51 protein-coding genes and 3 pseudogenes (2 of these 54 running past the window's edge) are annotated in these 57671 nt (G+C 67.1%); 27 read left to right on the top strand and 27 right to left on the bottom strand.

What is annotated here, in order from left to right:
* The 9 genes from gyrB to dnaA form a co-directional block, all read right to left on the bottom strand.
* Positions 1 to 230 carry the 5' end (the start) of a DNA topoisomerase (ATP-hydrolyzing) subunit B gene (gene gyrB, locus DTA22_RS17935; protein ID WP_037234957.1) on the bottom strand. Its footprint begins 1813 nt before the window's first position, so the window shows 230 of its 2043 coding nt (coding positions 1–230); the start codon lies at positions 228 to 230; its stop codon lies off the left edge, out of view.
* Between the two features lie 197 nt (positions 231 to 427).
* Positions 428 to 1366 (bottom strand): alpha/beta fold hydrolase, encoded by a 939-nt coding sequence (locus tag DTA22_RS17930; protein WP_112300303.1) that lies wholly within the window; start codon positions 1364 to 1366, stop codon positions 428 to 430.
* A 49-nt stretch (positions 1367 to 1415) separates the two neighbouring features.
* The gene (locus tag DTA22_RS17925) at positions 1416 to 2534 is read right to left on the bottom strand and encodes a PDR/VanB family oxidoreductase (protein WP_112300302.1); all 1119 of its coding nucleotides are present in this window, start codon (positions 2532 to 2534) and stop codon (positions 1416 to 1418) included.
* Entirely contained in the window at positions 2531 to 3439 is a 909-nt protein-coding gene (locus DTA22_RS17920) for a metal-dependent hydrolase (RefSeq protein WP_112300301.1), read from the bottom strand. Before DTA22_RS17920 ends, DTA22_RS17925 begins: the two co-directional genes overlap by 4 nt.
* A gap of 125 nt (positions 3440 to 3564) precedes the next feature.
* Positions 3565 to 4128: a DUF721 family protein gene (locus DTA22_RS17915; RefSeq protein WP_037234944.1), complete on the bottom strand. Its 564-nt coding sequence runs from the start codon at positions 4126 to 4128 to the stop codon at positions 3565 to 3567.
* Positions 4118 to 5350 (bottom strand): DNA replication/repair protein RecF, encoded by a 1233-nt coding sequence (gene recF / locus DTA22_RS17910; RefSeq protein ID WP_112300300.1) that lies wholly within the window; start codon positions 5348 to 5350, stop codon positions 4118 to 4120. Before recF ends, DTA22_RS17915 begins: the two co-directional genes overlap by 11 nt.
* Positions 5351 to 6262: a phosphogluconate dehydrogenase (NAD(+)-dependent, decarboxylating) gene (gnd, locus tag DTA22_RS17905; protein ID WP_037234936.1), complete on the bottom strand. Its 912-nt coding sequence runs from the start codon at positions 6260 to 6262 to the stop codon at positions 5351 to 5353. It abuts the gene before it with no gap.
* Between the two features lie 62 nt (positions 6263 to 6324).
* Positions 6325 to 7509, bottom strand: coding sequence for a DNA polymerase III subunit beta (gene dnaN, locus DTA22_RS17900; protein WP_005249107.1), 1185 nt, complete (start codon positions 7507 to 7509; stop codon positions 6325 to 6327).
* A gap of 649 nt (positions 7510 to 8158) precedes the next feature.
* On the bottom strand, positions 8159 to 9745 hold the full coding sequence (gene dnaA, locus DTA22_RS17895; RefSeq protein WP_037234935.1) for a chromosomal replication initiator protein DnaA: 1587 nt from the start codon (positions 9743 to 9745) through the stop codon (positions 8159 to 8161).
* A gap of 739 nt (positions 9746 to 10484) precedes the next feature.
* On the opposite strand from dnaA, the gene rpmH reads away from it, so the two are divergent.
* From rpmH to DTA22_RS17845, 10 genes are all read left to right on the top strand, one after another.
* Entirely contained in the window at positions 10485 to 10628 is a 144-nt protein-coding gene (gene rpmH, locus DTA22_RS17890; protein ID WP_005263481.1) for a 50S ribosomal protein L34, read from the top strand.
* A gap of 27 nt (positions 10629 to 10655) precedes the next feature.
* Positions 10656 to 11033, top strand: a complete 378-nt coding sequence (rnpA, locus tag DTA22_RS17885; protein ID WP_005249110.1) for a ribonuclease P protein component — start codon at positions 10656 to 10658, stop codon at positions 11031 to 11033.
* Complete coding sequence (yidD, locus tag DTA22_RS17880) at positions 11030 to 11395, top strand: membrane protein insertion efficiency factor YidD (RefSeq protein ID WP_037234928.1); 366 nt, start codon at positions 11030 to 11032, stop codon at positions 11393 to 11395. Before rnpA ends, yidD begins: the two co-directional genes overlap by 4 nt.
* Before the next feature lie 4 nt (positions 11396 to 11399).
* Positions 11400 to 12512 carry a membrane protein insertase YidC gene (gene yidC, locus DTA22_RS17875; protein WP_112300299.1) on the top strand — a complete coding sequence of 371 codons (1113 nt, stop codon included), beginning with the start codon at positions 11400 to 11402 and terminating at the stop codon, positions 12510 to 12512.
* Positions 12513 to 12531: 19 nt separating this feature from the next.
* Complete coding sequence (locus tag DTA22_RS17870; RefSeq protein WP_037234922.1) at positions 12532 to 13086, top strand: Jag family protein; 555 nt, start codon at positions 12532 to 12534, stop codon at positions 13084 to 13086.
* Positions 13087 to 13823: 737 nt separating this feature from the next.
* The gene (locus DTA22_RS17865; RefSeq protein ID WP_112300298.1) at positions 13824 to 14225 is read left to right on the top strand and encodes a YybH family protein; all 402 of its coding nucleotides are present in this window, start codon (positions 13824 to 13826) and stop codon (positions 14223 to 14225) included.
* A gap of 697 nt (positions 14226 to 14922) precedes the next feature.
* Positions 14923 to 15606 (top strand): 16S rRNA (guanine(527)-N(7))-methyltransferase RsmG, encoded by a 684-nt coding sequence (rsmG, locus tag DTA22_RS17860; RefSeq protein WP_005249117.1) that lies wholly within the window; start codon positions 14923 to 14925, stop codon positions 15604 to 15606.
* A 68-nt stretch (positions 15607 to 15674) separates the two neighbouring features.
* Entirely contained in the window at positions 15675 to 16688 is a 1014-nt protein-coding gene (locus DTA22_RS17855) for a ParA family protein (protein ID WP_112300297.1), read from the top strand.
* Complete coding sequence (locus DTA22_RS17850; RefSeq protein WP_037234914.1) at positions 16685 to 17767, top strand: ParB/RepB/Spo0J family partition protein; 1083 nt, start codon at positions 16685 to 16687, stop codon at positions 17765 to 17767. The genes DTA22_RS17855 and DTA22_RS17850 overlap by 4 nt, the downstream gene beginning before the upstream one ends.
* A 157-nt stretch (positions 17768 to 17924) precedes the next feature.
* Positions 17925 to 18623 (top strand): GNAT family N-acetyltransferase, encoded by a 699-nt coding sequence (locus DTA22_RS17845; RefSeq protein WP_005560833.1) that lies wholly within the window; start codon positions 17925 to 17927, stop codon positions 18621 to 18623.
* Between the two features lie 18 nt (positions 18624 to 18641).
* Here DTA22_RS17845 and DTA22_RS17840 read toward each other — a convergent pair whose 3' ends face one another.
* From DTA22_RS17840 to DTA22_RS17820, 5 genes are all read right to left on the bottom strand, one after another.
* Positions 18642 to 19841, bottom strand: a complete 1200-nt coding sequence (locus tag DTA22_RS17840; RefSeq protein ID WP_009476734.1) for an N-acetylmuramoyl-L-alanine amidase — start codon at positions 19839 to 19841, stop codon at positions 18642 to 18644.
* 165 nt (positions 19842 to 20006) lie between these two features.
* Positions 20007 to 20330 carry a thioredoxin gene (trxA, locus tag DTA22_RS17835; protein ID WP_005249122.1) on the bottom strand — a complete coding sequence of 108 codons (324 nt, stop codon included), beginning with the start codon at positions 20328 to 20330 and terminating at the stop codon, positions 20007 to 20009.
* A 45-nt stretch (positions 20331 to 20375) separates the two neighbouring features.
* Entirely contained in the window at positions 20376 to 21359 is a 984-nt protein-coding gene (trxB, locus tag DTA22_RS17830) for a thioredoxin-disulfide reductase (protein WP_007301433.1), read from the bottom strand.
* Positions 21360 to 21470: 111 nt separating this feature from the next.
* Complete coding sequence (nox, locus tag DTA22_RS17825) at positions 21471 to 22655, bottom strand: 4,4'-dithiodibutanoate disulfide reductase (RefSeq protein WP_112300296.1); 1185 nt, start codon at positions 22653 to 22655, stop codon at positions 21471 to 21473.
* Between the two features lie 36 nt (positions 22656 to 22691).
* The gene (locus tag DTA22_RS17820) at positions 22692 to 23663 is read right to left on the bottom strand and encodes an NAD-dependent epimerase/dehydratase family protein (RefSeq protein ID WP_112300295.1); all 972 of its coding nucleotides are present in this window, start codon (positions 23661 to 23663) and stop codon (positions 22692 to 22694) included.
* A gap of 89 nt (positions 23664 to 23752) precedes the next feature.
* On the opposite strand from DTA22_RS17820, the gene DTA22_RS17815 reads away from it, so the two are divergent.
* Complete coding sequence (locus DTA22_RS17815; RefSeq protein ID WP_037234900.1) at positions 23753 to 24331, top strand: TetR/AcrR family transcriptional regulator; 579 nt, start codon at positions 23753 to 23755, stop codon at positions 24329 to 24331.
* A gap of 3 nt (positions 24332 to 24334) precedes the next feature.
* Here DTA22_RS17815 and DTA22_RS17810 read toward each other — a convergent pair whose 3' ends face one another.
* The 5 genes from DTA22_RS17810 to DTA22_RS17790 all read right to left on the bottom strand — a co-directional run bounded on the left by DTA22_RS17810 (position 24335) and on the right by DTA22_RS17790 (position 32749).
* The gene (locus tag DTA22_RS17810; protein WP_112300294.1) at positions 24335 to 25084 is read right to left on the bottom strand and encodes a hypothetical protein; all 750 of its coding nucleotides are present in this window, start codon (positions 25082 to 25084) and stop codon (positions 24335 to 24337) included.
* 78 nt (positions 25085 to 25162) lie between these two features.
* Positions 25163 to 25744 carry an RNA polymerase sigma factor SigM gene (sigM, locus tag DTA22_RS17805; protein ID WP_112300293.1) on the bottom strand — a complete coding sequence of 194 codons (582 nt, stop codon included), beginning with the start codon at positions 25742 to 25744 and terminating at the stop codon, positions 25163 to 25165.
* Between the two features lie 47 nt (positions 25745 to 25791).
* A complete protein-coding gene (gene murJ, locus DTA22_RS17800) occupies positions 25792 to 29667 on the bottom strand; it encodes a murein biosynthesis integral membrane protein MurJ (protein ID WP_112300292.1) in 3876 nt (1291 codons plus the stop codon).
* A 113-nt stretch (positions 29668 to 29780) separates the two neighbouring features.
* Positions 29781 to 32171, bottom strand: a complete 2391-nt coding sequence (locus tag DTA22_RS17795; protein ID WP_037234881.1) for a DUF6049 family protein — start codon at positions 32169 to 32171, stop codon at positions 29781 to 29783.
* A gap of 2 nt (positions 32172 to 32173) precedes the next feature.
* A complete protein-coding gene (locus tag DTA22_RS17790; RefSeq protein WP_037206815.1) occupies positions 32174 to 32749 on the bottom strand; it encodes an NUDIX hydrolase in 576 nt (191 codons plus the stop codon).
* A gap of 149 nt (positions 32750 to 32898) precedes the next feature.
* On the opposite strand from DTA22_RS17790, the gene DTA22_RS17785 reads away from it, so the two are divergent.
* From DTA22_RS17785 to DTA22_RS17760, 6 genes are all read left to right on the top strand, one after another.
* Positions 32899 to 34350 carry a CCA tRNA nucleotidyltransferase gene (locus DTA22_RS17785; protein ID WP_112300291.1) on the top strand — a complete coding sequence of 484 codons (1452 nt, stop codon included), beginning with the start codon at positions 32899 to 32901 and terminating at the stop codon, positions 34348 to 34350.
* A 257-nt stretch (positions 34351 to 34607) separates the two neighbouring features.
* A complete protein-coding gene (locus DTA22_RS17780; protein WP_112300290.1) occupies positions 34608 to 38753 on the top strand; it encodes a bifunctional nitrate reductase/sulfite reductase flavoprotein subunit alpha in 4146 nt (1381 codons plus the stop codon).
* An 86-nt stretch (positions 38754 to 38839) separates the two neighbouring features.
* Positions 38840 to 39244, top strand: a complete 405-nt coding sequence (locus tag DTA22_RS17775; protein WP_037234851.1) for a TOBE domain-containing protein — start codon at positions 38840 to 38842, stop codon at positions 39242 to 39244.
* Entirely contained in the window at positions 39241 to 40050 is an 810-nt protein-coding gene (modA, locus tag DTA22_RS17770; protein ID WP_112300289.1) for a molybdate ABC transporter substrate-binding protein, read from the top strand. Before DTA22_RS17775 ends, modA begins: the two co-directional genes overlap by 4 nt.
* Positions 40047 to 40853 (top strand): ABC transporter permease, encoded by an 807-nt coding sequence (locus DTA22_RS17765; RefSeq protein ID WP_016884725.1) that lies wholly within the window; start codon positions 40047 to 40049, stop codon positions 40851 to 40853. Before modA ends, DTA22_RS17765 begins: the two co-directional genes overlap by 4 nt.
* On the top strand, positions 40850 to 41929 hold the full coding sequence (locus tag DTA22_RS17760; RefSeq protein ID WP_037234845.1) for a sulfate/molybdate ABC transporter ATP-binding protein: 1080 nt from the start codon (positions 40850 to 40852) through the stop codon (positions 41927 to 41929). Before DTA22_RS17765 ends, DTA22_RS17760 begins: the two co-directional genes overlap by 4 nt.
* Positions 41930 to 41950: 21 nt before the next feature.
* Here the strand turns inward: DTA22_RS17760 and DTA22_RS17755 are convergent, their stop codons facing one another.
* Positions 41951 to 43486 carry a DUF4185 domain-containing protein gene (locus DTA22_RS17755; protein ID WP_112300401.1) on the bottom strand — a complete coding sequence of 512 codons (1536 nt, stop codon included), beginning with the start codon at positions 43484 to 43486 and terminating at the stop codon, positions 41951 to 41953.
* Between the two features lie 216 nt (positions 43487 to 43702).
* Between DTA22_RS17755 and DTA22_RS36800 the strand changes: the two are divergent.
* Together DTA22_RS36800 and DTA22_RS17745 are read left to right on the top strand one after the other, a co-directional pair.
* Positions 43703 to 43951, top strand: a pseudogene (locus DTA22_RS36800) (hypothetical protein); the annotation flags it as partial.
* 161 nt (positions 43952 to 44112) lie between these two features.
* Entirely contained in the window at positions 44113 to 44523 is a 411-nt protein-coding gene (locus DTA22_RS17745; RefSeq protein WP_009476716.1) for a PaaI family thioesterase, read from the top strand.
* 24 nt (positions 44524 to 44547) lie between these two features.
* Here the strand turns inward: DTA22_RS17745 and DTA22_RS17740 are convergent, their stop codons facing one another.
* A complete protein-coding gene (locus tag DTA22_RS17740) occupies positions 44548 to 45846 on the bottom strand; it encodes an MFS transporter (RefSeq protein WP_037234836.1) in 1299 nt (432 codons plus the stop codon).
* Between the two features lie 10 nt (positions 45847 to 45856).
* Positions 45857 to 46796: pseudogene (locus DTA22_RS17735) on the bottom strand (NAD-dependent epimerase/dehydratase family protein).
* 145 nt (positions 46797 to 46941) lie between these two features.
* Between DTA22_RS17735 and DTA22_RS17730 the strand changes: the two are divergent.
* The 3 genes from DTA22_RS17730 to DTA22_RS17720 all read left to right on the top strand — a co-directional run bounded on the left by DTA22_RS17730 (position 46942) and on the right by DTA22_RS17720 (position 48571).
* Entirely contained in the window at positions 46942 to 47637 is a 696-nt protein-coding gene (locus tag DTA22_RS17730) for a TetR/AcrR family transcriptional regulator (protein ID WP_112300287.1), read from the top strand.
* A 67-nt stretch (positions 47638 to 47704) separates the two neighbouring features.
* Positions 47705 to 48310, top strand: a complete 606-nt coding sequence (locus DTA22_RS17725; RefSeq protein WP_037234829.1) for a YqgE/AlgH family protein — start codon at positions 47705 to 47707, stop codon at positions 48308 to 48310.
* 84 nt (positions 48311 to 48394) lie between these two features.
* Positions 48395 to 48571: a hypothetical protein gene (locus tag DTA22_RS17720; RefSeq protein ID WP_174233816.1), complete on the top strand. Its 177-nt coding sequence runs from the start codon at positions 48395 to 48397 to the stop codon at positions 48569 to 48571.
* Here the strand turns inward: DTA22_RS17720 and DTA22_RS17715 are convergent.
* The 3 genes and pseudogenes from DTA22_RS17715 to DTA22_RS17705 all read right to left on the bottom strand — a co-directional run bounded on the left by DTA22_RS17715 (position 48559) and on the right by DTA22_RS17705 (position 50958).
* Positions 48559 to 49341, bottom strand: coding sequence for a Mut7-C RNAse domain-containing protein (locus DTA22_RS17715; protein ID WP_112300285.1), 783 nt, complete (start codon positions 49339 to 49341; stop codon positions 48559 to 48561). The genes DTA22_RS17720 and DTA22_RS17715 overlap by 13 nt on opposite strands.
* Before the next feature lie 83 nt (positions 49342 to 49424).
* Positions 49425 to 49678 (bottom strand): annotated as a pseudogene (locus DTA22_RS17710) (bile acid:sodium symporter); the annotation flags it as partial.
* A complete protein-coding gene (locus DTA22_RS17705) occupies positions 49675 to 50958 on the bottom strand; it encodes an MFS transporter (protein WP_037234823.1) in 1284 nt (427 codons plus the stop codon). The gene DTA22_RS17705 and the pseudogene DTA22_RS17710, both read right to left, overlap by 4 nt.
* Before the next feature lie 68 nt (positions 50959 to 51026).
* On the opposite strand from DTA22_RS17705, the gene DTA22_RS17700 reads away from it, so the two are divergent.
* Positions 51027 to 51704, top strand: coding sequence for a FadR/GntR family transcriptional regulator (locus DTA22_RS17700; RefSeq protein ID WP_112300284.1), 678 nt, complete (start codon positions 51027 to 51029; stop codon positions 51702 to 51704).
* Positions 51705 to 51736: 32 nt separating this feature from the next.
* Here the strand turns inward: DTA22_RS17700 and DTA22_RS17695 are convergent, their stop codons facing one another.
* Positions 51737 to 52708 carry a DUF1648 domain-containing protein gene (locus DTA22_RS17695; RefSeq protein ID WP_112300283.1) on the bottom strand — a complete coding sequence of 324 codons (972 nt, stop codon included), beginning with the start codon at positions 52706 to 52708 and terminating at the stop codon, positions 51737 to 51739.
* Positions 52709 to 52730: 22 nt separating this feature from the next.
* Positions 52731 to 53132, bottom strand: a complete 402-nt coding sequence (locus DTA22_RS17690) for an SdpI family protein (RefSeq protein ID WP_005249154.1) — start codon at positions 53130 to 53132, stop codon at positions 52731 to 52733.
* A 115-nt stretch (positions 53133 to 53247) separates the two neighbouring features.
* On the opposite strand from DTA22_RS17690, the gene leuS reads away from it, so the two are divergent.
* The 4 genes from leuS to DTA22_RS17670 form a co-directional block, all read left to right on the top strand.
* Positions 53248 to 56085: a leucine--tRNA ligase gene (gene leuS, locus DTA22_RS17685; RefSeq protein WP_112300282.1), complete on the top strand. Its 2838-nt coding sequence runs from the start codon at positions 53248 to 53250 to the stop codon at positions 56083 to 56085.
* 65 nt (positions 56086 to 56150) lie between these two features.
* Positions 56151 to 56600: a DUF5990 family protein gene (locus tag DTA22_RS17680; protein ID WP_174233815.1), complete on the top strand. Its 450-nt coding sequence runs from the start codon at positions 56151 to 56153 to the stop codon at positions 56598 to 56600.
* Between the two features lie 124 nt (positions 56601 to 56724).
* Entirely contained in the window at positions 56725 to 57234 is a 510-nt protein-coding gene (locus tag DTA22_RS17675) for a DUF5994 family protein (protein ID WP_112300281.1), read from the top strand.
* On the top strand, positions 57231 to 57671 hold the 5' portion of the coding sequence (locus tag DTA22_RS17670) for a DUF5994 family protein (protein WP_112300280.1). It continues 18 nt past the right edge of the window; 441 of the gene's 459 nt are visible here — the first part of the coding sequence; it begins with the start codon at positions 57231 to 57233; its stop codon lies off the right edge, out of view. Before DTA22_RS17675 ends, DTA22_RS17670 begins: the two co-directional genes overlap by 4 nt.

The raw sequence follows: 57671 nt of genomic DNA, 5'->3' as shown, positions 1-57671 counted from the left end.
CCACCGTCTTCGAGAAGGGTGATCTCGACCTTGCTGGCGTGGCCGGCCATGGCCTCGTCGACGGAGTTGTCGACGACTTCCCAGATCAAATGGTGGAGACCGCGTTCACCGGTGGAACCGATGTACATACCCGGTCGCTTACGAACGGCTTCGAGTCCCTCGAGGACGGTGATGGAAGAAGCGCCGTAGTCCTTGCTGGAGGTGCTTTTGTCTGACTTCTGGGCAGCCACGGGTGGGTAGCTCTCCTTCTCCGTCCAATGCCCGACGCAGGCGCCCACCGCCCTGGTCGGGCACGCGGGAGACGAGAATCGGGAATCTTGCCGCTAGTTACCTCGGCCATCTTACTGGTACGTCTGGCCCAGGAGCGGGCTATGACACCCCTGAGCGCCCCGTAGACGAATTTTCAGGGCGTCTCGGGAGTGAAAACCTACGCCGAAGCGCTTTCGGACGGGCCGTCCGAGAGTTCGGCCCGCTGCCGGTCCTCGACGTCCAGCACGAATTCCGCGGCGAGTTGCGCGACGTCCTCGGCGTGGGAGATCGGCGACCAGTGCCCGGCGTCCACCTCTCGACGGCGCAGGTCGGGCGCCCACTTCTCGGTGTCCTCGTAGCCGACGGGCCGCACCGCCTTGTCGTTCTTGTTGAGGATCAGCTGGACGGGGACGTCGGTGTACCGCTCGCGCGGTCTCAGCAGACTCGTCCGGATGTTGGCGCGGTACAGCTTGAGACCGTTCACCATGTCGTTCGCCAGCGTCGGCGCCGGACGCACCAGCGTGGGGTCGAGGCGGTCGAAGAACTTCAGGAACGCAGGCCAGTGCCGGGAGAACCACAGCCGCAGCGGCAGCGTCGCCAGGCCCGGAATCTGGAACAGGACGGTGTACCCGGACGCGACGGCCTGCGCGAGCGGCCCCCCGAAGCTGCGGTCCGAGAGGCGACGGCGCATCCACTTGCCGAGGTGATCGAGGTTGGGCCCCGAGACCGAGGTGAACGACGCGATCCGCGCGCGGGCTCCCGGTTCGCACACCGCCTCCCATGCCTCCACCGATCCCCAGTCGTGCGCCAGCACGTGCACCGGCCGGCCCGGGCTCACGGCGTCGATCACCGCGAACAGGTCGCCGGCCAGGGCGGGCAGCCGGTAGTCCTCGACCCGGGTGGGCACGGTGCTGCGGCCTGCGCCGCGGCTGTCGTAGCTGACCACATGGAACCGCTCCGTCAGGAACGGCACCACCCGGCTCCACAGGTCGTGGGTGTCGGGCCAGCCGTGCACCAGCACGATCGTCTCGCCGTCGGGGTTGCCCTCCTCGAACACAGCGAGTTGGACGGAACCGTTGGTGATCCGCCGGGCGGTACCGGATGCGGATGGAGTCATGGTGGGTCCTCTGGTCGTGCGGGATCGGGTATGGGATCGACGGTGGGAACTACAGATCGAGGACGAGACGGCCGCTGTCGGCGCGGGACACGCAGATCAGCATCTCGTTCTCCTGCTCGGCGTCGGTGAGCCGCGTCTCGCGGTGATCCGGGGTGCCGGACAGCACCTTCACCCGGCAGGTGCCGCAGAATCCCTGCTGGCACGAATACCCCACTCCGGGCATCGTCTTCTTGATCACGGTCAGCGCGGATTCGTCGGCGGGCACGGTGAGCACCTCACCCGTGCTGAGGAGCTGCACTTCGAACTCGGTGCCGTCGAGCACCGGCGGTGCCCCGAATCGTTCGAAATGCAATGCGGTGGCCGGGCTTCCGGGGAATGCACGGCGTACCGACTCCAGCATCGGCGTCGGACCGCAGCAGTAGACGGCACCGCCCGGTGCGGCGCGCTCCAGCAACTCTTCGGCGGTCGGCAGCCCGAACTCGTCGTCGGGACGGATGAAAACCCGTGACCGATCGAACGTTTCGATCTCGTCGAGGAACGGCATCGATTCCCGTGAGCGGCCGGAGTACACGAACTGCCAGTCCATGCCGAGATCGCGCGCCGCCCGGACCATCGCGAGGATCGGCGTGATACCGATGCCGCCGGCGACGAAGAGCGCACTCCCCTCGCCGACGAACGGAAACCCGTTGCGGGGGCCGCGAACCGTCACCGGAGCACCCGGTTCGAGCGCGTGCATCTCGAGGGATCCACCACCACCGTCGGGGATCCGGCGGACGGCGATACTGTAGCCCGTGCGATCGGACGGGTCGCCGCACAGCGAGTACTGACGTCGCAGCCCGGACGGCAGATGAAAGTCGAGGTGCGAACCCGGCTGCCACGCAGGGAGTTCCGCACCGTCCTCGGCCTCGAACCGCAACTGCACGACGTTCTCGTCCAGCGCGACGACATCCCGTTGGGAAACAACCATTTTCATCGCCACGTCCGGGTTGTGACCGGCGACGCCCGGGTCGTATTCGTACGCGGTGAGAACACGGAGATACTTGGCAGCAACGGCCTCGGTGATGCGCATGGCGCGGTCGGGGCGCGGTCGCCCCTTGATGTCCGGGGGAGCGTCGTGGCGGGGCAGGCCCTGCCCGGTGAGCACCTCCCGCACCTGCGACAGCTTCATCGCTCGGCCGCCTGAGCCGCGGGCGAGGACGCCAGGTACTTCACGGCCTGTGCCGTCGAACCCTCGTTGCTCGGGTGGTACGAACGCGTGAAGTACGTCGACATCCGCCTGCCGAGTTCCCGGGCCGTCGGGAGGGTGCCGCGCTTGCCTGCCGCGAAGAAATCCGTCAGGTGCGGCTTACGCCGGTGCGCCGACCACTGGGCGAGCTCCGGATCGTTCCGCATGAGGAATCGGGTGCCGCGCACCCACAGCCACACGATGACCGGGGTGACGATCACCTGGGTGCGGATCCGCCGGGACTCACGCTTGTCGAAGTACCGCATGACGTCGTACGCCACGGAGCGATGCTCCACCTCCTCGGCGCCGTGCCAGCGCAGCAGGTCGAGCATCGTCGGATGCATCCCGGCGCGGTCGAGCCCCTCGGCGTTGAGCACCCAGTCGCCGAGGAACGCGGTGATGTGCTCGATGGCGGCGATGACCGCCAGCCGCTCGATCAGGTAGTTCTTCTCGCGCAGACCGGTGAGCGGTCGCGGTCCGAGGATCTTGGAGAACGTCCATTCCATCTGCTCCGTGAAGGGCGTCGGGTCGAGACCCTTCTCCTTCAGGTGCACCAGCACGCCGGTGTGGGCGTTGGCGTGCATCGCCTCCTGGCCGATGAACCCGACGACGTCGTCGCGGAGCTGCTCGTCCTCGATCAGCGGCAGTGCCTCTTTGAACGTCTCGACGAACCATTCCTCGCCGGCGGGCAGGAGTAGGTGCAGGACGTTGAGGACGTGCGTGCTGAACGGGTCGCCCGGGATCCAGTGCATGGGGAGGTTCGACCAGTCGAACTCCACGTTCCTGGCCTGCAACAGGATGTGGTCCGGTTCGGGGATCGCGTTCCGGGGTGCAGTCGGGGCGGACATCTCATTACTCCTTCGTGCCGGCGGCTGCGCCACGACGAAGGCCTGTGGCACAGTTCACTCGAAAACTTGGAGTAACTGTAACACCGGGTAATAGACAAAACCAGGAACCGAACGTCCGCTCCGGCCTATCCGTAGGTGTCCCGGGGGCCGCGCCCCCGGATGTGCCGTTCCCCTTTTCGCCAGCTCGGAGCGGTCGGACCGGTGATCCGCAACGACTTCACGACACCGTCGCCGACGGCCGCGGCGATCTTCGCGAGAATTTGCGACTGCATCATCCGCAGCTGCGTCGCCCAGGCCGTCGACTCCGCGGAGACGCTGAGAATCCCGTCCCGCAGCCCGGTCGGTTCGGCGTGCGCGGCGATGTCCTCACCGACCACCTGTACCCACCGACCGAGGACCGTCCCCTCCGACACCTTGGGCGACCAGCCGCGTTGTTTCGCGATCGCGTTGGTCAGCGCACCGAACGGCTGCGGGTCGCGGTCGTCCGGCCCGGGACCCGACCATCCGCGTCGACGCCGGGCGCGCAGGGCCCGGACACCGGTTCCGGATCGGCGGCCCTGCCCGACGGATTTTCCGCTCGCCTTCGCCGCGGCACGCGCCTCCTCGAGGGCGCGGCGGGCGAGATCGATTCCCTTCACCTCCGGTTCGGGGGCCGCAGCAGGTGCGGTGGGTTCGGGCTCATCCGTCACGGCGGTCCTCCGTCTCTTCCACGATGTGCGAGATCCGTCCTCGATCGGTGTCGCGGGCCTCCACACCGAATCGGACGGCGTCGAGTTCCTCCGGAACATCTTCCGGCACCGCCGCCGTGATCAGCACCTGTTCCGCGTCCGACGCGACCTTGGCGAGTGCCCGCCGTCGACGACGGTCGAGTTCGGCGAACACGTCGTCGAGCATGAGGACGGGATCGCTGCCGTCCGAACGCAGCAGTGCAAATCCGGCCAGCCGCAACGACAGCGCGAACGACCACGACTCACCGTGACTCGCGAATCCCTTCGCCGGGGTGTCGCCGAGTTGCAGTTCGAGATCGTCACGATGCGGTCCGACGAGACACACACCCCGCTCGATCTCCTTGGAGCGCATCACGGACAGCTCCTGGAGGAACCGCTCCTCGAGAAACGCTATATCGCCCGCCTCGGGCACTCGAGCCGGTTCGGTGAACTCCGGCGGCAGGGAGGAGCCCAGACTCGAGCGGTAGCGGATGCTCGCGGGCCTCGACTCCGGCGCCAGCGATTGGTACGACTCGGCCAGGTGCGGAGCGAGATCGTGGACGAGGTGAAGCCGCCCGGCGAGCAGCTGCGCGCCGTGTGCGGCGAGATGTCCGTCCCAGACCTCCAGCGTGGCAAGGGCACTCGCGCCGTCCTCGCTCGTCTGGCCGCTGCCGCGCGACACCCGTCGCAATGCGCCGCCTGCCGTCTTGAGCAGCGCTGACCGCTGCCGCAGCACCCGGTCGTAATCGGCGCGCACCGCCGCCATCCGCGGGATACGGGAGGTGAGGAGCTCGTCGAGGTAGCGCCGCCGATCCCCCGGATCCCCGCGGACCAGAGACAGATCCTCCGGCGCGAACAGCACCGTCTGCAGAATTCCGAGAATCTCCCGCGGCCGCCGGGTGGGTGACTGGTTGATCCGCGCCCGGTTGGACTTGCCCTCGTTCAACTCGAGATCGACGGTCAGTTCCCGGCCGGTGTTGACGACGGTCGCCCCCGCGAATGCCTGACCGGTACCCGTCCGGATCAGCGGGGCGTCCGAGCTGACCCGATGAGACGACAGGGTGGACAGGTAGCCGAGCGCCTCGAGAACGTTCGTCTTGCCGTGACCGTTGGGTCCGACGAAGACGGTGCAGCCCGGACGCAGGGTGAGGCCGAGGGCGTCCCAGGAACGGAAGTCTCTGAGCGAGAGTGCGCGAACGAACACCTACGTTCCAGAACCGGCTTCTGCCTCGCCTGCCGCCTTCTTCACGGCGTGACCACCGAACTGGTTGCGCAGCGCCGAGACGGCCTTCATCGCGGGGGAATCGTCCTGACGGGACGCGAACCGCGCGAACAACGCGGCCGAGATCACCGGTGCGGGCACGGCGTGGTCGATCGCCTCGAGCACAGTCCAGCGGCCCTCACCCGAATCATCTGTGTAGCCGGAGATCTCGGCGAAATCGGGATCCTCACCCAATGCCTTGACGAGCAGCTCCAGCAGCCACGACCGGACGACCGTGCCCTTGGTCCATGCGCGCAGCACTCCGTGGACGTCCGTGACGAGGTCTTCCGCCTCGAGCAGTTCGTAACCCTCGGCGTACGCCTGCATCAGTCCGTACTCGATGCCGTTGTGGATCATCTTCGCGTAGTGCCCGGCACCGATCGGGCCGGCGTGAACGAAGCCGTCCGCACGCTCACCCTCTGGGCGCAGGGCGTCGAAGATCGGCAGCGCCCGCTCGACGTCCGCGTCCGATCCGCCGACCATCAGCCCGTAGCCGTTCTCGAGTCCCCACACCCCGCCGGACACGCCGCAGTCGAGGTAGCCGATCCCGTGGGAACCCAGCAGTTCGCCGTGGATTTTGTCGTCGGTGTATCTCGAGTTGCCGCCGTCGATCACCAGGTCACCGGTCTCGAGCACCGACGACAGCTCGGTCACCGTGTCCTGGGTGATCCTTCCCGCCGGAACCATCACCCACACGACTCGCGGAGACTCGAGTCGCTGAGCGAGTTCCGCCAGCGACGCCACATCCGTGACCTCGGGGCGAGGGTCGTAACCGACCACCTCGTGCCCGTGCGCGCGCAACCGCTCGCGCATGTTGAATCCCATCTTTCCGAGCCCGACCAACCCGATCTGCATCGTGATCTCCGTCCACTCGTGAGATTTCGTTCGGCAGTACTGATTTCGCTTCCGCGAAACCGTCAGCCCGGGAGACGCACCGGCATCAGCAGGTAGGTATACGCGCTCTCCGGCGCCGCGAAGTTACCCGAATCGTCGGGCTCGATCTCGTCCTCGGTGGCCGGACGCAGCACCGCGGGGCGGCTGGGGGTCGTGAAGCCGAACAGCACCTGCTCGCTGTGCAGCGAAGACAGCCCGTCGATCAGGTAGCCGGGGTTGAAGGCGATGGTGAGCGGCTCACCCTGGAAGACCGCGTTCAACCCTTCCTCGGCGCGACCTGCATCGTCGCCGCCCGCGGAGAGGAGAAGCCCCTCGGTGGAGAACTGCAGGCGAACCTGCGCGCCACGCTCGGCGACGAGGGCCACACGCTTGATGGCCTCGACGAGCGGAGCGATCTCCACGGTGGCAAGTGCCGTGTGCTCGGACGGCAGCAGCTGCCGGAACTTCGGGAACTCCGCGTCCAGCAGTCGGGTGGTGGTGCGGCGACCGTCGTTGACGATGCCGAGGAGGCCGTCGTTTCCGACCGCCGAACCCGAACCGAGTGCCAGCTCGACCGGCGAAGTGGCATCTCCTGCAAGCGTTTTCGCCGATTCGGAGAGCGTCTTCGCGGGGATGAGGACGGCCGCGGTGGTGTCGGGGTTCGCCGGCGACCACTCGAGTTCACGGACCGCGAGACGGAACCGGTCGGTGGCGGCGAGCACGATCGCGTTGCGTTCGATCTCGACACGGATGCCGGTGAGCATCGGCAGGGTGTCGTCCTTGCCCGCTGCGACAGCCACCTGACTGATCGCTTCGGAGAAGACGTCGGCGGGAATGGAGCCGGTCTGCTGCGGCAACTGCGGAAGCTGGGGATAGTCCTCGACCGGCATGGTGGGCAGGGAGAACTTGGCGCTTCCGCACGTGATCAGCACGCGGGTGCCTTCGAGAGTCACGTCGACCGGCTTGTTGGGAAGCGACTTCGTGATGTCGGCGAGAAGCTTGCCGGAGACGAGGACCTGACCGGCGCTACCGACCTCGGCTGCGACCCGGACCTGGGCCGATACCTCGTAGTCGAATCCGGAAACCGTCAACCCTTGCTCGGTCGCGTCCAGGAGAACACCGCCGAGAACGGGGACAGGAGGCCGCGACGGCAGACTGCGAGCGACCCATGCCACTGAATCGGCGAATTCTTCCCGGGAGACACGAAACTTCAGGCTTCCAAGCTCCATCGCCGGGTTGTTCCTCTCGGTAGGCACGGTTGTTCGCCACGGTCGGGCCGTGACCACAGCACTGCAGTCTTTCACAGAGCGGCGATGCATAACCGTATGCCCTCGAGGACGAAGTTGAAAGCGGAACCGTCGCGTCCTCGAGTCGCCGACCGAGGCCTGTGAACCGACGCTGTCCCCAACCCTGTTTTCAAAGAGGTTTTTATAAGAATTAATGAGAAGTACTATTAGGTCCTGTGGAATCTGTGGACGAAGGCGTGTAGACGCAGGTCCTTCCGCGTCGTCGTATGGGGAATTCTCGAGGACAAACTCGAGGACCGATCCGGCACCCATGTGGACTACTCGAGGTTGTTCAAAGTTCTGCACGTTCTGTCCACAGAGATTCCACCTCATCCCCACACTTATCCACAGGTGTGCATGCTTTATCCCAGGTCCTGGCGTCGGCGTGTTGCACCGGCGTGTCGTGTTAGCGGGGGGTCGCGCGAGCCTCGAGTAGGCCCTCGAGCGGTACCTCGAGGACCCGCTCGAGCCAACCCTCGAGGACCGGCTCGAGGAGCCCCTCGAGTTGCCCGCGGGACTGCGGTCCCCCCGAAACGACCTGTGCCCCCGGTAGGCGAGCTACCAGGGGCACAGGAGAGGCAGGGGTCGGCGACTACCTCTTGGAACGCTGCTTGATCCGGGCAGTGAGCTCCTGGACCTGGTCGTAGACCTTCCGCCGCTCCGTCATCTCCTTGCGAATCTTCTTGTCCGCGTACATGACGGTGGTGTGGTCGCGGCCGAACGTCTGCCCGATCTTCGGCAGGGACAGATCGGTGAGCTCGCGGCACAGGTACATCGAGATCTGGCGCGCGGACGCCAGCGGACGTGCCTTGCCGGGGCCGCAGAGGTCGTCGATGGACATGTTGAAGTACTCCGCGGTGACCGCCATGATCGTCGCCGCATTGATCTCGAGACTCGACGAGTCCGGCATCAGGTCACGTAGCACCACCTCGGCGAGCGTGAGGTCCAGGGGTTGCCTGTTCAGGGACGCGAACGCCGTCACGCGGATGAGGGCACCCTCGAGTTCCCGGATGTTGCGTTCGATCCGGGAGGCGATCAACTCGAGGACGTCGTCGGGCACCTCGAGCCGGTCCATTCGGGCCTTCTTGCTGAGGATCGCGATGCGGGTCTCGAGTTCGGGTGGCTGAACGTCGGTGATCAGGCCCCATTCGAACCTGGTCCGCAGTCGTTCCTCGAGTGTCGCCAACTGCTTCGGCGGCCGGTCGGACGAGACGACGATCTGCTTGTTCGCGTTGTGCAGGGTGTTGAAGGTGTGGAAGAACTCCTCCTGGATACCTTCCTTGCCCTCGATGAACTGGATGTCGTCGACCAGCAGCACGTCGGTCTCGCGGTAGCGGCGCTTGAACGCCACCTTGCGGTCGTCGCGGAGGCTGTTGATGAAGTCGTTGGTGAATTCCTCGGTGGAGACGTACTTCACCCGCATCCCCGGGAACAGTCGCTGGGCGTAGTGGCCGGCGGCGTGCAAGAGGTGCGTCTTGCCGAGGCCGGACGCACCCCACACGAACAACGGGTTGTACGCGCGCGCCGGAGCCTCGGCGATGGCGACGGCCGCGGCGTGGGCGAACCGGTTGGACGAGCCGATCACGAACGTGTCGAACGTGTACTTCGCGTTGAGGCTGTTCCCCCCGGTCGCCGACGGTGGAGGGCCCGACGGCGGCTTCGTGAAGTACGACGGCCAGGATTCGTGGACGCTGGCGAGGGCCTCGCGGTCGTCGTCGACTTCCTCGAAGTCCGTCGTGTCGGAGTAGGGCTGATCCTCACCGGAGCCGAAGCGGCGCCTGCGGAACGACCCGGAACTGGTGACGGAAGGCTCGAGGTGGCGAGGAGTGTGGATGGGTTCCGGCTCGGGCCGGTGGTCCCGGCTCGGAGGCTCGGATTCGGGTTCGTCGTCGACCGGGGCCGCGATACGCACACCGAGGCCTTCAACCTGCTCACCGAGATGCCGGCCGAGGGCGTGGAGAATCGGCTCACGGAGATCCCGCTCGATCGCCTCCTGCGCGAAGGGCGACGGAACGGACAGGAGCGCGAAGCCCTGTGCGAGCGTCAGCGGTTTGACGAGCGCCAACCACGCCTTCTGTCCCCTCGTCAGCGGCGGCAGATCGCCGCCGGGCGAATCGGATGTGAGGTCTGCGACGACGTCGATCCAGATCCGTGCGAGCGCATTCGGATCGTCGTTCACGTGGTTCCTCCCCAGTGTGTTCGCGGACTCGGCGCCAGCCGTGCCGAGTCGAGTGTCGGTGCCGTCGTCGAGGTGGAATTGGGAGCTTCCCCGACCTGAGGATGGACCCCGTACGGACCTACGAATATGCCATCTGAACTGTGTTTCCACACAATTATCCACAGATGTGGACAAAGTGCAGACGCCTCCTGTCGAGACGCCGTTGCGTGGCGAGGAGTCCAGATCGAGCGCGCTGACCTGCGCTTATGCATGCGAAACCTGGATGAGTGGGTTCGAGGACCCGGGAAGGGAAGGGTGTCAACAACCCTCGTGGCGATCCGAAGCGGCACACCATCTGTGCCCTGTGGATGAATTGTGGTGAATATGCAGATGAGAACGGTGAAGTCGAGAGCTGGGCACTCGATCAGGGTTCATCGGCGAGACCATGCATAGACGCTAGCAACAGTGTCGGCAAGCTCACAGCGGTTTGGCACATTGGAAGTTGGGGTGCAAGCATTTGTCGATCCTCGGCGTGTCGGTCAACCGATTCGCGGGGGAATCGCAGGTGAGCGAGTTTGACCTGACCGTGAGTGGTAAGTACTCTCGAACAGTCACCCTGTGGTGAGGTGGCGGTTTCGTGCTGGCTCGAGTCCAGTTTCGAAGTCGTTCCATCCCCACCCTGTGGATGAACACCTGAGTTTTCGCCAATGTTAGATCCATGACGCCGGGAGGCGTCGATGAACTTCGAGGAGTGTTGACCGTGGCCAAGGGCAAGCGGACGTTCCAGCCGAACAACCGACGCCGCGCGCGCGTTCACGGCTTCCGTCTTCGTATGCGGACCCGTGCGGGTCGTGCAATCGTTTCGGCGCGTCGCCGTAAGGGCCGCGAATCCCTCACCGCCTGATCCCGACACTGGGTTCGGGAGCTCGGGGTGTTGCCTGAGCCGCACCGATTGCGTCGTCATTCAGATTTTTCGCTGACTGTGCGACGTGGTCGTCGGATGGGAAGACGCGACCTGGTTGTGCACGCATTCGACCGTGCACAGGCAGATGAGCTGGTGAGTAGCGGCGGTCCGCGATTCGGACTGGTTGTGAGTAAGGCTGTCGGGCCGGCGGTGATTCGACATCGAGTCGCACGCCGGCTTCGTCATATCTGCATCGACCTCGTGGACGTGGTTCCGCGGGGAACCGATGTGGTGATTCGTGCTCTTCCGGGAGCTGCGACTGCAAGTAGCCGGGACCTGGAGAAGCAACTTCGTGCAGGTCTCCTTCGATTGGACCTTCTTGCGCCCGTGAGTAACTCCGCATGAAAAGCGCACTCCACGAGTCGCGCGCCGACACGGCCGAGGCCACCTCCTCGGCCTCTTCCGCGTGGAAGTCGGTCCGTGCGTTACCGGCGCGCACTCTCATCTTCTTTATCGAGCTCTACCGGACGTATGTGTCGCCCCTGAGGATGCCGACCTGCCGGTTCATGCCGACCTGTAGCGAGTACGCGGTGGAGTCCCTGCGTACCCACGGGGTGATCAAAGGCCTTTTTTTGACGGTGGTTCGGTTGGCGAAGTGTGCCCCCTGGCACCCTGGTGGGTGGGACCCGGTCCCTGCCCGTCACGACCGTCATGCGGGTGGCCGACGTTGCTGTCCGGCGAACGTGGACGAACAGAGGAGTACATAGAGCCGTGCTCGACTTCATTTACTATCCGGTGTCCGGGATCCTGTGGGTCTGGCACAAGGTTTTCGGTGCCATTCCCTTCCTGGGTCCGGACAGCGGTATCACGTGGGCGCTCTCCGTCGTGTTCCTCGTGTTCACGCTGCGTGCCGTGCTGTACAAGCCGTTCGTCAAGCAGGTTCGTACGACGCGTCAGATGCAGGAACTTCAGCCGCAGATCAAGGCGCTGCAGAAGAAGTATTCCGGCGACCGCCAGCGTCAGGCCGTCGAGATGCAGAAGCTCCAGAAGGAGCACGGGTTCAACCCCATCATGGGCTGTCTCCCTGTTCTCGCGCAGGCGCCGGTCTTCATCGGCCTGTTCCACGTGCTTCGCTCGTTCAACCGCACCGGCACCGGTATCGGTCAGCTCGGCATGTCGGTCGAGGCCAACGCGAACACGCCGAACTACTTCTTCAGCGTGGAGGACGTTCAGTCCTTCCTGAGTGCCCGACTGTTCGGTGCACCCATCTCGGCCTGGATCACGATGCCGAAGGCGCAGCTCGACGCGTTCGCTGCGTACGGTCCGATTCCCACCGTGCTGAATATCGCGGTCGTCGCGGTTCCGCTGATGATCATCGCCAGCATCGCGACCCACTTCAACTCGCGTGCCTCCGTTGCGCGGCAGAGCCCCGAGGCCGCCGCCAACCCGCAGTCCGCGATCATGAACAAGCTCGCGCTCTGGGTCTTCCCGCTCGGTGTGCTCGTCGGTGGTCCGTTCCTCCCCATCGCGATCCTTCTGTACTGGGTGAGTAACAACATCTGGACCTACGGGCAGCAGCACATCGTCTTCCGTCGCATCGACCAAGAAGAGGAAGAGAAGAAGCAGGCTGCCATCGCACGCCGGGCGGACAACGCTCCGAAGCCCGGTGCCCGTCCCGATCTCACCAAGAAAAAGAAGAAGTCCGCGACCGCAACGGACGGTTCTTCCTCGGCGGACGAGCCGGAGATCGTCGAGGGCGTCATCGAAGACAGCGCCTCCGATCAGGTGAGTGGTGACGGTTCGGCCGCAGGTACGTCGAAGCCGAAGCCCGGTGCCCGCCCCCAGTCCAACCGCGGAAAGTCCCCCAAGCGCAAGCGGCGCTGATTCAGAAAAGAGAACGAGCATGGCTAGTGAGCCTGACATCGCAGTGGACGGAGATGAGACAGACGTGACTGCACCGACGCAGAACCCGGACACCGAGGTGGATTCCGATTCTGACGACTACCTGATCGAGGAAGGGGAAATCGCCGGCGACTACCTGGAGCAGCTGCTCGACGTACTCGACTTCGACGGCGATATCGACCTGGACGTCGAGGGCGACCGTGCTGTTGTCAGCATCGACGGTGGAGACGATCTCACCAAGTTGGTCGGGCGCAAGGGTGAGGTTCTGGACGCACTTCAGGAACTGACTCGCCTCGCCGTGCAGCAGGCGACGGGTGAACGTAGTCGCCTGATGCTCGACATCGCCGGATGGCGTGCCGGCCGTCGTGCCGAGCTGACCGAGCTGGGTTCCTCGGCTGCGCGCCGCGTACTCGAGAGCGGCGAACGCGAGGAGCTCGCTCCGATGACACCGTTCGAGCGCAAGATCGTTCACGACGCAGTCGCCAAGGTCGATGGCGTTTCGAGCGAGAGCGAAGGCGCCGAGCCTTCACGTCGCGTGGTCGTCATCAAGGACTGATCCACACAAGCATCACCTAGGCGGGGCTCCCGGATTCACCTCCGGGAGCCCCGTCTTTTTGTCTATCCGTATGCCGTGATTCGTCACTTTGGCTTCGTTTCGTTTCACGTGAAACACCAACCCCTCCCCTCCCCCACCGAGAGGTCGAGTGTCGGCCGATCACGACGCCGCCGTAGTTTGTCGATCCCGGTCCGGATTCGTAGTCGCGCGAGGACTGGATCTGCACCTCGGCATCGATCCGGTCGGCAGGCGCATGCGTGTCTCCTGGTTTCCCCGGGGTGCGCGTCGACGATCCATTTGGCTCGGGGTCGGCGGGCTTGCAGTTCAGGACATTCGCCCCGACGCTGCCGTGGCAGTGGTGGGTCTCGGCCTGGCGGTGGCGCTATCGTCCGATCGCGCCCTCGTCGTCCCGGACCCATACTTCGGAAGCGGAGATCTCAGTTTTCAGTGGCCGCTTACACGTGAATCCGTCGGTGCATTGTGGGTGAAGCGATGAGTTGATCCTCCCGTACTCTTGGCGCGGCCCACTGCTGAAGTCGTGAAGGCGAGTGCTGGATCCACCTACGCCCTCGGCGCCGCCGATCCGGCGACAGTCACCGAACGATCTGTGAGTGTTCGCGATGTCCTGAGACATACGATTCACGCGAGGCTGCGTCGACGCGATGAGTTTGGATCCCGCTCGAAGTCCACATCATCGAGGGGACCGAACCGGTGCCGTCGACTGGATGGAGTGAACGATGAGCGAAGACGAACAGACGATACGGAACCTGATCGAACGCTGGGCGCAGGCCGTGCACGATGGCGACATGGCAGGGGTTCTGGCGAACCACTCCGATGACATCGTGATGTTCGACGTGCCACCGCCATTCGAGGGTGCTCGCGGAATCGATGCGTATCGCGAGACATGGCCGCCGTTCTTCGAATGGCAATCGATGGGTGCCCGATTCGAGATGGTGTCGTTGGATGTGACGGCCGGCGAAGACGTTGCGTTTGCCCATGCCCTCCTCCGCTGTGGAATGGAAGCGGAACTCGCCGACAATCCAGAGAATCGACTCCGCCTCACAGTGGGGTTGCGGAAGGAAGATGGTCGGTGGCTCGTCGCTCACGAGCACCACTCTTTCCCGGACACTACTGTCTGACGCATGGCGGATTCGGAGTTCCCGGACCGTCGTTCTCGAGCGTTTTCGAAGCAATTTTGGTTGTAGTTTCACCCACCCAACCACACCCGGGAGTTTCGTCACTGTGATGATTGAGAAATCAGGGTTGAGTCGAGTGGAGCTGCCGAGAAGGTAGCGTCGGGCAGGCGTGGACGGCTGCTTCCCCTTGGGGAGGTTCGACGCGATGTCATTCGCTGGAGGCTTGCGCCCGCGCGCTCGGGAAGACTGCCGCTGATGCGCGGACGCGGTTGCAGCGACCTCGGTCTGTTCCACTGAAACCAGGACAGTTGTTCCACGTGAAACTGCCCGCGACAAACGCGATGAAGTTCGGACAAGTCTCGCGTGCCACACTCGCGCCGACCGCACCGAGTGGGCCCCGCGCGCGCCGTGATCAATGCGGGCATGCCGGGGCCAAGGATTTAACCGGCCGGGTCTATCGGCACTCTCGAGTTCTGCTCCTGCACGAGTTCGCCTGTTCCACGTGAAACATCCGCGGAGGGATCTCCCCGCTGTCGATCATCAGCGACGGCGAACGACCCAACCCCTCCCCTCCCCCACCGGAAGGGGGTGCGGCTCGACACTGTTCCGGCGTTGCGCGTTCGAGTTAAGGGACATAGTCGCGAGCGAGGGCGGATAATAAAGAAACTGTGTTTGTTGATTTCGCGTTATTCGCGGGAGGATGTTTCACGTGGAACCGAATGGTGGAGAGCCGGCCGAATGGGACGAACAAGCGGCGGCACGCCAGGTGTTCGGTGAACGATTCGATATCGCGGAGCGCTACTACAAGTCGTTGGCGACCGACGGTGTCGAGCGGGGGTTGATCGGACCGCGAGAGGTTCCGCGACTCTGGGAACGTCACCTCCTCAACTGTGCCGTCGTCGGTGAGTTGATCGCCGAGGGCGAGTCGGTCGTCGACGTCGGAAGCGGTGCCGGGTTGCCCGGTATCCCTCTCGCTATCGCCCGTCCCGATCTCCGGATCACGTTGGTGGAGCCGCTGCTGCGTCGGTCGGTGTACCTCGCCGAGTTCGTCGAGTCGAACGGTCTGGACGTGCTCGTGGTGCGGGGCCGCGCCGAGGAGTCGGGTGTGGTGAAGGAAGCGGGCGGTGCCGACGTCGTCACTTCCCGCGCGGTGGCACCGCTGGAGAAATTGGCCAAGTGGTCGCTGCCGCTGATCCACGAGCATGGGAGAATGCTCGCATTGAAAGGTTCGAGCGCCGCCGAAGAGATTTCCCGTGATCGCGCTTCCCTGACTCGGTTGGGTGCTGGCAAGCTGGATATCGTGGAATGCGGAGTGGGCCTGCTTCCTGTCCCCACCGTTGTCGTTCGCGCAGAACGTGTACCGAAACGCCGTCAGCGTCGATGACGATGTGCACGGTGACCAGGGAGTGAGTATGTCGAGTAACGAGCGATTCCCAATCGAAGGAGTAGTCAATGTCGGGTGGGCCTGAATCCGCCGTTTCACGTGAAACAGCTTCACGTGAAACCGACCATCAATCCGACCAGGCGACGAGCTCCGGGAACGGAGACGACGGATTCACGGCCCCCTACAACGGAATCTCCGTCGAGGAGACTCCGATCGGTGCGGCCGCGCACCGCGCAAGTCAGGTTCTGCACCCCCACTCGGTGAGCCTGCCGAAACCACCCGAACGGCGAATCCTCACGATCGCCAATCAGAAGGGTGGCGTCGGCAAGACGACGAGCGCGGTCAACCTTGCATCCGCCCTCGCGGTACAGGGGCTCACCGTTCTGGTGATCGACCTCGACCCACAGGGCAATGCCAGCACCGCGTTGGGCGTCGCCCACCACTCCGGTGTGCCATCCAGCTATGAGCTTCTCCTCGGTGAGGTGACCGCTGCGGAAGCCATCCAGAAGAGCCCGCACAACGACCGGTTGTTCTGCATTCCGGCCACGATCGACCTCGCCGGCGCCGAGATCGAATTGGTCTCCATGGTCGCCCGCGAGGGGCGGCTGAAGGGCGCGCTCTCGGAGAAGGCTCTCGGCGAGGTCGATGCCGACTTCATCCTGATCGACTGCCCGCCCTCACTCGGACTGCTCACGGTGAACGCGATGGTCGCGGCCAAGGAAGTGCTGATTCCGATCCAGTGCGAGTACTACGCCCTCGAGGGTGTGGGACAGCTGCTGCGGAATATCGAACTGGTGCAGGCGCACCTCAACCCGGACCTCCACGTGTCGACGGTCCTTCTCACGATGTACGACGGTCGCACCAAGTTGGCCGACCAGGTGGCCGAAGAGGTTCGCACCCACTTCGGTGACGCCGTGCTCCGCGCTGTCATTCCCCGCAGCGTCAAGGTGTCCGAAGCTCCCGGGTACGGGATGACCGTGCTCGACTACGACCCCGGTTCGCGGGGAGCCATGAGTTACCTCGACGCGGGACGTGAACTCGCAGCACGCACCGCACACATCACGAAGCAGGAGCAGCGATGAGTCAGACGCGAAAGGGTGGACTTGGCCGTGGACTGGCTGCGCTCATTCCTACGGGACCGACCACGACGGGACCGGGGCTGGGCAACGCCGCCGCCGACGTTGTGATCGGTGCGGACCGGCGCAACGTACTGACCGCTCCCGCACCCGACTCTTCGGACTCTGCGACCGAGAAGAAGACCGCTCCCGCGTCCACGGGAAACAACGGAGGGAGCAACGGCGCCGACGGCGCATCCGGCAACGGTGCTCAACCCCTCCCCTCCCCCACCGGAGCGGTGTACCGGGAGATCGCTCCCGACCTGATCGAGCGGAACCCCAAGCAGCCGCGTCAGGTGTTCGACGACGACGCTCTCGCCGAGCTCGTCCACTCGATCCGCGAGTTCGGGCTGATGCAGCCGATCGTGGTGCGGCCGCTCGACGACGGCAAGTTCCAACTCGTCATGGGCGAGCGTCGGTGGCGTGCCAGCCAGGAAGCCGAGCTGGAGACGATCCCGGCGATCGTCCGCGAGACCGGCGACGACGCCATGCTCCGCGACGCGCTCCTGGAGAACATCCACCGCGTCCAGCTGAACCCTCTCGAAGAGGCGGCGGCGTATCAGCAGTTGCTCGAAGAGTTCGAGGTGACCCACGAGGAACTGGCGGCGAAGATCGGCCGCTCGCGTCCCGTCGTGACGAACATGATCCGACTGCTGAAGTTGCCGATTCCCGTGCAACGACGCGTCGCGGCGGGTGTGCTGTCCGCCGGTCACGCTCGCGCCCTGCTGTCGCTCGAGGCCGGAGCCGACGCGCAAGAGGTGATGGCGGCACGCATCGTCGCGGAGGGCATGTCCGTTCGCGCGACGGAGGAGGCGGTGACGCTCGCCAACCGCAGCGACGACCAGGCGGCGCAGCCCGCCCAGCGTCGCAAGCCGATCCAGATGCCGGGCCTGCAGGACGTCGCGGAGCGGCTGTCGGATTCGTTCGACACGAGGGTCACGGTCAGCCTCGGCAAGCGCAAGGGCAAGATTGTGGTCGAGTTCGGTTCGGTGGACGATCTTCAGAGGATCGTTGGGATGATGGAGGCACAGAAGGCCGATTCATGAGCGCCTGAGAGAGGTAGAAGTACCCGCGGGTGATCCGTCACTGTGACAGTGGCCGCTGACGGACCGACTCCAGCAGAACTATCGGGGGCGAATAACGTTGAATACCAGAGGATGTCGAATGATCTGCGGTAGTGACATATGGAGGCTGAGCTAGCCAGTGTCGACTCACGTCACATCGCTCACTCTCGACGGCTTGGACAAGCTCTCCGCCCACGCTCGTCGCTGTGTCTTCTGGGAAATGGATCCCGCGGCCATCCACAGTTCGCGCGGATTCTGCGACCAGGAGTTCGAGAAGGAAGCCTGGCTCTCCATGGTCATGCTCGAATGGGGTTCGTGCGGCCAGGTTGCCGTCATGGACGGGAAGCCGGTCGGCAGCGCCCTCTACGCTCCCCCACGGACCGTGCCGCGCGCGCAGCTTCTCCCGACCGCTCCGGTCGGTGCCGACGCCGTCCTGCTCACCAGCCTTCGGCTCGAGCCTGCCGGGGAAGAACAGAATCTGGGAACCACGTTGATCCAAGCCGTGGTGGCCGATCTGGTGCGGCGCGGTGTTCGCGCGCTCGAGGCGTTCGGTATCCGCAACACCGACGGAACCGGGCCGATCGACACCCATGGGATGGCGTCAGCCACAGCGGCGCGCGAGTGCTCCCCGGAGGAGTGCATGATCCCGGCCGATTTCCTCGAGGACAACGGCTTCGAGATCGTCGCGCCCCATCATCGGTTCCCGCGCCTACGGCTCGAGCTGAACCGGGATCACGGGTGGAAGGAAGACGTCGAGGCTGCCTTGGAGCGTCTGATCCACACCGCGACGGTGAGCATGGTCGACATCGGGGAGCGCACACCTGTCGGTGCGCACTGAGCGTTCGGGAACGAGAAGTCAGGAACGTTCGGAGGAAGACAGCTCTTCGGCGAGCAACTCGGCGAACGTGAACGTTCCGGTCGGCTGATCGTCCTGACCGAGCAGGTACAGACGCTTGACGGAGATGAGGATCGCTTCGGCGATGGCGTCGCGCGCCCGCGGGTTGGAGAGCACCGCGGCGTCGAGGTCGTTGGTGAGGTAACCGAGGTCGATCTGCACGGTCGGCATGTTCGTCAGGCGCAGCAGGTCCCAGGTGCGGCCGTGGGTCCGGCAATCCTGTAGCGGCGTGCGCGCCACGATTTCCCGCTGAATGAATCCGGTGAGAACCTGACCGATCATCGACGTCGAACCGTGCGAGTTGCCGAAGTGGAAGCTCGCGACACCGTTGGCGGACGGGCTGGTGTTTCCATCGCAGCGCAACGAGATCATTAGGTCGGCATCGAAGGCGTTCGACGTGGAGGCGCGTTCGATGTCCGTGGGATTGGCGTGGTGCGGGCGGGACAGGAACGTCTCCATGCCCGTCGCGGCCATGCGGCCCTCGAGGCGGCTGGCGAGGTCCCACAGGATGTCGGACTCGGAGATCGTGCCGTACGCGGACCGCACGATGGTGCCGTAGGTGTCGCCGCCGAGGCCCGGATCGATGACGATCCGCTTGCCGCTCAGCTGGGGTCCGGAGCTACGAACCATTTCTTCTTCGCTCATCGCATGCGGTGACCCACCGGTGACGCGGGTGCCGAGCAACTCGAGCGACCGCAGGGTTGCCGGACCGCAGATGCCGTCGGCGGCGATCCCGATCTCCCGCTGGAACGAGGACAGCGAATCGTGGGTCTGCGGGCCGAAGAACCCGTCGACGCGACCGACGTAGAACCCGAGATCCTGCAGGCGGGTCTGCAGGGTGGCGACGTCGTCGCCGTAGAGCGGTGCGGAGAGCTGGTAGATCAGCGTGCGCGCGCCCAGGCGGTACGACGCCTCTTTCATGGACCGGTACGTGGCAGGACCCACGATTCCGTCGACGAGAAGCCCACGCTGCTGCTGGAAGGCCCGTACGGCGCTGTCCAGGTGGTGATCGAACACGGCGTCGGGAGCGATCCAGTGCGAACCGTTGGTGCCCTCGCGCCGGGTGTCGGCGACGCCGTTGTGCAGGAAACCGAGACCGGCCAGAGTGCCCCGAATCTCAGCGACGGCCGGACCATGGTCGCCGTGACGGAGTCGGTGCATGTTTCAGGGCCTCTCAGTCCGAATCAACGAGTACTTACGAGTCTCGGTACAAACAAAACGATCGATGTGTTCCGGTCGGTCTAGCTGATGCGACTGGAGCACATCGATCGATTGTCTCAGAGATTCCCACAAAATCGGGAATCGCGCGGGGTGTTCGGGTGTCGATCAGAGAACGTCGGCGAGCTCTTTCAGCAGCGCAGCCTTGCCCTTGGTGCCGACGATCGTGTTGATCGGCTTGCCGTCCTTGAACAGGATCAGCGTGGGGATCGACATGACCTGGAAGTCGCGGGCAGCGCCCGGGTTGGCGTCGATGTCGAGCTTCGCGATGGTCAGCTTGTCGCTGTGCTCACCGGCGATCTCCTCCAGGACGGGGGCGATCATCTTGCACGGACCGCACCAGGTGGCCCAGAAGTCGACGAGGACAGGCTTGTCGCTGGAAATGACGTCCTGCTGGAACGAATCATCGGTGATGGTGACGGTATTCGACACGGGGATTTCCCTTACTCGAGGTGGTCGGTGGGTATTTGTGGAGTGCTAGGCGTCGACCGGTGAGCCGGCGGCGGCGACGGTGTTGGCGGTGATGTCGCCGCGCTCTGCCAGCCAGCGCTCGGCATCCATCGCCGCGGAACATCCGGTGCCGGCCGCGGTGATCGCCTGCTGGTAGATGTGATCGACCAGGTCGCCTGCGGCGAAGACTCCGTCCACGGAGGTGGCGGTGGTCGGCGTCTTGACGATCACGTATCCGGCGTCGTCGAGGTCGACCTGTCCCTTGACGAGTTCGCTGCGCGGGTCGTGACCGATGGCGACGAACATGCCGGTGACGTCCAGCGTGGAGGTCTCACCGGTGACGGTGTCGCGGATCACGAGTCCGGTGACGCTGTTCTCGCCCAGGACCTCGACGGGCGCGGCGTTGGTCACGAACCGGATCTTTGCGTTCGCCTTGGCGCGCTCGAGCATGATGCGGGACGCGCGGAACTCCTCGCGGCGGTGCACCACGGTGACGCTGCGGGCGAAGCGGGTGAGGAAGGTGGCCTCCTCCATGGCGGAGTCGCCGCCGCCGACCACGACGATGTCCTGATCCTTGAAGAAGAATCCGTCGCAGGTGGCGCAGGCGCTGACGCCGCGGCCGAGCAACTTCTCCTCCCCCGGAATCCCCAGGTAACGGGCTGCGGCGCCCATTGCCAGCACGACTGCGTGCGCCTGGTAGGTCTCGCCGTTCACGACGACCTTCTTGATCGGGCCGGTGAGGTCGAGTTCCTCGACGTCCTCGGTGCGGATATCGGTGCCGAAGCGCTTGGCCTGCTCGCGCATCTGGTCCATCAGGTCGGGTCCCATGATTCCCTCACGGAATCCGGGGAAGTTCTCGACCTCGGTGGTGGTCATGAGGGCGCCACCGAACTGGGTCCCCTCGAACTGCAGCGGTTCGAGTTCCGCGCGCGCCGCGTAGACGGCTGCGGTGTATCCGGCAGGTCCCGAACCAACGATGATGAGTTCATGAACCGTCGATGGAGTGGTCATGCGGGCCTTCCAGTAGTGAGGGGTGCTCAGTCGTATGGATCAACACAAGACTAAAGGGTGTTGTTCCCCGACTGCAGGTGATACCGGTCGCTCCCCTCGCAGGCGCCCTGATCAGCGCAGAGTCTCCCGGATGACGCAGCGCGTGCCCGTGTAGATGGTGGGCATGCATTTGTTGCAGTGGATGCAGAGACCCTCGGGCACGTGCAGGTCGCGGAATTTGTTGACGAGGTCCGGGTCGCGGAGCAGGGCGCGCGCCATCGCGACGAACTCGAACCCTTCGCCGAGTGCGTTCTCGATGGTGTCGAGCCTGTTGACGCCGCCGAGCAGGATGAGGGGCATCGACAGGGCCTCACGGAACTGCCGGGCCATCGGGAGGAAGAACGCTTCCTCGAACGGGTAGGTGGGAAAGATGCGCGGTCCGTACACCTTCAGGCCCCAGCCCACCAACTTGGGCTGTGAGGCAACGAATTCCGCCATCGGGACCTCGCCGCGGAAGAAATACATCCCGTTGAGCAACGAGCTGCCGCCGGTGAGTTGCAGTGCGTCGAGGTGCCCGTCGGCTTCGAGGAGCTGGGCGATGCGGAGACTGTCGTCGAGCCACAGCCCTTTCGGAACACCGTCCGTCATGTTGAATTTGGCCGTGACGGCCACTGAGTCGCCGACGGCGTGGCGCACTCTCTCGACCACTCGCCGGGGGAAGGCCGCCCGCCGCTCCAGGCTGCCCCCGTACTCGTCGGTCCGCTTGTTGAGGTTGGGGCTCATGAACGAGCTGAGGAGGTAGTTGTGGCCGAGGTGGACCTCGATCGCGTCGAATCCGGCGTCGACGGCGTTGCGCGCCGAGTTCTCGAAGTCGCGGGTGACCTGGTCGAGTTGTTCCCGGGTGGCACCCCTCACCAGACCCATGGCGGGCGGGCTGAGGCGCGTGGACGGCGCGAGGGTCTTGGTGCGGTTGGACTGGGTGTTCGCGACCAGACCGGCATGACCGATCTGCGCCGCGACCAATCCCCCTTCGGCGTGAACGGCGTCGGTGAGCCGGCGCAGGTCGGGGATGCGGGCGCGGTCGAGCACGAGGGTGTTCGCGTGGACGCGTCCGCCGGGTGAGACGGCGCAGTACGCGACGGTCGTCAGTGCGGCGCCGCCGCGAGCGACCTCGGCGTGGAAGTCGACGAGTCGGTCGGTGACCCGGCCGCGCGGCATGACGCCCTCGAACGTGGCTGCCTTCACGATGCGGTTGCGCAGCGTCAGGGGACCCAGGCGGGCGGGCTCCCAGATACCGGGGTGCGGTGGAACGGTCATGGTGGTCTGCCTTCGAGGGTGGTGGTGTGAGGGTTTTCAGGCGAAGGTCGCGGCCAGCGCCGCGCGGGCAGGCCGCCAGGTGAGCCCGAGTTCGTCGCGGGTTCGCGAGTCGTCGGTCGGGGTCGCCGAGGTGAGCAGCCAGGCGGCCTCGTAACTGAGCCCCGCGCTGAGGGGTGTGAACTTGCCGATCACGTCGGCGATTCGGCCGATCGTGCGAAAGGCGCTGCCCGACAGTGGGATGCGCCGGAGTCGACGGCCCGAGGAGTGTTCGAGTACGTCGATGAGCTGGTTGAACTCGACGAGTTCGCCGCCGCAGACGTAGCGCCGGGGACCGCGACCTGGATGCATCGCCGCAGCGTGGACCGCCGCGACGTCGCGCACGTCGATCATCTGCATTCCGCCGTCGAACCGGGGCGCCACCCCGCCGCTGACGATCGCGCCCCAGCCCTGTTCGGTGACGCCCTGCGTGGATCCGAGCCCGGGACCGACGACGCTCGTCGGGTAGGTGATGACCACGGGGGCGCCCGCGTCCTGGAGCGCGCGGGCGATGCGATCGGCGGCGGCTTTGGTCCGGCCGTACGCGCTGCGGCCCGACGCCGTCGGACTGTCCGGTCCGATGACGGCGTCGCGTGACGGAAACAGGGCACTGAAACTCGCGACGTGGATGATCGGGTCGAGTCCGAGGAAGGCCGCCCGGGTGAGAATCGCGGCGGTGGCCTGCGTGTTGATCTCCCACATCAGCTGCTCGCGACGGTCGTCGGTGCCCACTACCCCGGCAGCGTGAAGCAGGGCGTCGCATCCGTCGAGGAGGCGTGCGACTGCCGCGGCGTCACGGATGTCGCCGACCACCCGCTCGATCCCCGCGGCGTCGTCCCCGGCTGCGGTGAGCAGGTGATCGGAGGATTCGGCGGGTAGCACCAGCAGTCGAACCGTGTGGCCGGCAGCGAGGAGCGCCAGCGTGGTGTGGGCGCCGACGTATCCGGTGCCGCCGGTGACCGCGATCTTCATGTGCCCGCCCTGTTCGAATTACGATGCCACTGGACTCGTAATAGGTACGATATAGCGCGGAAGGCACTTCTGTCCCACAATTCGAACCAATGAATGCAACTGGAACCGGCCGCCCCCGCGACCCGCGGATCGACACCGACGTCCTCGCGGTCACCCGGGCCATGCTCGTGGAGTCGGGCTGGGAACAACTGAGCATGCGCGCCATCGCGACGCGCTCCGGGGTGAGCAGGGCGTCCATCACCAGACGGTGGCCCTCGAAGGCCCACCTCGTTCTCGACGCCATCCTCGGTGCGACACCCGACCTGACACCGTTCGAGGGCACCGATCGCGAAGGCTGGATCCGCTGGGTGGTGACCGGCAGCGCCGAATTGTTCTCACGACCGGAGGTGCGAGCAGCCACGCCGGGTCTGCTGGCCGCGATCCGGGACCACGACGATCTCCGCACCGCGCTCTGGCGGGGATTCAGCGGGCCGAGCACTCAGCTGTTCGGGAGTGAGGAATCCGAGGACGGTGGTGGGTCGAGCACCGCGACGGCGGTGCTGGTGCTCGCAGCCGGCGCCGCACTGTTCACGAGCTTGATCGCCGTCGAGGACGACACTCCGGAACTGCGTGCGAAGATCCTCGAGCTGCTCATGCCGGTCGCCCGTTCGGAGCAGGAAAGATCCTGAGAATCAACCGATATCGGTGACAGCGATCGTCGCCGGGCCGCCCGGGCCGCACTCGCTGCCCACCACCAGGGCCGTGATCTGCGGCGGACGCGGCGCGGCCACCAGCAGCAGCACCCCCGGAACTCCGTCGAGGCGAACCTCACCGGAACCGAGAAGCGGGCGGGACTCCTCGATACCGTTGGCGCGCAGGCATTCCGCCAATTGTGCGGGATCCGCGAGCGGTCCGAGCTGCCTCGAACCGATCACGGTGAGGAGACGTCCGGAGTCGAGATCGCTGCCCAGATCGAGAACGGCTGGTGTCGGCGACGTTTCGGAACTGGGCAGGGCAACGGCCGGTGTCTCGGGTTCCCGACTGTCCGGCGTGACGACCGCGACGGCCACCACGACCGCGGCCGCCGCCGCGAACGTTCCCGCGGCCGCGGCAGCCCACTTCCGTCGCCGGGCGAGCGGTACGACGGTGTCCTCGGCAGGTGTGTCCCGTTCCGCGGCGAGAGCGCGGTTGATGCGGTCGGCGACGTCGGCGGGAATCGGGGTCGAGACGGAATGATCGCGTCCGAGCGCACCGAGCTGATCGGTGACCCGGTCGAGTGCGTCGATGACGGCCATGGCCTGCGGGTCGTTCCGGACGAGCGGCCACAGGCGGTCGCTGACCGACTCCGGGAGCGCTCCGGCGTGCAGATCGGCCAACAGGTCCTCGGAGTACGGCGGTGCAGGCAGCGCGGCATCGGACGGGTGGGATTCACGGTCGGCCATGGCACCTCCTCACCGATTCATCGCGGTCCGGGACGTCGGGACACTTCCCCGCTTCTATTACGTTTTGACGCCCTGGAGTCATGATCGGTTCCCCTCCATCCGAAAATATTCGAGAGAGGCGGCCAGCTTCTTCCGGCCGCGGGCGCAGCGGCTCTTCACGGTGCCTTCCGGAACCCCCAGCAGGGTGGCCGCCTCGCTGGTCGAACGACCCTCGAGGTCGACGGCGACGATCGCGGTCCGCTGATCCGGCGGGAGTTGCGCCAGTGCGCGCTCGACCACCAGGCTGAGCTCCACCTCGGAGACGTAATCGCGCGCGTCGCGCGGTTCGTCGTCCTCGTCGGCGGACAGGGACACCGCCGGACGAGCCTTGTTGCGGCGGATGCGGTCGAGGCAGGCGTTGACCACGATCGTGTGGAGCCAGCTCCGGACCGCGGCGTCCCGGCGGAACGAGCCCGCGTTGCGATGCGCCGACAGCAGCGCCTCCTGCAGGGCGTCCGCCGCATCCTCGGTGGTGTAGCTGGTGCGTCTGGCGACGTGCCACAGATGGTCGTAGTGCCGTCCGAGCAGCGTCTCGAAGGCGTGCCGATCTCCGGCGACGTGCGCAGCCAAAAGGTCGACGTCCGAGGGCTCACCCTCGGAATCCCCCCGGAAGATTCGCACCGGCGGATGTTAGCTCAGTTCGCCGGTCCGCGAGCACTGGGTGCCGACTACGTCGCGGAGTTGAAACCGATGTCGGCGATGGACGATTGGTTCTTGCCACCGGAATTGCTCAGGCCGGTGATCCACACCAGGACGTTCTTGGTGGGTCCCTCCGACTTCACCGGGATCTCGGTGACACCGTTCCCGAGGACCTTCGAGCCGAGCACCTGAGTCTGGTCGAGGGTCGGGTTCTCCGACGGCGCGCTGCGGATCTCGACGTTGGTGCCCGGTGTCGGCGAGTTGATCCACACGCTCGACAGGGTCGCCGGCTCGTCCAGCGTGACCATCAGGCCCACACCGTTCTTCAGCGCGGGGAAGGGCTGGAAGTACGAGTCGGTGCTCCACACGGTGGACGTGTTGCCGTCGACGGCCAGCCGGGCGTTCGCGGCGGAGTCGGGTGTGCCCTGCGGCGAGAACACCGTTGCCCCCGCGGGCGCGACCGGTGCGACGTTCGCCGCCGGGGCGGGCGCGGGTGCAGGCGACTCGGGGTTGGGCGGAGCCTCGGCCGAAGTGGTGAGTCCGAAGTCCTGTTCGGTGAGCGGCGCGTCGGAACTGCTGCCCGTGAGGAACGTCGCGAGCCAGAAGCCCAGGAGCGCCAGCACGATGATCGTGACGACCGCGAGGCCCACGAGCGCCGCGATCATCCGGTTGGACTTCTTCTTCTCCGCCTCCAGTGCTTCCGGGTCGGCGAGAGCGTGGCCGGGCGTGCCGGGGCCCCGCTGCCCGAGCCGCAGCGCGGGGATGAATTCGGTCTTGTCGTTGACGACGGACGCCTGATCGAGAATGTGCTGCACGGTGGCCGCCGTGCGGATGCCGCCGTTCGGCTCGAGCGAGCGCAGGGCCACCGCGGAGATCTCGAACGGGACCTCCGGGCGGATCACCCGCGGTCCGATGGGCTGCCCGCTCGAGTCGCGGTCGGCCAGTCGCATACCGCCGACGCTGCCCGGACGCGAACCCGACGGGTCACCCGCGGGAGCGGACGGGTCGCCCAGCGGCCAGCGCGCGGTGATGAGGGCGTAGAGCATGGCGCCCAGTCCACGCACGTCGGAACTCGAGTCGGAGTCGGCGAGCGTGGCCGGGAACGCCAGCACGGCATCGCCGTTGATGCTGATACGGACGCGGTCGGGGTGGTCGATGGACAGTGCCCCACCGGCCCGGTGTGCGGTCTCGGCGGCCGCGGCGAGCGCGCGGATGGCACTGGCGGCGCCGATCGGTGAAGGCTTGGTGTCGGCCATCTCCCGCAGCGAGCGGCCCGGGGTCCACTCGGCGACGACGATGCCGCCGGAGCTGCCGCGGACCACGTCGAGCACGCGGGCGAGTCCGGGCGAGTTGATCCGGCCCAGTCGCAGGGTGCGCGACAGAATGGCTTGCGGGCCTTCGGGACCGGCCGAGGTGGAGCGCTGTTCGGCGTCCACGAACGTCAGCGCTACTTCGCGGTCGAGCTTGACGTCCAGTGCCTGCCAGAACTGCAGTCCCCGCGAACCGCCGTGCGGTGTCAGCAGGCGGTACCGACCGCCGGCGACAGACGCGCCGGGAATGAGCTTGGGGCCACGGGGAGTACGACGCGGGCCTGCGCCGGGTTCACGTCCGGGTGCCGGTGTGATCGGGATCACGCCGGTGTCGTAACTGAGATCCCGTGCGGGTGCCGCGCCGATGTGACGTGTGTCTCCGCGCGATTCGCCTGCATCGTCCGCGGGAGTCTTCGGCGCAGCCTTCGTCTGCGCATCCGCCCGATCGCCGGTCTCCTTGCTCTGCCCCGTTTTCGGAGTGTCTGCGGAGCCCGCGGACGTGCCTGCGTCCTTCTTCTGCGGTGCGTCGGCGCCGGCTTGCTTGTCGGGCGTCGCGGAGTCGGTGGAGGCCGACTCGGACGAGATCCGGGTGGTCGGGGCGTCGATGCCGTTGGGGGCGGCGGCCGAATCGCGTTCGGACGCTTGCACCGTAGAACCTCCGGCTCTCTTGCTGCCGGCCACGTCGTCGTCGCTCACCCTCACTCCTTCATTCTCGAATGCCCAACTCCGACCAGTACCGGGCGGCGATCCGACCCGCTCGTGTCCAGGGTACGGGAGTCCACCGGGTCGTTCGATACCACGCGGCTGTGCCCCGAAGTCGTGCGGTGTGGCGCGGACCACGGGAATCAGTTCTGTTTCGGCCTCTGCGAGCGGGTCGGCCTCCGGTTCCGGTGCGGCGCCGCGACCGCGCAGGGCGCGAACCTTGCGGGCGACGGCGACGGTGATGGACACGATTTCGGGGACCTTCGCGAACCAGAGGATCACGAACGTGACGACGAGCATGAGGACGCCGCTGATCATGACCCGGACCATCGAGCCCGGACCGCCGAACAGACTGGTGAGACGGTCGAGCCCGAGGAGGCGGTCGGCGCCGAGCATGACGAGCGCACCCGCCATCGACGCGAGCACCACCACCCATACGGTCTTGCCGACGTTCGCCATCTGAAGGTTGCCGAGACTGCGGTGCAGCAGCCAGCCCCCGACGAGCGCGCCGGTGATGTAGCCGAGGCCGTTGGCCACGCCGAGCAGGATGACCACCTGGTCGTCGCTGGAGGCGATCATCGGGGTGAGCGCCGACAGCGCGATCTTCACCGCGGTGATGCCCAGGACGATCCACGTGGGGGTCCACGCCTGCTCGCGGGCGTAGAACACACGGAGCTGGATCAGCACCAGGGAATAGGGAATGAGCGTGAAGGCAGACCAGCTGACGGCCTGGCCGAGGCGTTCGGCGTCACCGGTCCCGAAATTGCCGTACCCGTAGAGCGCCTGGCCGATCTCGGGGCCGGCGAAGGTGAGGAACGTGATGATCGGGATGAGGGAGATCATCGTCAGCCGGGTGGCGACGGACAGGTCGTCGACCACGGCGGGGGTGTCGTCGGCGGCGGCGTTGCGGCTGAGTCGCGGCATGATCGCCGTCAGCACCGTCACACCGAGCACGCCGTACGGCAGCTGTAGCAGGAGCCACGCGTTGTTGTAGATCGCGGGACCCGACGCGTCCGCGTGTGACGAGATGCGGGTGGCGACGATCATGCCCGCCTGGCTGATCAGCACGTACAGGACGATCGCGACGGCCATGCCGCCGAACTGCTTGAGCCGGTCGTCGAGGCCCCACAGCGGTTTCAGCGAGATGCCCTCGCGCCGGATCGCAGGCACCAGGCTCATCGCCTGCACCACGACACCGAGCGTGACGCCCACACCGAGGACCAGCAGTTTCGGGTCGCTCATCCGCACCGGGTCGAGGGTGATCTCCCCCGGTGTCGCGTAGTAGATCACCAGCACGGTGAGCATCACGACGTTGTTCAGCACCGGCGCCCAGGCACCGGGTTTGAACACCTGCCGGGTGTTGAGAATGGCCGTGAGCAGCGCCGACAGTCCGTAGAACAGGATCGCGGGCAGGAGGAGATAGGACAGAGCTGTGGTGAGAGAGGTGTTCACCTTGCCGTCGGCCGACAGGAACACATGCGTGGTGAGCACGGGTGCCGCGGCGGTCGCCAGCAGCGCCGCCGTGCCGAGCAGCACGCACGTGGCGGTGAACAGGCGTCGCACGAACGCGGCACCCTGGTCCGGGTCCTCGCGTTCGGCGCGCACCAGGACGGGCACCACGATCGCGGTGAGCACCGCTCCCAGCACGAGCTCGGAGATCATGTTCGGGATCTGGCTGGCGACGGTGAACGAGCTGGCCACCGACCCACCCAGCAGCGTCAGGACGAGGAGCTGCTTGGCGAATCCGGTGATGCGGCTGACGAGCGTCGCCACCGCGATCGAACCGGTGGACGCCAGCAGTCGGGAGTTGCTCTGCTTCTGCGGCGCCGTCGAGGGCCCGGAGTCCCGGACCGGAGGCGGCGGGGGGTCGACGCGGATGGCCGCGAACTGCACCGTCGGCGCCTCGTCCGGCCGGATCTCCCGAGCCCAGTGGTCCCGTTCCCACGGTGCGACCCGGGGATGGGAGCGATCGGGAAGCCTCTGGCCCCTACTGGGCAAGTTCCCGGTCATGAACGTTCGTACCCTTCGTCAGCTGGATCCGGCTGGCCGCGGAATCGATGCCACAGCCGGCGGCCGGCAAGGAACAGCAGCAGAGCACCCGCGCATGCTGTCAGTATCGCCAACGCCTGCCCGTACGCGTTGGACCGTACCGTCACGCTGGTCGGCTCTCCCAGTTGCTGTCCATCGGCGGTGGTCAGAGAGAATTTGACGACGAGCTTGCGGGAGTCGTTGGCCTCGGTGGGAACGGTGAGGGTGCGACTGCCGCGCGGAGGCAGCGTGGTGGGGCCGATGTCGGTGATGGTCATCCCCGAAGGCGCATCCACCTGGAGACGGACGGTGATTCCGACGGGCAGGTCGTTCCTGGCCACCAGCAGCAACGGGCTCTGTTCCGACGCCAGCGTGTAGACGCCGCCCGGCGACACGACGGTGACGGCCCCGAACAGGTCGTCCATGGTTTCGGCCACCTCGTCGGCGCGCACGTCGGACGCCTCTTCTGCGGACCGCCGTTCGTCGTCGCGGCGATGCGCGAGGCTCATGGAGCGCAGGAGGTCCTCGCGCAGCGGTGCCGTGAATCGCTCCGGGGTGAGCGGGGCCTGCGGGTCGTCGACCAGAGCAGCGTTCAGTGCCTCGATCCGCGGCGTCTGCGTGGCGGCGGCGTCGCGGATATGGGCGGGGACGCCGTCCTCGGCTGCCTGATCCGGGTACTCCAAGGTCGCGAGCTCCGGTGATCCGGGCTGACGGCCCAGCATCGCGGACAGCGGTCTGGGCGTCGCCAGCCCCGAGCGCATCAGCGAGGACACCGTGGACAGCAGCGTCTTCGCGTCCTCGGCGCCGGCCGTCCACAGCTGCGGCGGCACCACCATCAGCGATCGGGGCGTGCCTGCGGCCCGTGCGGCCCCGGGTTCGAGTGCAGACCACGACACCGCACCGAGTGCGTCCTGCAGTCGTGCGGTCTGGGAATCGTCCGAGAGGTCGTACCGCGCGCGTTCGGGGGTGTAGGAGGGAGTTTGCGGTGTCGTCCCCATGGCGGCGAGTGCCGTGCCGACGGACGGATCGAACAGCAGCGCGTCGACGCTTCCGGTGGCCGTGGGCGTCTCGGTGGCCGCCGGGGTCGTCTCCCCGTTCGCGGGAACGGGAGCGGGCGGCGGTGTCGCCTCGATGACGTGGGCGCTGTCGCGGGGTGTGGTCGTGTCGATGGAATTCGCGGCCACGAGCGTGGTGGTCGCCTCGTCTCCGCGGAGCATCTGCGCCGTCGCGTCGTCGAGCACGCCGGCGTCGCTCCACACGAAATTGCGCAGCGACGTGACACCCAGAACGTTGTCGACGATGTCCGCGGGGGTTTCGACGGCGGTCGCGGTGAGGTCCGGGTTCGCGACCTCGGTGATCGCGGACAGGTCGGCCTGCGCGAACGGCACCGATGTTGTGCACATGGACGCGGCCAGCGACCGGGCGCGGTCGAGCCACGCCGACGCGGCATCCTTACCGGCGCCCTCGTGCGCGGAACCGGTGGGATCGGACGGGTCGTCCACCACCAGATATCCGCGGGTCATGTTTTCGACGGTGATCAGCAGGTCCGGGTCGACGGCCAGGCACAGACTGTCGCGGAGCGTGTGGTCGCGGTCGACGCTCTCCCGGGTGGCGAACTCCGCCGCGCCCAGCAGTTCGTCGAGCCGGCCGCCGTCCGCGAGCGAGGTCGCGAGGTCGTCGTCGACGAGACGGACCGGTTCGGTGACGGAGCCGGGCACCCCCGCCGCGAGCCGGGGCCGGTCGGCGAGCGGCCACAGCATGGTGACGGCGACAGGACTGGAGATGTCCGGGGGCACGGCCGGACTGCCGGGGACCCCGAACACGGGGAGCAGGAAACGGGCGTCGTCGAGGCGCGCGGCCCCGCCGTACTCGGGGGTGCCGTTCACGTTCACCATCAGCGGATACACGCCGGGTTCGGTGATGTCGAGGGAGATGTCGGTGTCGGACCGCAATGGCAGCGACAGCGTGAACTGCTTGCTCTGCCCTTCGTCGAGGCGGCTCGCGACCGTGTCGAACATGCCGACCGTGTCGTACCGGGACTGATCGAGGGTGAGGGACGTGCGGAGGCCTTCGCTGCTCGCGACGGCGGGAGCGCGCTGCAAGCGCACGCTGACGTCGCGGACCGTGCGGTCGCCGATGTTCTTCACCGAGCCTGTGACGGTGACGAAGGGGTCGCTGGTGGTGGTGACCGTGGACGGGGTGACGTTGTCGATGTGCAGTTCGAGAAACTCGGGGTCCTCGTCGACCGTCTGTGTCCCGGCGCTCTCGGGGGGCACCGGGTCCTGGGCCGCCGCCACCACGGTGCTGGTGGGAGCGAGAACGACCGCGAGTGCGGTCAACGTCACGGCACCGACCCGACGCAAAGCCATCCTCATCCGGCGTCTGGCCCCTTCTGGAGCTTCAGGTCGGGCGCGGTCGGGGTGGTAGTCATCTTGGAGATCAAGTCACCGGCGATTTCTGCGAGTTTCCGTTCGTCTGCGTAGGCCAGGCGTGATCCCAGCTCGGCGAGCGGCACCCACGCTACCTCGGTGACTTCCACGTCTTCGTCCGACAGTTCCCCACCGAGGAATCTCAGCAGATAGTGGTGGACGGTCTTGTGGACCCGCCGGCCTTCGGTGACGAACCAGTAGTCGATGCTGCCGAGCGACGCGAGGACGGTGCCCTGGATGCCGGTCTCTTCCTCGACCTCACGCATCGCGGTCTGTTCGGCGGTCTCACCCTGCTCGATGTGTCCCTTGGGCAGCGACCACAGCAGCCGCCCGCGGCGGTCGGTGCGTCCGATCAGCGCGGCGCACAGATTCTCCCGCGGTCCGCCGAGACCGTTGACGACCAGTCCGCCCGCCGAGGTTTCGCGAACCGTCCTCATGTGGGGTTTCGCGGGTTTGCCGACGGCGCCGCGCCGCCGCGAGTTGCGGCGACTCCTGTTCGCACGTTCGGCAGCAGACACCCCATCGATAGTAGTTGGCTTTGCCGTCTCCACCGGAACGCCGCACCCGAACCGAGACGCTTCGTGACACACCTGTGGTGAACCGAACGGGGAGGTGACAGCGTGTATGCGTATCCCGCTATTTGCGCACCTCGGTAAGCTTCCTGGACGTGACTGCCCCTTCTCTCGACGACGAGCGCCGTACGCGACTGCTTGTCGGCGCCGCCGTGACGCTGCGCGAGCTGTCCGAAGTCCTGACGCCGCTCGGTGAGAGGTTCGCTGCCGCCGGTCACGAGTTGTACCTGGTGGGGGGCAGTGTCCGGGACGCGATCCTGGGCCGCCTCGGCACCGACCTCGACTTCACCACCGACGCCCACCCGGAGCAGGTGCAGAAACTGCTGTCCGGCTGGGCCGACAACCAGTGGGACACGGGCATCGAGTTCGGGACGATCAGTGCCGCCAAGGCGGGCCAGCAGATCGAGATCACGACGTATCGGGCCGACGCCTACGACCGGGTGTCGCGCAATCCCGTCGTCCAGTTCGGGACGAAGCTCGAGGACGACCTGGTGCGGCGCGATTTCACGGTCAACGCGATGGCCGTGCGCATCGGTGCGGACGGCTCGCAGGACTTCGTCGACCCGCTGAGCGGCATGGACGCGCTGCTGGCCGGGGTGCTGGACACGCCGTCGGCGCCGGAGAACTCCTTCAACGACGATCCGCTGCGCATGTTGCGGGCCGCGCGGTTCGTGTCCCAGCTGGGATTCACCCTGCACGAGCGTGTGCATCAAGCCATTGTCGACATGGCACCGCAGATCGAGCGGATCACGGCCGAACGTGTGCGGGCCGAACTCGACAAGCTGATTCTCGGCGAGTTCCCCATCGACGGCATGAACGTGATGTGCGAGACGGGTCTCGCCGACTTCGTCCTGCCCGAGGTGCCGCAGATGAAGCTCGAGATCGACGAGCACCACCAGCACAAGGACGTGTATTGGCACTCGCTGACCGTGCTGAAGCAGGCGGTCGACCTCGAGGACGGCGACCCCGACCTGGTGCTGCGGTGGGCGGCGCTGCTGCACGACATCGGTAAACCGGACACGAAGCGCAACGAGCCGGGCGGCGGCGTGAGCTTCCACCACCACGAGGTGGTCGGCGCGAAGATGGTCCGCAAGCGGATGCGGGCTCTGAAGTATTCGAAGCAGATGGTCGACGACGTCTCGCAGCTGGTGTTCCTCCACCTGCGGTTCCACGGCTACGGCAAGGGTCAGTGGACCGATTCCGCCGTGCGCCGGTACGTGACGGATGCCGGGCCCCTGCTGCCGCGGCTGCACAAGCTGGTCCGCGCCGATTGCACCACCCGCAACAAGCGGCGGGCGGCCGCCCTGCAGGCGACGTACGACGACATCGAGGAGCGGATCGCTCGGCTCGCCGAGCAGGAAGACCTCGCACGGGTGCGCCCCGACCTCGACGGCAACGCGATCATGGAGCTGCTCGGCATTCCCGCGGGCCCCGACGTCGGGAGGGCGTGGAAGTACCTCAAGGAGCTCCGGCTCGATCGCGGTCCCCTCAGCCGTGACGACGCCGAGGCCGAACTACTGTCGTGGTGGGCCACGCAGCAGGGCTGACCGATCGTCGATCCGCGCGGGTCGACGTCGTCGTCTCCTTACTCCGCTTTCGGGCGGCCACTCACCTGAAGTGACGACGGTCACATGATCTGGTCGTTTCTGCCTGCCGACATCACCACCGTGCCCGGGGCCGGGTGCGAGAGACGTCACCGAACGCTCACGGGGGTTAATCCCGACGAAACACGGTTCACGGCAGCATTGATACAGGTCGTGAGCCGGGTGGACAGGCTGCGACCGTGCAGGTGAGGAGCTAGTCGATGCAGCAGCAGAAAGCCGGGACTTCCACAGTGAAGACCGCCTGCTCGTACTGCGGTGTCGGCTGCGGCATGGTGCTCGAGGTCGGGGTCGATCCCGAGACCGGTGCGCGCCGCGTGCTCAAGGCGTCCGGCGACAAGGACCATCCCACCAACTTCGGGCGGCTGTGCACCAAGGGTGCGACGAGCGCCGAGATGCTGGTGGCCGGTGGCCGGATGGAATCCGGGTACGTCCGCGACGAGCGGGGGGAGGCACCCACCTCGATCGACGTCGGCGCCGCCATCAGCGAGACCGCGCGCCGGCTGAAGGAACAACTCGACGAGCACGGACCGGACGCCCTGTCCTTCTACGTCTCCGGTCAGATGTCCATCGAGGCGCAATACCTCATCACCAAGCTCGCGAAGGGCTTTGTCGGCACCAACCAGATCGAGTCGAACTCGCGGCTGTGCATGGCCAGTGCGGGCACCGGCTACAAGCAGTCGCTGGGCGCGGACGGCCCGCCCGGCTCGTATCAGGACTTCGACAAGGCCGACGTGTTCTTCGTGATCGGCGCCAACATGGCGGACTGTCACCCGATCCTGTTCCTCCGGATGATGGACCGCGTCAAGGCCGGCGCCAAGCTGATCGTGGTCGACCCGCGTCGCAACGCGACCGCCGACAAGTCGAACCTGTTCATGCAGATCACGCCCGGCACCGACCTCGCGCTGCTCAACGGCCTGCTGCACCTCCTCGTGCAGAACGGGCACACCGACCCCGAGTTCATCGCCGAGTTCACCGAGGGCTGGGAGGTGATGCCGGAATTCCTCGAGGAGTACACCCCCGAGAAGGTCGCGGACATCACCGGCATCCCCGAATCCGACATCCGTCAGGCCGCCCAGTGGATCGGTGAGGCCGGGAACTGGATGAGCTGCTGGACGATGGGCCTCAACCAGAGCACCCACGGCACCTGGAACACCAACGCGATCTGCAACCTGCACCTGGCCACCGGTGCGATCTGCCGTCCGGGCAGCGGCCCGTTCTCCCTCACCGGCCAGCCCAATGCGATGGGTGGCCGCGAGATGGGGTACATGGGTCCCGGCCTGCCGGGGCAGCGGTCGGTACTCGCCGCCGACGACCGGGCATTCATCGAGGATCTGTGGGAACTGCCGGAGGGCAGCATCCGCACGGAGGTCGGCACCGGAACCGTCGACATGTTCGAGCGGATGGTCGCGGGTGACATCAAGGCCTGCTGGATCATCTGCACCAATCCCGTTGCCACCGTGGCGAACCGGCGGACCGTGATCGAGGGCCTCGAGGCCGCCGAGCTGGTGATCACGCAGGACGTCTTCCTCGATACCGAGACCAACGGTTACGCCGACATCCTGCTGCCGGGCGCGCTGTGGGCGGAGTCGGATTCGGTGATGATCAACTCCGAGCGCAACCTCACCCTGTTGCAGCAGGCCGTCGATCCGGTCGGCCAGGCGCTGCCCGACTGGCAGATCATCGCCCGCGTCGCCTGCGAGATGGGGTATGCGGACGCGTTCACCTACGACTCCTCGGAGGACGTGTTCGAGGAGATCAAGCGCACCTGGAATCCCAAGACCGGCTACGACCTTCGCGGCATTTCCTACGACCGGCTGCGGGAGACGCCGGTGCAGTGGCCGAGCCCGCCCGGCAACCGCACCGATCGCAATCCCCTCCGCTACCTCAACGACGGTGTGAGCCAGAACCTGCTGTCGGCTCCCGACGGTTCACTCCCCCGGCTCGCGTTCGCCACTGCCAGCGGCAAGGCCGCGTTCTTCCCTCGCCCGCACATGTTGCCCGCGGAGATGCCCGACGACGACTATCCCTTCGTCCTCAACACCGGTCGCCTGCAGCACCAGTGGCACACGATGACGAAGACCGGCAAGGTGGCCAAGCTCAACAAGCTGAACTCCGGCCCGTTCGTCGAGATCAATCCGGCTGATGCGCAGAAACTTTCGATCGCCGACGGCGACAAGGTGGAGGTGGCGTCCCGGCGCGGCCGCGCGGTGCTTCCCGCCGTCGTCAGCGACCGCGTCCTCGCCGGAGGGTGTTTCGCCCCGTTCCACTGGAACGACTCGTTCGGTGAGTACCTCAGCATCAACGCCGTCACCAACGACGCCGTCGATCCCACATCCTTCCAGCCGGAGTTCAAGGCGTGCGCCGTCTCCCTGACCCGGGTGGCCCCGGTGTCGGCGCAGGAGGTTCCGGAGACCGGCGGAGCGCTCACCCTCGCGCATAGTTCGCCCGCCGCCGAGATGAGTCGCATCCTGGGCCTGGACGATTCGGCTTCGCCCACCTTCGACGAACACGAACGCATGTACCTCGCCGGCCTGCTGTCGGGACTGCAGTCCACCGAGATCCAGGGCGTTCCGGTCCTACCGCGGAGCGCGCCGATCTCCGGGTCCAAACGGGTGTGGCTGGACGGTCTGATGGCGGGGCTGTTCTCCCGGTCCGACGTTCCGCAGAGTGCCGTGGTTCCGGACGCGAACTCCGCGAACACTGAATCGGTCCAGCACCCGGTGGTGGTGGTGTGGGCGTCGCAGACCGGCAACGCCGAGGAGTTCGCCGCCGAATGCGCCGAACAACTCGAGGCGGCCGGGCACGGCACCCGCCTGATGAGCATGGACGACTACGACGTCGCGGGCCTCGCCGACGTCCGCGACCTCCTGATCATCACCAGCACGTTCGGGGACGGCGACGCCCCCGACAACGGCAGCAGTTTCTGGTCGGCGCTCAGCAGCGACGAGGCCCCGAAGCTGTCGCAGACCCGATACGCGGTACTGGCTTTCGGCGATTCCAACTACGACGACTTCTGCGGGCACGGCAAGCGGATCGACGCCCGGCTGGAGCAGCTGGAGGCGAAGCGCCTCACCGAGCGTGTCGATTGCGAACCGGACTACGAGGAGCAGGCACGTCAGTGGCTGACGCAGGTCCAGAATCTGGTCCGGGAGCGCGCGGCCGCCGACGGTGCCGCCGTGGCGGCGGCCGCACCCGCGCCGGCCAGGCCCGCGGCGAAGAAGGCGGCGACGTTCACACGGAAGTCGCCGTTGATCACGCGGTTGACGAAGAACATTCCGCTCAGCGCGGCGGGATCGTCGAAGGACGTGCGGCAGTTCGGTTTCGAGGTGAGCGACGCGGAGTTCTCCTACGAGGCGGGCGACGCTCTCGGTGTCTGGCCGACCAACAGCGACGCCGTCGTCGACGAGTGGCTGAAGGTCACCCGATCGATCCCGGACACCCCCGTCACGTTGCCGGACCTGCCGGAGATGACGCTGCGCGAGGCGCTGCGCACGAAACTCGAGATCACCAAGGTGACTCCCGAGCTGCTGCGGTTCGTGCAGAGCCGCACCCAGGACACCGAGCTGGCGCGGCTGCTGCGCCCGCAGAACAAGATCGCGCTCCAGCAGTGGTTGTGGGGGCGGCAGTCGATGGACGTGCTGGCGGAGTACGGGGTGGACGCCGACGCCGACGAGTGGCTGAGTGTCCTCAAGCGCCTCCAGCCGCGGTTGTACTCGATCTCGTCGAGTCCCAAGGTGGACCCGGGTGAGGTGCAGCTGACCGTCTCCGCGGTGCGCTACAACCACGAGGGCAAGAACCGCTCCGGGGTCTGCTCGACGTTCCTCGCCGATCACTGCGACGAGGCCGACGTGCCGATCTTCGTGCAGAAGTCGGCGCACTTCCGGCCCCCGCAGGCCGCCGATGCGCCGATGATCATGGTCGGTCCCGGTACCGGTATCGCTCCGTTCCGCGGATTCCTGCACGAACGCCGGGAATTGGGCCACACAGGCAAGAACTGGATGTTCTTCGGTGAGCAGCACGAGGCTACCGACTTCTACTACCGCGAGGAGATGGAAGCTATGCACCGCGACGGATTTCTCACTCACCTCGATGCGGCGTTCTCCCGGGATCAGCGGCAGAAGATCTATGTGCAGGACCGCATTCGCGAGCACGGCGCCAAGCTGTGGGGCTGGATGCAGGAGGGCGCGTCCCTGTACGTCTGTGGCGACGCCAGCCGCATGGCGAAGGACGTGGACGAGACGGTCCGTGAGGTCGTCCGCACCCACGGGCGCCTGGACGAGGAGGACACCGAGCTGTACATGAAGCAGCTCGCGACCGACAAGCGCTACGTGCGGGACGTGTACTGATCCGCATCTGCGGAAGACTGCACTTGATCGGTCCGTATTTGCCGACATAGAATGTCGGTCATGACGCATGCGCGGACAATTCTCGGATGACGGGTATCCGGATACGACAGGCCGCAGAACTGCTCGGCGTCAGCGACGACACCGTCCGGCGGTGGATCGACAACGGCAGTCTCGCGGCGGAGAAGGACGAGTCGGGACGCAAGGTCGTCGACGGCCCCGCGCTCGCCGAGTTCGCGCGCGCCAACGCGTCGAAGTCGCCCGATCTGCTCGGATCGGAGTCCTCGGCGCGCAACCGATTCACCGGCATCGTGACCTCGGTGGTGATGGACAAGGTGATGGCCCAGGTCGAGATGCAGTGCGGCCCTTTCCGCGTCGTCTCCCTGATGAGCAGTGAAGCCGTCCGCGACCTCGGGCTCGAGCCCGGCAAGGTCGCGGTAGCCGTCGTCAAGTCGACCACGGTGATCGTCGAAACACCTGGAGGAGTTTCATGAAGATGTCCTGGCGCAGGGCCACGACGGGGGCTGCTGCGGCCGCACTCGGTCTCGGTCTTCTCACCGGCTGCGGGTCGAACGAGGACAGCAGTGCCCCGGGTTCGGCCGAGTCGACGTCGGCGGCCGCGTCGGGTGCCGACATCACGGTGTTCGCCGCGGCGTCGTTGAAGGGCACGTTCACGGAACTCGGCCAGATGTACGAGACCGCGAACCCGGGATCCCACGTGGAGTTCAGCTTCGCGGGATCCTCCGACCTCGCCGCACAACTCGACCAGGGCGCCTCGGCCGACGTGTTCGCGTCCGCCGACACCAACAACATGACGAAGGTGGTCGACGCCGGGCTCGTCGAGGGCAGTCCCGTCGACTTCGCCACCAACACGCTGACCATCGTGACGGCACCCGGAAACCCCAAGGGCATCACCTCCTTCGCGGATCTGAACCGCGAGGGGACGCTGGTGGTCACGTGCGCCCCGCAGGTTCCGTGTGGTTCCGCGACGCAGAAGGTCGAGACCGCGTCGGGCGTCGACCTCACCCCGGTCAGCGAGGAGTCGTCGGTCACCGACGTGCTGAACAAGGTGACGGCCGGACAGGCCGACGCCGGACTCGTGTACGTCACGGACGCGGCGAGCGCGGGCGACAAGGTGACAGCCGTGGCCTTCCCCGAGTCCGCGCAGGCAGTGAACACCTATCCGATTGCGACGCTGTCCGCGTCGAAGGCACCGGACGCGGCGCAGGGCTTCGTCGACCTCGTCACGGGACCCGACGGTCAGGCAGTGCTGGCGAAGGCAGGATTCGCCCAGCCGTGATCCGGGCGGCGCGCGTCAGAGTCCCGTCCGGACTTCCGGGCTGGATCTTCGTCCCGGCGGCACTGGGTGGACTGTTCGTCGTCCTGCCGCTGTTCGCGATGCTGGCGAGCGTCGACTGGTCGCGGTTCTTTCAGCTGGTCACATCGGAATCCTCGCTCGCCGCACTGGAACTGAGCCTGCGCACCGCCGCCCTCAGTACCGTGCTGTGCGTCCTGCTGGGCGTCCCGATGGCGGCTGTGCTGTCGCGCAGCAGTTTTCGTGGACTGCACGTGCTGCGGTCGCTGGTGCTCCTGCCGCTGGTGCTTCCACCGGTGGTCGGGGGTATCGCCCTCCTCTACACGTTCGGCCGGAAGGGCCTGATCGGGCAGCACCTCGAGGTCGCGGGTATCCACATCGCGTTCACCACCACGGCCGTGGTGCTCGCGCAGACGTTCGTCGCGCTGCCCTTCCTGGTGGTGAGCCTCGAAGGGTCGCTCCGGACCGCAGGCAGCCGGTACGAGCACGCCGCCGCGACGCTCGGCGCGAGCCCCACCACCGTCTTCCGGCGGGTGACGCTTCCGCTGGTGCTGCCCGGCCTGGTGTCCGGGGCGGTGTTGTCGTTCGCGCGGGCGCTCGGCGAGTTCGGGGCCACGCTGACGTTCGCGGGCAGTCTGCAGGGCGTCACGCGAACTCTGCCGCTCGAGATCTACCTGCAGCGCGAAACCGACGCCGATGCAGCGGTGGCGTTGTCGCTGGTGCTGGTCGTGGTCGCGGTGCTCATCGTGGTGGGTTCGCGGGGCTGGGCGTCGAGGGCCGCAGTATGACCGGCCTGAGCGTCGAGGCGCGGGTGGATGCGCGTGGCGTCGACGTGGGGTTCGACCTCGGCGAGGGCGAGGTGCTGGCGGTGCTCGGGCCGAACGGTGCCGGCAAATCGACGGCACTCTCGGTGGTCGCGGGCCTGGTGCGGCCGGATGCCGGGCGGGTCGAACTGAACGGTCGGGTGCTCACCGACACCACCCGGGGTGTGGCAGTGCCGCCGCACCGGCGCGGTATCGCGTTGCTCGCGCAGCAGGCGCTGTTGTTCCCGCATCTGACGGTGGCCGCCAATGTGGCGTTCGCCCCGCGCAGTGCCGGCCGGGGACGTCGTGAGGCGCGGGCGATCGCCGAGAAATGGCTGGACGCAGTGGATGCGACGCAGTTCGCCGACCGACGCCCGCACGAGCTGTCCGGGGGGCAGGCGCAGCGGGTCGCGGTGGCCCGGGCTCTCGCGGCGGAGCCCCAGGCCCTCCTGCTCGACGAACCCATGGCGGCCCTCGACGTGGCCGCAGCGCCCGCCCTGCGCGTGCTGCTGAGGCGGGTGCTGCGGGAAGGGAACCGGACCGCGGTCGTGGTCACCCACGACATCCTGGACGCGCTGGCGCTGGCCGACCGCGTGATCGTCGTCGAGGGCGGTCAGGTCGTCGAATTCGGTTCGGTGCGAGACGTGCTGACGCGTCCCCGCAGTGCGTTCGCCGCGCGGATCGCCGGGCTCAACCTCGTTCCCGTGTTCGGGGCGCAGGACGGCTTCGAGACCGAGACCGGTGTTCGGCTGCACGGTCTGCCCGATGCCGATTTCGTGCCGGGCGCGCCGGCGGTCGCGGTGTTCGCTCCCCATTCGGTGGCCGTCCACCGCCGCTCTCCGGAAGGCAGTCCGCGCAACGTCTTCCGGGTGTCCATCTCGGAAATCGAGGTTCGCGGGCCGACGGTCCGGGTGCGCGCCGCCGAAGCCGGCGGCCGGTTCGAACTCAGCGCCGACGTGACGGCGGCGTCCGTCGCGGAACTCGATCTGGTTCCGGGGCTGGACGTGTTCTTCGTCGTCAAGGCCACCGAGGTCGCCCTCCATGCCGTGCGTACTTGTTAACCGCGGGCGGTTGACAAGTACTCACGGGTGCAGGGACGCGTGCATCAGGTAGACGTTGTAGCTGTCCCACTCCGAGATCGTGAAATACAGATCCCTGTCCGTCGACCACGGATGCATGAAGCCGCCGTACGCCATCGGGTAGTCGGCCGTGTCGACGAGCGTCGCGCCGTCCGACCACGCACCCTGCGGGCTCGACGACTGCCGCAGGATGATCGAGCCGCCGACGGGCTCGAGGTAGCTCATCAGCCACGTGTCCGCGGTCGCGTCGTAGCGGACGGACAGTTCGCTGGCCACCCCGCCGACGACGGGGGTCGCGAGGTGCTGGGACACCGGGGTCCACGTGCCGTCCGACCAGTACTGGTACGACGTGGTGTTCAAGACCTGATCGACCGGCACCCGGGCCAGGCCGATGGTGCCGATCCGCCCGTTGGGGGTGCCGAACATGTACACGTAGTCGCCCTGCGGCACCATCGCGGACACCTGGAATCGGGCGCCGAAGATGTTGTCCCACTTGGCGTGCTGGTCCTTGGTCCAGGTCTGCCCGTTGTCGTCGGAGTAGGCGATGCCGCCGTAGTTCGTGTACCACATGCCGGGGACCATGCTCCAGCGCTTCACCGACATGTAGCTGAGGTACTGACGGTCGCCGATCGCGAACCCCGACGTGGGGATGGTGGTGGTCTCGAAGTTGTTGATGTGCCTGCTGTCGATGATCTCGGCGGCATGGCACCGGCTGTCCTGGACCATGCTGTCGATGGTCATGCCGTCGGACAGGTCGGTGTCGGTGCTGTGGCCGAGAACGTTGCTCCGCCAGTCCTCGCCGAACGCGCCGGGCGGAGCCCAGTCCTTGCCGAACGTGTCGCCGAACGCGACCGCGACCTCACCGGGCTTCGTCTCCCAGGTGATGCCGAGGTCGGTGCCGTCGACCTGCCAGCGCTTGTCCGTGCGGTTCTCCGAACCGCGGCCCGTCAGCTGCGACACCAGCCGGACGTCGCCGACCTCCGGCTTCGCCACGGGTGCGGTGAGGGAACCCCGTTCGGCCGGGTTGATCTCGACTGGAGGCGCCGGCTGCGGTTCGAGGCCGGGGCCGCCGGGAACGGGGATGGGAATGGTTTCGGGACGCGGATCGATCGAGATCTTCGGGATGGTCAGCGCACTGGAGCCGGACGAACCCGAGGACCCCGCGGATCCGGAAGAGCCTGCAGAACCCGAGGACCCGGGCTCCGCGTCCGGTTCGTCGACCGGATCGGTGAGGTCGGGGCACGGGTCCGCGCACGGGTCGGCGGGAAGGTCCTGGGCGACCCGCGTCTGATCGGCGGTCGGCCCGGGGACCGGCACCGGCACGAAGTCGGGGTACGGGATCGGGATGCTCACGCTCGGGGGAATGGGCGGAAGCAGTGGGCCGCCGCCCGGACTCGGAGGTTCCTTGGCCGGGTTGAACCCGGTCTCGCCGCAGGCGTTCACCGGCAGCCACGGAAGGGTCTCGGCCGCGGCGGGGGCGGCGGTGAAGCCGATCGTCGCGGCCACGACGGCGGCGACGCACAGCGGCACTCCGGCCACAGACCATGACTTCTCGACCACGGGACCCCTCCAGATCGGTGGTCGGAGTGATTGGTGGACCGACCTGCACGTTCGGGTTGAAGATAACACCGGGCGACGGCATCCTCCGCGCACGAGCCCGGCACGTCCGGTCACAGTGCGGTCTCACTGTCGCAGTGGAGAATTTGATCGGGCGCAGATGGAACCGGATCCGATTCCGCTGCGTCTTACCTTCATATGGATTCTCTCGAGTATTCGTTCGGAACCGGCGCCGAGGCCCCGACGGCGTGGACGTCACCCGCCGATCTCGACCTGGGGCCGTCCGGAGGTGTCGATGCCGTGCGCTTGGATTTCGACGGCGACGGCCTCCTCGACGACGCGATGTGGGATTCGGACGGAGACGGCGTGGCCGATCGGTCGGTGCTCGACTACGACGCCGACGGCGAGGCCCGCTACTTCACCGACCCGTCCGGCAACGGGACGTGGAATGTCGAGATGACGATGGCCGAGCCACCGGTGATCGCGGCGGTGCATACGTGGCGCCCTGATCCGGTGATCGGCACTGCTGAAGCCATTGACGTCAGGGCCGAAGCCGGGCAAGGTGGGTTGGGATTTCAAACTGACCGAGTGTTCGAGGAGAACCCACCATGACCGATCTGACGCGGGAGGCGGCGAGCGCCTTCGTGGCCGCTGCCGGCCTGGAACTCGACGAGGTGTCGGGAACGAAGGTCGTCGGCCACATCGATCTGTCCGCCGACCATCACACACCGTGGGGCGTGGTGCACGGCGGCGTCTACACGACGGCGGTCGAATCGGCCGCGAGCATCGGCGCGAGTACCGCCGTCGCCGACCGTGGTGAGTTCGCGGTGGGCGTGCACAACGGCACCGACTTCCTGCGGGCCCGCACCGAGGGGCGGGTCGACGTGGTCGCGGTGCCCATCCAGCAGGGCCGGGTCCAGCAGTTGTGGTCGGTGGTGATCACCGCGACCGACACCGGCAAGGAGGTGGCTCGCGGTCAGGTCCGACTGCAGAACGTGCCCATGCCGGGGTCGAAGTAGCCCGGTTCTCAGACAGGTCCGCTCTCAGACGGATTCGCGTCGGGAGTTGAACAGGACGCCGAGCAGTCCGAGTCCGTAGACCGCGCCGCCCGCAAGCACCAATCCGAGTGACCGGCCGTCGGGGGCGATCACGAGGGAGGCCGCGGCGATCGACGCGATGAAGGCCACGTTGAACACCGTGTCCTGCAGCGCGAACACCTGCCCCCGGCGGTCGTCCTCGATCTCGATCTGCATCGCCGCGTCTCCGGTGAGTTTGATGGACTGCCCGGCGAATCCGAGGAGGAGCGCGCCGCACAGCAGCGACGCCTGCGTGAGCGTCGCGACGAGCGTGCACTGCACGACGAGGGCGAGGATCAGACCGCCGACGATGGTGCGGGACCGTCCGACGCGCGGAATAAGGAACGGTGTCGAGATCGCCGCAAGCAGCATGCCCCCGGCGGTGGCGCCGACGGCGACGCCGAACCCGGCCAGGCCGCCCGGCAGGGCGCTGACGGTGGCGGTGTCGCGGAGCACCAGAACCATGATCAACGTGTTGACCCCGAAAACGATCCGGTGCGTACCTATTCCGATCATCGCGGTCGTGACGCCCGGGGACTGCCACACGGCGACCGCCCCGTTACGCAGTCCGGCGGCGACGGCGCGGACCGCCCCGTATGCAGGTTTCTCGTCGGCGTGCGGACCCAGCAGTCGATGGTGAAAGCGCGATGCCGCGAACGCGGCCACCGCGGAACCGCAGGCGGCGGTCGCGACGGCGATTCCCGAGCCGCGGTCGCCGGCGCCGACGAGGGAGATGATCGCGACCGCCGTCGCGGCTCCGAGTGCGGCGACGACGGAGCCGGCGGTGGCGAGCACCGAATTGGTGGCCACGAGCCAGGACCGGTGCACCACTCGCGGCAGCGCCGCCGAGACTCCCGCGAGAACGAACCGGCTCACGCCGATGGCGGCGAGGGCGAGGAGGAGGAGCGCGGACTCACCGGTCCCGGTCTCCAGCAAGACGGCCGTCACCAGTATCAGCAGTCCGCGCAGAACATTCGCCCACAGCAGCACGGCGCGGCGGTCCCAGCGGTCGAGGAGCGCGCCCGCGTACGGTCCGATCACCGAGTACGGGAGCAGCAGTACCGCGAAACCGGCGGCGATCGTGACGGGATCCGTTGCGCGCTCCGGGTTGAACAGAATCGCGCCGCCGAGTGCCGTCTGGAACATGCCGTCGCCCAGCTGACTGGCGAATCGCACCGTCGCGAGGCGGGCCAGCCCGGGCGACCGCCGGAGGGTGTACGCCGTTCTGCGCCACGCCTCGCGCCGGTCGCCGAGCTGTTTCGCCATTCACAGGACCCTATCCGGCGGCCGCGACCGACCTGTCCTGCCACCACCGGACGGTCTCCTCGGCGGCGCGGTCCAGCGGCGTCGGGGCCAGTCCGAGCCGGGCCTCGCTCTCGGACGAGTCCATCACGAACGGCTCCTCGAACTGGTACAGCATCTCCGCCAGTTCGCGGCTCCCCTGGTGCACGAGCCCGCCGCCGCGGATCACCCAGCCGGGCAGTGTGCCCACCTTCGGGGCGGGGACCCCGGCGGCCTTCGCGTAGGCCTCGACCATCTGCCGCTGGGTGACGGCCGGCGCTGTCGGTGCGTGCAGCACCGAGTTCCACAGCGTGGGGTCGTGGGCGGCGGCGATCATCGCGGCCGCGAAGTCGGGAACGTACGTGAACGAGTGGGGTAGGTCGGCGGAACCGAGGACGCGCATCGTCTTGCCCGCGAGGACGACGGGCACCATGCGTTCGCCGGCGTGCGCGTTGCGCACCTGCGGTCCGAAGAAGTCGGACGCGACGACGCTCACGGTGGGGGTGGGGGACTCGGCGCGGGCCTTCAGCAAGCGGGTCCGGATGCCGCGCTTGCCCGAGTCGGCCGACCGCGGCGTGTGCTCGGTCATCGGCTGCTGCGACGTGTCGTAGGAGTAGAGGCTCTGGGAACACGACGACGGCGCCGACGTGTCCGGCGGCCTCGAGGACGACGCGCTCGGCGGCGGGGAGTTCGCGCTCCCACGCGTCGGCGCTGTAGGCGGCGTGGATGCAGTGATAGACGGCGACCGCTCCGTCGAATGCCTCACGCAGTGCGTCGGCGTCGGAGACGTCGACCTTCCGCCGCTCGATCAGGGGATGGTCCGGGCCGCTGCCCGATCGCGTGAGGACCCGCACCTGTCGTCCCTGTTCGGCGAGCTGCTCAGCGACTGTCCAGCCGACGGGTCCTGCTCCGGTGACGATCTCGATGTTCGACATGTCCGCTCCTGCTGTGTGAGTCGATTTCGGTAATTCGAGAGCACTGCTCTCTGTCTGATTCGAGCATGCTCTCCCCTGTCGTCATTGTCAAGAGCAGTGCTCTCGTTTGTTGACACCGCTCTCTGGAATCGTCACGCTGGGTCCCATGCCAGGAACACCACGAGAGCGCGCCCGCGAGCAGACGTTGCAGGACATCACGAGGATCGGACGCGAACACCTGGCCGCGGTCGGTGCCGCCGCCCTGTCGCTGAGGGCCGTCGCGCGGGACCTCGGCGTGGTGTCGTCCGCCGTCTACCGGTACGTCAAGAGCCGCGACGAGCTGCTGACCTTGCTCGTCGTCGACGGATACAACGAACTCGGCGACGCCGCGGAAGCGGCCGTGGCGTCCGCAGCCGAACCGCGGGAACAGTTCCTGGCGCTCGGCCGCGCGGTGCGCGAGTGGGCACTCCGCGAGCCCGCCCGCTACGGATTGCTGTTCGGCAGCCCGGTTCCCGGCTACCACGCGCCCGGGGAGCAGACCACGACTCCGGGGACGCGGGTCATCTACGCCCTCGTCGGGATCTTCGACAACGCGTTCCAGAAGGGCAAGCTCGAGGCGGACTCGGCGGCGCCCATCGACGACGCACTCGCCGCAGACCTCGACCGCATCCGCGCCGAACTCGGACTCACCACACCCGACCATCTGCTCGCCCGCGGCGTCCTGGTCTGGTCGGCGCTGTTCGGGGCGGTGAACTTCGAGGTGTTCGGGCAGTACGGCGCCGACACGTTCACCACACCGGGCGCACTGTTCGAGCACCACCTCGCGGTCCTGGCCGAGACGGCGGGGCTGCCGGCGGCGTAAAGCGGCGAACCGGACGCAGGTCGCGTCCTCCGTCACATCGCGTCCGCCGCGGTGGGATGATGTTCAGGTGGCGCACGCAGAAGAACCCGAAGATCGAACGGCGTCGACGGAACCGGTGGTCCGGCCCGGCAGCCTGTTGGTCTCGTCCACAGATCTCGTCGAACCCGCATTCCGTCGCACCGTGATCTATGTGATCGAGCACAACGACGCCGGCAGCCTCGGCGTGGTCATCAACCGTCCCAGCGAAACCGCGGTGCACGACGTGCTGCCACAGTGGGCACCGCTCGCCGCGCGCCCGTCCGCGCTGTACGTCGGCGGTCCCGTCAAACGTGACGCCGCACTGTGCCTGGCGACGCTGCGCACCGGCGCGCAGGCCGACGGGGTCGAGGGTCTGCGCCGGGTCCACGGCCGCGTGGTGATGGTGGATCTCGACTCCGACCCCGAGGTCATCGCCCCGCTGGTGGAGGGTGTCCGCATCTTCGCCGGCTACTCGGGCTGGACGTACGGCCAGCTCGACTCGGAACTCCAGCGCGACGACTGGATCGTCATCTCGGCGCTCGCGTCGGACGTGGTCGCTCCCGCCCGGGTCGACGTGTGGGCCCAGGTGCTGCGTCGGCAGCCACTCCCCCTCGCCCTGCTCGCCACTCACCCGATCGACGTCGAGCGCAACTAGACACACCCCGCGCACGTCCCTGCACTGTCGGGGACGGGTGGTATCAACAGAGGTGGGGAACGAGAAGTGAGGAGGACAGCACACGTGATCGACACCTGTCACGGAACATTGATCGTGCACGCGCTCTACGGAGCAGAGTGCACGGACGAGTCGTGCGTCGAGTTGTCCGAGGTCCGGCACGCACTGATCATCGACTGCGACGAATTCGGCGACTGCGTGTGCTCGGCGGAGTTCGCCGAGCAGCTGCGTCACGCATCCTGAGAATCCACCTCGAGCGTCACCCCGACCTCCGACAGGCGTCGGCGCAGTTTCGGAAGATGGCTGCCCGGCCAGTACAGCTGCGCACAGTCCCGGCACCGACTGAACTGGTGTTCGTTGCCCGCGACGCCCGGTGGTGCCTCGGCGAGCCCCTCGGCACGGGGAACCGGCGCGAGAAGCCCGTTGCATCGCGCGCACCGCGTGAACGGCGAGATCCGCGACCGAAGGTCGAAGCGGTCCAGCACTTCCCGCAATTGCCGACGGGGGTCCGTTTCGTGCAGGAACGCGCCGTGGGTGAGCGCCGACCGCTTGAGTAGGCCCGTGTCCCGGGTCAGGACGATGCGATGCTCGGACAGGGAGATGTCCACCAGTTCCGGGTCGGCGAAGTCGTTGCGGTAGCGGGTGTCGAAGCCGAGCAGGCGAAGGTAGCGGGCGAGACGGCCGAGATGCACGTCGAGCACGAACGTCGGGTCCCGCAACGGTTGGGGACGCAGTTTCGTTACCCCGGTCAGATCGAGTCGCTCGAACATCGGGTACACCGCGACGCGTTCGCCGCCGCGCAGCAGGTGCCCGAAATCGACCGACACCTCGTCGACGAGGATCAGGTCCACCTCGGTGTGCGGTACGCCCAGCGCCTCGATCCGGTCCTTCACCGACGGTGTGCCGTCGAACTCGTGCTCGAAGGTGTGCTTCCGCCGTACCGGCGGCAGAAAGTCGTTCAGCTCCTCGTAGAAGCGGAACTCGCAGTGACGAAGTGGCTCGGGCATCGGCATTTCACGTCCTCATGCCACAGTACTGGCCGACTCCTCGCGGCTGCGCCTCGAATACTTCTGCGCGAGTGCGGCGCAGACGATCAGCTGGATCTGATGGAGATCACCAGCGCCGGTGTCACGAAGACATCGATGAGATTGGAGAACGACGCGCTCACGATCGCCCCGGCCACGTTGCCCGTGGCGATGGACGTGAACGCTATCGACGACTGGACCGTCGACGGAACCAGGCGAGCACCGTCTGACCGGTCCCCGACACCGGGAAGATGCTCCCCAGGATCGCCACGGCGACGATGCCGAGGATGAACCCGTCGAGGTAGAACCGGTCGAGAAATTTCACTGCGTCGAGGGTAGATCGGCGTGGTCACGACCCGTCGTGCGGACGCTGAGCACCGCGAGGACGCCGCACAGGACGGCGCCGATGATCGCGAGTTCGATGATGGCCACGTGCATGCCCTGGACGGTGATGGCGATGCCCGCGCAGATGGACGGCACCGCGAGACCGATATAGCCGACGGTGAAGAACGCGGCGAGCGTCCCGCCCTGGGCGTCGGGGGCGTGCTCCGCGGCGGCGGCGCCCACCGCCCGCATCGCACCGGCGAACGAAAGTCCGTGTCCCACACCGACGACGACGGTCACGACGCACAGCAGGACGAGGGACGGGACGAAGTCGACGACGAGCAACCCGATCATGCCTGCGCCGACGGCGCCGATGCCCAGGGTTCGGCAGAGCACGGTTCCGAGCCGGTTGGCCACGAGCTGCGCTGTCACCGAGCAGATCATGACGAGTGCGGCGGCACCGCCGGCGACCACGAGGTTGCTCACGCCGAGCAGGCCGATGATCCACGTCGGGACCACCGACTGGAACAGGCCGACGGCGCCCCACGCCAGTGCGACACCGAGGGAGGACAGCCAGAACACCTGACGGATGGGTGCGGGGACGTGCGGGACCTGGAACAGCTGGGTGGGTCGCGACTGCCCGCCGGTGGGCGCGGGGAGCAGCAGCACCATGATCAGCGCGGGCAGGAGCGCCAGCGCGAACAGCACGTACGGCAGGACCAGGGCGTGCGGCAGGTACTGCGCGACGGCCCCGCCGAACAGCGGGCCCAGCGACGCGCCGAGCGCGGTGGTGAGGGTGGCGGCGAGGCCCGCGCGGCGCAGGTTCCGGGCGGGTTCGTGCTCGATGAGGGCGGCGGACCCGGCGGCCGAACACGCACCGACGGCGATGCCCTGGGCGATTCGGCCGAAGAACAGCCAGATGGTCGAGTCGGCGAACGCGAGGACCACGGCGCCCAGCAGGCTGAAGGAGATGGCGGCCAGCAGCACGAAACGGCGTCCCAGTGCGTCGGAGAGCGGGCCGAAGAACAGCAGCGAGGGGAGCAGTCCGGCGACGTAGACGGCGAAGATCAGCGTCTGGACCAGCGGCGTGAACCCGAACTCGTGGCGGTACAGCGAGTACAGCGCCGTGGGGATGTTGGCGCCGAGGAGCAGCACGACGAGGAGATAGTTCAGGCCGTGGAAGTGGCGGCTGGTGGTGCGGGTGGTGACGGTCGGGACGGTGTCGGCGTGAGCGGTTGACGTGGACGTGTGGGGTCGCCTCCTCGGGCTGTCCGAATACATGGGACGTCCTACGTAGTTTAGGCGGGCCGGTCGTGAGCCGCGAGCCGACGAGGTGTGAGGATGAGTACATGACAGTGGTTCGGCGGGAGTCCGCGTATCAGCAGTCCCTGGACTGGATGCGCGGCCGGATCGCCCAGGGCGACTGGACGGTGGGCGAGCGGATCCCGACGGAGCCGGAGCTGATGACGTTGCTCGGGGTCGGGCGCAACACCGTGCGCGAGGCCATCAAGACCCTGACGTCGACGGGCATCCTCGAGATCCGGCGGGGGTCCGGGACGTTCGTGCGGGCCCGCACCGACATCGGCGGGCTGCTCGGACGGCAGGTCGCGGTCGCGGAGATGCTCAACGTCTTCGAAGTCCGGCGGGCGCTCGAGACGGAAGCCGTCCGGCTGGCGTGTGGTCGTCGCACGGACGACGACCTGCGGTCCCTGTCCGCGTTACTCGACGAGCGGCAGCGAACGACGGAGGCGCCGTCCCGCTTCGCGGACGCCGACCTCGCGTTCCATCTCGGGGTCGTGGAGGCCGCGCACAATCCGGTGCTGTCCGACCTGTTCGCCGGGATTCTCGAACCCACCCGCGCCACGTACGACTTCACCGAGGGCGTTCATCCTCCGTCGCTGACCACCGACGACCACCGCGCCGTCGTCGACGCGATCGCCGCCCGCGACGAGGACGCCGCCGTCCGTGCCGCTCTGGGCTACCTCGACCGCGTGCTCGATGCGGTGCACCAGGCCTCCCGCCCGTGAGCGGTTAGCGAGTCTCTGCACTCCCGGGCCACTCACGGGTGGCGGAGCCGCCGGTCGGCGAACGTGTTGAGCGCCCCGGCCATGTCCTCGGCCCGTGCGCTGGTGACGGTCAGCCGGTCGCCGCACGCCGTCGTGACGATCACGGCGGGACCGGTCCTCGTCACGACGCCGTAGTTCCGCCGGCCCTTCACCTTGAGTCCCCAGCCGCCGAAGTCGTCGAACGGCTTGATCACGTCGACGCGGGCGCCCTCGATCTCGTCGACGTCGTACTGCAGGGCAGTCATGCCCATGTTCACCACCCGGATGCCGGACCGATCGACGATCACCCGGAAGCGGAGCAGGCTGACGATCAGCAGTCCGACCGGAACGAACACCGCGAGCGGCCACCACCCGTCGACGAGCAGGCAGACCGCGACAGCGGGCGCGACACCGAGGAGCAGGAGCAACACCAGCGAGCCGACGGTGCCGAAACCGACCGTGTCCGCGACCGTCGCCGGGTCGTCGGCGCGCGGCAACCGGGGGTCGGGAGGACTGGTGGCGGACACCCGGGGCCGGTAGTCGCGCAGCAGGGCGGCGCCGAGCAGGCCGACGACGGCGCCGATCACGACGCCGAGGCCAAGGGACCAGAACGGAAGTTCGGTGTTCGAGGCGTCGGTGACGTCGAGTTGGACGTAGAGCAGCACCACCTGCACCGTCAGGATCAGACCGACCACGGACAGTCCGACGACGAGCATCGTGCGGCGCATCATCAGCATCGCCTGGGCCAGTGCGGCGATCGCAGCACATCCGCCACCGAACAGGACCGTCACCAGGGCAAAGGTCCAGGCGCTGGACATCGGGGTGGCGAAGCCGTCGGGCGAGGTGGTGGTCCAGTGGGTTGCGATCTCCGCGGGCAGTCGCGGTTCCCAGACCTTCGTGAGGACGACCCCGAACAGGGCGGCGAGGACCGGAAGCAGGAGACCGAACACTGCGCCTGCGGGGTCGACGACGCGCGAGGACTTCACCGGACGGGCCGTCGGCAGCCGGTCAGGACGGCTGGCAGGCGCCCTTCAGCGAGCACGCTCCGCAGGAACTGCCGCACCCGCCGGTGTCGGCAGCGGGCACCGCCGCGGCGGCACGGGCACCGAGCGATCCGCCCGTCGCCGCGGTGAGAGCGGCAGCCACGACGCTGACGAGGACGGCACCGATTCCGAAGACTCCGCCGATCAGGATTCCGGCGATTCCGCCGATCACGAGGAGCCCGGCAGCGGCGAGCAGGGTGGGCCCTGCGACCTTGTTGGCCAGCGCAAACGTCTGATCGTCGCGCATCGTCTCGGGGGTGCGGACACCCGCCCACCGGTTGCGCGGGAGGCGCTCGGCGAGGCCTGCAACGGCGACACCGGAGACAGCGACGGCGAGCACGAACAGCACGACGGAGGCAATCAACACGAGACCAGGATACGGCGGACCCGGACGCGCAGGTGAGCCCGGGTGGGGTGAGGCTCTACCCTGGTTGACGGTATCCCCCTAATTCAGAATGTCAGCCAAGTAGATAGCGACCACAGTGACCGAGCACGTGCAGCCCGCCAACCCGTCCGACGCGACCCCGCAACACCGCTACACCGCGGAGCTCGCCGGCCAGATCGAGCAGCGCTGGCAGGACCGGTGGAGCGAGGAGGGCACGTTCAACGCGCCCAACCCGGTCGGTCCCCTCGCCGGCGACGTTCCTGCGGACAAGTTGTTCGTGCAGGACATGTTCCCGTACCCGTCGGGCACGGGTCTGCACGTGGGCCACCCGCTCGGCTACATCGCCACCGACGTGTTCGCCCGCTATCACCGCATGCAGGGCCACAACGTGCTGCACACCCTCGGCTACGACGCGTTCGGTCTGCCTGCCGAGCAGTACGCGGTGCAGACGGGCACGCACCCGCGGACCACCACCGAGGCCAACATCGGCAACATGAAGCGGCAGCTGCGCCGCCTGGGGCTCGGCCACGACGAACGTCGCACGTTCGCGACCACCGACACCGACTTCTACCACTGGACGCAGTGGATCTTCCTGCAGATCCACGACGCGTGGTTCGACAAGGCTGCCGGCAAGGCCCGTCGTATCTCGGAGCTCGAGGCCGAGTTCGTGTCGGGTGAGCGGTCGCTGGAGGACGGACGGGACTGGTCGTCGCTGTCCGTGTCCGAGAAGGAGGCCGTCCTCGACTCCTACCGCCTCGTCTACCACTCCGATTCGATGGTCAACTGGTGCCCGGGTCTGGGCACGGTGCTGGCGAACGAAGAAGTGACCGCCGACGGTCGCAGCGACCGCGGCAACTTCCCCGTGTTCCGTAAGCACCTGCAGCAGTGGATGATGCGCATCACCGCGTACTCGGACCGGCTGGTGGACGACCTGGAGTACCTGGACTGGCCCGAGAAGGTCAAGACCATGCAGCGCAACTGGATCGGGCGCTCGCACGGTGCCCAGGTGAAGTTCCAGGCGGACGGTCATGAGATCGAGGTGTTCACGACGCGTCCGGACACGCTGTTCGGCGCGACGTACGTGACGCTGGCGCCGGAGCACGAACTCGTGGACGACATCGTCGCGGGCGAATGGCCCGAGGGTGTGGATTCGCGCTGGACCGGTGGTGCCGCGACTCCCGTCGAAGCGGTTGCGGCGTACCGGAAGTCGATCGCTGCCAAGTCGGATCTCGAGCGGCAGGAATACAAGGAGAAGACGGGCGTCTTCCTCGGCACCTACGCCGTGAACCCGGTGAACGGGCTCGAGCTGCCGGTGTTCATCGCCGACTACGTCCTCACCGGGTACGGCACGGGCGCCATCATGGCCGTCCCGGGTCACGACCACCGCGACTACGAGTTCGCGACCGAGTTCGGCCTCGACATCGTCGAGGTCATCTCCGGCGGCGACCTCACCAAGGACGCGTACACCGGCGACGGCACCATCGTGAACTCCGATTTCCTGAACGGGATGAGCGTCGCCGACGCCAAGAAGGCGATCACCGAGCGCCTGGAAGCGGACGGTACCGGCAAGGGCACCATCCAGTACAAGCTGCGCGACTGGCTGTTCGCACGCCAGCGGTACTGGGGCGAGCCGTTCCCGATCGTGTACGACGCCGAGGGCAACGCCCACGCTCTGCCGGAATCTTCTCTGCCCGTGGAGCTCCCGGAGGTCGAGGACTACGCACCCGTGTCGTTCGATCCCGACGACGCGTCCTCGGAGCCCTCTCCCCCGCTGGCGAAGGCCGTCGACTGGGTCGACGTCGAACTCGATCTCGGTGACGGACTGCAGACGTACCGCCGCGACACCAATGTGATGCCGCAGTGGGCCGGCAGCTCGTGGTACCAGCTGCGGTACATCGACCCCACCAACCCGGACGTGTTCTGCGACAAGGAGAACGAGCGGTACTGGACGGGTCCGCGTCCGGAGATCCACGGACCCAACGATCCCGGCGGTGTCGATCTGTACGTCGGCGGCGTCGAGCACGCGGTGCTGCACCTGCTGTACTCGCGGTTCTGGCACAAGGTGCTGTTCGACCTCGGCTACGTCAGCTCGAGCGAGCCGTACCGCCGCCTGTACAACCAGGGCTACATCCAGGCGTACGCGTACACCGATGCGCGCGGCGTGTACGTGCCTGCCGACGAGGTGGAGGAGAAGGACGGCAAGTTCTTCTACCAGGGCGCCGAGGTCAACCGCGAGTACGGGAAGATGGGCAAGAGCCTCAAGAACTCCGTGTCGCCGGACGACATCTGCGAGGAGTACGGCGCCGACACGCTCCGCGTGTACGAGATGTCGATGGGTCCGCTGGACACGTCGCGTCCGTGGGCCACCAAGGACGTCGTCGGTGCGCAGCGCTTCCTGCAGCGCGCCTGGCGTGTGGTGGTCGACGAGGAGTCCGGTGCACTGCGGGTCACCGACGACGCCCCGACGGAGGACACGCTGCGCGCGCTGAACAAGGCGATCGCCGGTGTGAGCGAGGACTACACGGCCCTGCGCGACAACACGGCCGCGGCCAAGCTGATCGAATACACCAACCACCTCACCAAGGCCTACCCCGGCGGTGCGCCCCGCTCGGTGGTGGAGCCGCTGGTGCTGATGCTGGCACCGCTGGCCCCGCACCTCGCGGAGGAGTTGTGGTCGCGGCTCGGGCACGAGAAGTCCCTGGCGCACGGACCCTTCCCGGTGGCGGAGGAGAAGTGGCTGGTGGAGGACACCGTCGAGTACCCGATCCAGGTCAACGGCAAGGTCCGGAGCCGCGTGACGGTCGCCGCCGACGCCCCGCGCGAGGAGATCGAGAAGATCGCGCTGGCCGACGACAAGATCGTGGCGCTCCTCGACGGCCAGGATCCCCGCAAGGTGATCGTCGTCCCCGGCAAGATGGTCAACATAGTGCGCTGACGCACCCGTGAGTACTTGTTAACCGCCCGTGGTTAACAAGTACTCACGGGTGGTTTGATACGTGGGTGCAACTCGTGATCGAGGCAACCGACCTTCCCGGATCGTCGTGCCCGCCGGGGGCCAATTTTCCCGGTTACGACAACATTCACGTGGCGGTGCAACGCCGCGGTGCACACGGCGACCTGCTCGGTCTGCATCCGGGAGACGCGACCACCGCGCGCTGGGTTCTCGACTGCAAGACCACCCCGACGCCGACGGGTCTCGACATCACCGGACCGTACGTGCAGGGCCGTCCGGGCGCGCGGTTCGTCTACCTGTCGTGGGGGACGGTCGACGCCGACGGCGGGTTCGACATGTTCCGCCGGGCGAAGTTGATGTGGGACGCGGTGGATCCGGCGACTGCGGACGCGGCGTCGGCTGCCGGTCGCATCACGGCGCGGCTCGGGCTCACCGACGCCCGGGGAAATCCGCTGTGCGCTGCGGTGCGTCCGCCGTTGGTCGAGTGGTCGGCGTAGCCGATCGCCGTACCCCCTGCGCGTAGGGTGAGGGTATCGGAGGCACTTCGCATGCGAACGCCCAAGATCGCGTCGCCGCCGACAGAGATATCGGCTGCCTCGCGGCCGAGGCGGGAGCGTCGTCATGACGCTACAACAGGATCGCAACTTTCCCGGTCGCCTTCACGGTGCCCACACTCGTGGCGGACCGGCGCAGTCGCCGCGACTGCGGTTGAAGCCGGAAGCGCCCAGTGCCGGCACCGTGGACGGCGCCTGGTGGCCCCGGTCCCGCGACCTGGCCGCGGAGATCCCGGATCTTGTTGCATTGGTGGCGATTCGGGTGGGTGTCGTCGAACGGATCGTGTACGACATCAAGGCATGGCTTCCTGCGCCGCGCCGGATCACGGTCGAGGGGCGATCGGTGCATCTCGACGGTTACGAGTACCAGCCGCTCAACACCCTGTACGTGAGCGGTCTGAAGCGGACGAGGCTGACGCTTCTGGTGGTGCCTCCGGAGGCCGACGCCCGCTATGCCGACTCGACGATGCACACGGCGGCCAACCCCAACAGTGCCTTGACCGCCGACGAACTGCTGATGTCGGGCATCAGGGGTGGCTTCGACTGCACTGCGAGCGTGAAGGGACGTGGACGATGATGCACGACGAAAACATCACGCACTCCGGCCGGGGGCTGGGTCTCTCTCGGCCGACGGCCGACGGTGGGCAGCCTTTCGACGCTCCCACCCGGACCCCGAGACTGCTTCTGCGCGCTCGTGGCGAGGTGTCGGAGGGTGTCGACGGTGCGTGGTGGCCCCGGACCACCAACCTGACCACCGAACTGCACGACCTGATCAGCGCTCTGACGGATCGAGTGGGAACGACCGAACGGGTCGCCTTCGACTGGAATTCGCTGAGCATCTCGCAACGCGGCATCGACCGTCGCGACGGTGTCGAGGTGTCCGGTCCGGATCCGGACCAGCCGCCCGACACCATGTACGTCTTCGGTACCGACGGACGTCGGCTCGACATCCTGATCGTCGGACCCAACACCGACGCCGACAACGCGTTCGAGGCGATGCAGAGGGCAGTGGGC

Source organism: Rhodococcus wratislaviensis (assembly GCF_900455735.1).
Lineage (GTDB): Bacteria > Actinomycetota > Actinomycetes > Mycobacteriales > Mycobacteriaceae > Rhodococcus_F > Rhodococcus_F wratislaviensis.
Note: the sequence above shows the minus strand (reverse complement) of the source record. Positions and strands in the feature narration are given on the sequence as shown.

What these genes read in the sequence shown, in the direction of transcription:
- DTA22_RS17730 (WP_112300287.1), top strand. Translation starts at nt 46,942, where the DNA reads ATGCCAGGAACACCACGAGAGCGCGCCCGCGAGCAGACGTTGCAGGAC.
- DTA22_RS17775 (WP_037234851.1), top strand. Translation starts at nt 38,840, where the DNA reads ATGACGGGTATCCGGATACGACAGGCCGCAGAACTGCTCGGCGTCAGC.
- dnaN (WP_005249107.1), bottom strand. Translation starts at nt 7,509, where the DNA reads ATGGAGCTTGGAAGCCTGAAGTTTCGTGTCTCCCGGGAAGAATTCGCC.
- DTA22_RS17870 (WP_037234922.1), top strand. Translation starts at nt 12,532, where the DNA reads ATGGCTAGTGAGCCTGACATCGCAGTGGACGGAGATGAGACAGACGTG.
- DTA22_RS17925 (WP_112300302.1), bottom strand. Translation starts at nt 2,534, where the DNA reads ATGAAGCTGTCGCAGGTGCGGGAGGTGCTCACCGGGCAGGGCCTGCCC.
- rsmG (WP_005249117.1), top strand. Translation starts at nt 14,923, where the DNA reads ATGTTTCACGTGGAACCGAATGGTGGAGAGCCGGCCGAATGGGACGAA.
- DTA22_RS17715 (WP_112300285.1), bottom strand. Translation starts at nt 49,341, where the DNA reads ATGCCGATGCCCGAGCCACTTCGTCACTGCGAGTTCCGCTTCTACGAG.
- gnd (WP_037234936.1), bottom strand. Translation starts at nt 6,262, where the DNA reads ATGCAGATCGGGTTGGTCGGGCTCGGAAAGATGGGATTCAACATGCGC.
- DTA22_RS17865 (WP_112300298.1), top strand. Translation starts at nt 13,824, where the DNA reads ATGAGCGAAGACGAACAGACGATACGGAACCTGATCGAACGCTGGGCG.
- modA (WP_112300289.1), top strand. Translation starts at nt 39,241, where the DNA reads ATGAAGATGTCCTGGCGCAGGGCCACGACGGGGGCTGCTGCGGCCGCA.
- DTA22_RS17740 (WP_037234836.1), bottom strand. Translation starts at nt 45,846, where the DNA reads ATGGCGAAACAGCTCGGCGACCGGCGCGAGGCGTGGCGCAGAACGGCG.
- DTA22_RS17780 (WP_112300290.1), top strand. Translation starts at nt 34,608, where the DNA reads ATGCAGCAGCAGAAAGCCGGGACTTCCACAGTGAAGACCGCCTGCTCG.
- DTA22_RS17855 (WP_112300297.1), top strand. Translation starts at nt 15,675, where the DNA reads ATGTCGGGTGGGCCTGAATCCGCCGTTTCACGTGAAACAGCTTCACGT.
- nox (WP_112300296.1), bottom strand. Translation starts at nt 22,655, where the DNA reads ATGACCGTTCCACCGCACCCCGGTATCTGGGAGCCCGCCCGCCTGGGT.
- DTA22_RS17930 (WP_112300303.1), bottom strand. Translation starts at nt 1,366, where the DNA reads ATGACTCCATCCGCATCCGGTACCGCCCGGCGGATCACCAACGGTTCC.
- DTA22_RS17840 (WP_009476734.1), bottom strand. Translation starts at nt 19,841, where the DNA reads ATGCACCGACTCCGTCACGGCGACCATGGTCCGGCCGTCGCTGAGATT.
- DTA22_RS17810 (WP_112300294.1), bottom strand. Translation starts at nt 25,084, where the DNA reads ATGGCCGACCGTGAATCCCACCCGTCCGATGCCGCGCTGCCTGCACCG.
- DTA22_RS17760 (WP_037234845.1), top strand. Translation starts at nt 40,850, where the DNA reads ATGACCGGCCTGAGCGTCGAGGCGCGGGTGGATGCGCGTGGCGTCGAC.
- DTA22_RS17850 (WP_037234914.1), top strand. Translation starts at nt 16,685, where the DNA reads ATGAGTCAGACGCGAAAGGGTGGACTTGGCCGTGGACTGGCTGCGCTC.
- trxB (WP_007301433.1), bottom strand. Translation starts at nt 21,359, where the DNA reads ATGACCACTCCATCGACGGTTCATGAACTCATCATCGTTGGTTCGGGA.
- yidD (WP_037234928.1), top strand. Translation starts at nt 11,030, where the DNA reads ATGAAAAGCGCACTCCACGAGTCGCGCGCCGACACGGCCGAGGCCACC.
- DTA22_RS17700 (WP_112300284.1), top strand. Translation starts at nt 51,027, where the DNA reads ATGACAGTGGTTCGGCGGGAGTCCGCGTATCAGCAGTCCCTGGACTGG.
- DTA22_RS17795 (WP_037234881.1), bottom strand. Translation starts at nt 32,171, where the DNA reads ATGGCTTTGCGTCGGGTCGGTGCCGTGACGTTGACCGCACTCGCGGTC.
- DTA22_RS17820 (WP_112300295.1), bottom strand. Translation starts at nt 23,663, where the DNA reads ATGAAGATCGCGGTCACCGGCGGCACCGGATACGTCGGCGCCCACACC.
- DTA22_RS17705 (WP_037234823.1), bottom strand. Translation starts at nt 50,958, where the DNA reads ATGTATTCGGACAGCCCGAGGAGGCGACCCCACACGTCCACGTCAACC.
- DTA22_RS17815 (WP_037234900.1), top strand. Translation starts at nt 23,753, where the DNA reads ATGAATGCAACTGGAACCGGCCGCCCCCGCGACCCGCGGATCGACACC.
- DTA22_RS17675 (WP_112300281.1), top strand. Translation starts at nt 56,725, where the DNA reads ATGACGCTACAACAGGATCGCAACTTTCCCGGTCGCCTTCACGGTGCC.
- DTA22_RS17745 (WP_009476716.1), top strand. Translation starts at nt 44,113, where the DNA reads ATGACCGATCTGACGCGGGAGGCGGCGAGCGCCTTCGTGGCCGCTGCC.
- DTA22_RS17920 (WP_112300301.1), bottom strand. Translation starts at nt 3,439, where the DNA reads ATGTCCGCCCCGACTGCACCCCGGAACGCGATCCCCGAACCGGACCAC.